Annotated in this window: 41 protein-coding genes (2 of these 41 cut by a window edge); 10 read left to right on the top strand and 31 right to left on the bottom strand. The window is 37.5% G+C overall.

The features are described 5' to 3' along the window. Nucleotides 1-2,689: the 3' portion of a type I restriction endonuclease subunit R gene (locus tag ACFFHT_RS10135; protein WP_382375876.1), read on the top strand. 482 nt of this gene lie to the left of the window's left edge; the window shows 2,689 of its 3,171 coding nt (coding positions 483-3,171); its start codon lies off the left edge, out of view; the stop codon is at nt 2,687-2,689. A gap of 38 nt (nt 2,690-2,727) precedes the next feature. Here ACFFHT_RS10135 and ACFFHT_RS10140 read toward each other — a convergent pair whose 3' ends face one another. Further along, nucleotides 2,728-3,768, bottom strand: a complete 1,041-nt coding sequence (locus tag ACFFHT_RS10140; protein ID WP_382375878.1) for an AI-2E family transporter — start codon at nt 3,766-3,768, stop codon at nt 2,728-2,730. Between the two features lie 71 nt (nt 3,769-3,839). On the opposite strand from ACFFHT_RS10140, the gene folX reads away from it, so the two are divergent. Continuing rightward, nucleotides 3,840-4,208: a dihydroneopterin triphosphate 2'-epimerase gene (folX, locus tag ACFFHT_RS10145; RefSeq protein WP_382375880.1), complete on the top strand. Its 369-nt coding sequence runs from the start codon at nt 3,840-3,842 to the stop codon at nt 4,206-4,208. Nucleotides 4,209-4,270: 62 nt separating this feature from the next. On the opposite strand, the gene ACFFHT_RS10150 is transcribed toward folX, so the two are convergent. From ACFFHT_RS10150 to ACFFHT_RS10170, 5 genes are all read right to left on the bottom strand, one after another. Next, nucleotides 4,271-4,699 (bottom strand): universal stress protein, encoded by a 429-nt coding sequence (locus ACFFHT_RS10150; protein WP_382375881.1) that lies wholly within the window; start codon nt 4,697-4,699, stop codon nt 4,271-4,273. Between the two features lie 3 nt (nt 4,700-4,702). Further along, nucleotides 4,703-7,354 (bottom strand): TRAP transporter permease, encoded by a 2,652-nt coding sequence (locus tag ACFFHT_RS10155; RefSeq protein WP_382375883.1) that lies wholly within the window; start codon nt 7,352-7,354, stop codon nt 4,703-4,705. 85 nt (nt 7,355-7,439) lie between these two features. Next, complete coding sequence (locus ACFFHT_RS10160; protein WP_382375885.1) at nt 7,440-8,399, bottom strand: TAXI family TRAP transporter solute-binding subunit; 960 nt, start codon at nt 8,397-8,399, stop codon at nt 7,440-7,442. A gap of 169 nt (nt 8,400-8,568) precedes the next feature. Next, nucleotides 8,569-9,300 carry a tRNA pseudouridine(65) synthase TruC gene (gene truC, locus ACFFHT_RS10165; protein ID WP_382375886.1) on the bottom strand — a complete coding sequence of 244 codons (732 nt, stop codon included), beginning with the start codon at nt 9,298-9,300 and terminating at the stop codon, nt 8,569-8,571. Then, nucleotides 9,293-9,613, bottom strand: coding sequence for a YqcC family protein (locus ACFFHT_RS10170; protein ID WP_382375888.1), 321 nt, complete (start codon nt 9,611-9,613; stop codon nt 9,293-9,295). Before ACFFHT_RS10170 ends, truC begins: the two co-directional genes overlap by 8 nt. A gap of 88 nt (nt 9,614-9,701) precedes the next feature. Between ACFFHT_RS10170 and ACFFHT_RS10175 the strand changes: the two genes are divergently transcribed. The 3 genes from ACFFHT_RS10175 to ppnN are packed head-to-tail and all read left to right on the top strand — an operon-like array spanning nt 9,702 to nt 12,751. Further along, nucleotides 9,702-10,499, top strand: coding sequence for a DUF2310 family Zn-ribbon-containing protein (locus ACFFHT_RS10175; RefSeq protein WP_382375890.1), 798 nt, complete (start codon nt 9,702-9,704; stop codon nt 10,497-10,499). 14 nt (nt 10,500-10,513) lie between these two features. Continuing rightward, on the top strand, nt 10,514-11,362 hold the full coding sequence (gene queF, locus ACFFHT_RS10180; protein ID WP_382375892.1) for an NADPH-dependent 7-cyano-7-deazaguanine reductase QueF: 849 nt from the start codon (nt 10,514-10,516) through the stop codon (nt 11,360-11,362). A 15-nt stretch (nt 11,363-11,377) separates the two neighbouring features. Continuing rightward, nucleotides 11,378-12,751 (top strand): nucleotide 5'-monophosphate nucleosidase PpnN, encoded by a 1,374-nt coding sequence (gene ppnN / locus ACFFHT_RS10185; RefSeq protein ID WP_382375894.1) that lies wholly within the window; start codon nt 11,378-11,380, stop codon nt 12,749-12,751. 50 nt (nt 12,752-12,801) lie between these two features. Here ppnN and ACFFHT_RS10190 read toward each other — a convergent pair whose 3' ends face one another. The 6 genes from ACFFHT_RS10190 to ACFFHT_RS10215 form a co-directional block, all read right to left on the bottom strand. Next, nucleotides 12,802-13,236, bottom strand: coding sequence for a C40 family peptidase (locus ACFFHT_RS10190; protein ID WP_382376136.1), 435 nt, complete (start codon nt 13,234-13,236; stop codon nt 12,802-12,804). Nucleotides 13,237-13,363: 127 nt separating this feature from the next. Next, entirely contained in the window at nt 13,364-13,660 is a 297-nt protein-coding gene (locus ACFFHT_RS10195) for an integration host factor subunit alpha (protein ID WP_382375896.1), read from the bottom strand. Between the two features lie 3 nt (nt 13,661-13,663). Then, nucleotides 13,664-16,051: a phenylalanine--tRNA ligase subunit beta gene (gene pheT, locus ACFFHT_RS10200; RefSeq protein ID WP_382375898.1), complete on the bottom strand. Its 2,388-nt coding sequence runs from the start codon at nt 16,049-16,051 to the stop codon at nt 13,664-13,666. A gap of 21 nt (nt 16,052-16,072) precedes the next feature. After that, nucleotides 16,073-17,056, bottom strand: coding sequence for a phenylalanine--tRNA ligase subunit alpha (gene pheS / locus ACFFHT_RS10205; protein ID WP_382375900.1), 984 nt, complete (start codon nt 17,054-17,056; stop codon nt 16,073-16,075). Nucleotides 17,057-17,300: 244 nt separating this feature from the next. Beyond that, nucleotides 17,301-17,975: a TIGR01621 family pseudouridine synthase gene (locus ACFFHT_RS10210; protein ID WP_382375902.1), complete on the bottom strand. Its 675-nt coding sequence runs from the start codon at nt 17,973-17,975 to the stop codon at nt 17,301-17,303. 7 nt (nt 17,976-17,982) lie between these two features. Next, nucleotides 17,983-18,960 (bottom strand): aldo/keto reductase, encoded by a 978-nt coding sequence (locus ACFFHT_RS10215; protein ID WP_382375904.1) that lies wholly within the window; start codon nt 18,958-18,960, stop codon nt 17,983-17,985. Between the two features lie 381 nt (nt 18,961-19,341). Here ACFFHT_RS10215 and ACFFHT_RS10220 point away from each other — a divergent pair, with 381 nt between their 5' ends. After that, nucleotides 19,342-19,512: a DUF3861 family protein gene (locus ACFFHT_RS10220; RefSeq protein ID WP_382375906.1), complete on the top strand. Its 171-nt coding sequence runs from the start codon at nt 19,342-19,344 to the stop codon at nt 19,510-19,512. A gap of 52 nt (nt 19,513-19,564) precedes the next feature. Here ACFFHT_RS10220 and ACFFHT_RS10225 read toward each other — a convergent pair whose 3' ends face one another. From ACFFHT_RS10225 to ACFFHT_RS10260, 8 genes are all read right to left on the bottom strand, one after another. Beyond that, on the bottom strand, nt 19,565-22,072 hold the full coding sequence (locus tag ACFFHT_RS10225) for a glycogen/starch/alpha-glucan phosphorylase (protein ID WP_382375908.1): 2,508 nt from the start codon (nt 22,070-22,072) through the stop codon (nt 19,565-19,567). A 258-nt stretch (nt 22,073-22,330) separates the two neighbouring features. Further along, nucleotides 22,331-23,761 (bottom strand): glycogen synthase GlgA, encoded by a 1,431-nt coding sequence (gene glgA / locus ACFFHT_RS10230; protein ID WP_382375909.1) that lies wholly within the window; start codon nt 23,759-23,761, stop codon nt 22,331-22,333. Between the two features lie 104 nt (nt 23,762-23,865). Then, nucleotides 23,866-25,185, bottom strand: a complete 1,320-nt coding sequence (gene glgC / locus ACFFHT_RS10235) for a glucose-1-phosphate adenylyltransferase (protein WP_382375911.1) — start codon at nt 25,183-25,185, stop codon at nt 23,866-23,868. 24 nt (nt 25,186-25,209) lie between these two features. Then, a complete protein-coding gene (gene glgX, locus ACFFHT_RS10240) occupies nt 25,210-27,189 on the bottom strand; it encodes a glycogen debranching protein GlgX (protein ID WP_382375913.1) in 1,980 nt (659 codons plus the stop codon). A 12-nt stretch (nt 27,190-27,201) separates the two neighbouring features. Further along, the gene (glgB, locus tag ACFFHT_RS10245) at nt 27,202-31,737 is read right to left on the bottom strand and encodes a 1,4-alpha-glucan branching protein GlgB (RefSeq protein ID WP_382375915.1); all 4,536 of its coding nucleotides are present in this window, start codon (nt 31,735-31,737) and stop codon (nt 27,202-27,204) included. A 221-nt stretch (nt 31,738-31,958) separates the two neighbouring features. Then, nucleotides 31,959-32,528, bottom strand: coding sequence for a cysteine hydrolase family protein (locus tag ACFFHT_RS10250; protein WP_382375917.1), 570 nt, complete (start codon nt 32,526-32,528; stop codon nt 31,959-31,961). Between the two features lie 68 nt (nt 32,529-32,596). After that, entirely contained in the window at nt 32,597-33,685 is a 1,089-nt protein-coding gene (locus tag ACFFHT_RS10255) for an ElyC/SanA/YdcF family protein (RefSeq protein WP_382375919.1), read from the bottom strand. Nucleotides 33,686-33,768: 83 nt separating this feature from the next. Further along, complete coding sequence (locus ACFFHT_RS10260; RefSeq protein ID WP_382375921.1) at nt 33,769-34,383, bottom strand: GNAT family N-acetyltransferase; 615 nt, start codon at nt 34,381-34,383, stop codon at nt 33,769-33,771. A gap of 183 nt (nt 34,384-34,566) precedes the next feature. On the opposite strand from ACFFHT_RS10260, the gene codB reads away from it, so the two are divergent. The 3 genes from codB to ACFFHT_RS10275 all read left to right on the top strand — a co-directional run bounded on the left by codB (nt 34,567) and on the right by ACFFHT_RS10275 (nt 37,531). Further along, entirely contained in the window at nt 34,567-35,787 is a 1,221-nt protein-coding gene (gene codB, locus ACFFHT_RS10265) for a cytosine permease (RefSeq protein WP_382375923.1), read from the top strand. Between the two features lie 29 nt (nt 35,788-35,816). Then, entirely contained in the window at nt 35,817-37,079 is a 1,263-nt protein-coding gene (locus tag ACFFHT_RS10270; protein ID WP_382375925.1) for a cytosine deaminase, read from the top strand. Nucleotides 37,080-37,189: 110 nt separating this feature from the next. Beyond that, complete coding sequence (locus tag ACFFHT_RS10275) at nt 37,190-37,531, top strand: nucleoside triphosphate pyrophosphohydrolase family protein (protein ID WP_382375927.1); 342 nt, start codon at nt 37,190-37,192, stop codon at nt 37,529-37,531. 158 nt (nt 37,532-37,689) lie between these two features. On the opposite strand, the gene ACFFHT_RS10280 is transcribed toward ACFFHT_RS10275, so the two are convergent. The 5 genes from ACFFHT_RS10280 to mukF all read right to left on the bottom strand — a co-directional run bounded on the left by ACFFHT_RS10280 (nt 37,690) and on the right by mukF (nt 50,502). Continuing rightward, nucleotides 37,690-42,270 carry an autotransporter outer membrane beta-barrel domain-containing protein gene (locus tag ACFFHT_RS10280; protein WP_382375929.1) on the bottom strand — a complete coding sequence of 1,527 codons (4,581 nt, stop codon included), beginning with the start codon at nt 42,268-42,270 and terminating at the stop codon, nt 37,690-37,692. Nucleotides 42,271-42,870: 600 nt separating this feature from the next. Further along, on the bottom strand, nt 42,871-43,305 hold the full coding sequence (locus ACFFHT_RS10285) for a hypothetical protein (protein WP_382375931.1): 435 nt from the start codon (nt 43,303-43,305) through the stop codon (nt 42,871-42,873). A gap of 634 nt (nt 43,306-43,939) precedes the next feature. Further along, a complete protein-coding gene (gene mukB, locus ACFFHT_RS10290) occupies nt 43,940-48,415 on the bottom strand; it encodes a chromosome partition protein MukB (RefSeq protein WP_382375933.1) in 4,476 nt (1,491 codons plus the stop codon). Beyond that, nucleotides 48,415-49,137, bottom strand: a complete 723-nt coding sequence (mukE, locus tag ACFFHT_RS10295; protein WP_382375935.1) for a chromosome partition protein MukE — start codon at nt 49,135-49,137, stop codon at nt 48,415-48,417. Before mukE ends, mukB begins: the two co-directional genes overlap by 1 nt. A 21-nt stretch (nt 49,138-49,158) precedes the next feature. Next, complete coding sequence (mukF, locus tag ACFFHT_RS10300; RefSeq protein ID WP_382375937.1) at nt 49,159-50,502, bottom strand: chromosome partition protein MukF; 1,344 nt, start codon at nt 50,500-50,502, stop codon at nt 49,159-49,161. A gap of 270 nt (nt 50,503-50,772) precedes the next feature. Here mukF and ttcA point away from each other — a divergent pair, with 270 nt between their 5' ends. Further along, nucleotides 50,773-51,693: a tRNA 2-thiocytidine(32) synthetase TtcA gene (gene ttcA, locus ACFFHT_RS10305; protein ID WP_382375939.1), complete on the top strand. Its 921-nt coding sequence runs from the start codon at nt 50,773-50,775 to the stop codon at nt 51,691-51,693. A 132-nt stretch (nt 51,694-51,825) separates the two neighbouring features. Here the strand turns inward: ttcA and ACFFHT_RS10310 are convergent, their stop codons facing one another. From ACFFHT_RS10310 to ACFFHT_RS10335, 6 genes are all read right to left on the bottom strand, one after another. Continuing rightward, on the bottom strand, nt 51,826-52,086 hold the full coding sequence (locus ACFFHT_RS10310) for a BspA family leucine-rich repeat surface protein (protein ID WP_382376138.1): 261 nt from the start codon (nt 52,084-52,086) through the stop codon (nt 51,826-51,828). Next, on the bottom strand, nt 52,082-53,122 hold the full coding sequence (locus ACFFHT_RS10315; protein ID WP_382375941.1) for an IS481 family transposase: 1,041 nt from the start codon (nt 53,120-53,122) through the stop codon (nt 52,082-52,084). The genes ACFFHT_RS10310 and ACFFHT_RS10315 overlap by 5 nt, the downstream gene beginning before the upstream one ends. Nucleotides 53,123-53,352: 230 nt before the next feature. Continuing rightward, on the bottom strand, nt 53,353-53,670 hold the full coding sequence (locus ACFFHT_RS10320) for a hypothetical protein (protein WP_382375943.1): 318 nt from the start codon (nt 53,668-53,670) through the stop codon (nt 53,353-53,355). 2 nt (nt 53,671-53,672) lie between these two features. After that, complete coding sequence (locus ACFFHT_RS10325) at nt 53,673-54,650, bottom strand: DNA/RNA non-specific endonuclease (RefSeq protein ID WP_382375945.1); 978 nt, start codon at nt 54,648-54,650, stop codon at nt 53,673-53,675. Nucleotides 54,651-54,879: 229 nt separating this feature from the next. Then, entirely contained in the window at nt 54,880-55,497 is a 618-nt protein-coding gene (locus tag ACFFHT_RS10330) for a hypothetical protein (protein WP_382375947.1), read from the bottom strand. Between the two features lie 15 nt (nt 55,498-55,512). Next, on the bottom strand, nt 55,513-57,671 hold the 3' portion of the coding sequence (locus ACFFHT_RS10335; RefSeq protein WP_382375949.1) for an ATP-binding protein. The gene runs 913 nt beyond the window's last position; 2,159 of the gene's 3,072 nt are visible here — the last part of the coding sequence; the start codon falls outside the window, past its right edge — the gene reads right to left on this strand; its stop codon occupies nt 55,513-55,515.

Here is a 57,671-nt window from a genome sequence, read left to right on the forward strand (position 1 = left end):
AAATCCATTAGATGTACAAGCCGATTTACAAAAAGCATTTAACCAACTACAAACTTATCAACAAGATATTGCCGATCTATTTATCTATAACCAATTACAAATTATTTCCGATGGTACCACCGCACGAGCTGGCTCACTAACCGCAGATTTTGCCCGCTTTATGCCGTGGAAAGTGGTTGATGAAAAACAACAAAGCCAACGCATTGATTTCTCGGATGAGTTGTCTGGCTTATTAAACGGCTTAATGTTACCTGAAAATATTTTGGACTATATCCATTACTTTATTACCTTTGAAACTAATACCAAAGGAATGGTTATCAAAAAATCGGCAGCGTATCATCAATTTTATGGGGTGAATGAGGCGGTAGAATGCACGATTGCCGCTCACGAACAACATAGCCAAAAAATCGGTGTGGTCTGGCATACGCAAGGTTCGGGTAAATCGCTCTCGATGCTTTTTTATGCAGGCAAACTGATGAGCCAAGCTGAACTACAAAATCCCACTATTGTGGTGGTTACCGATCGCAACGACTTAGACGGTCAACTGTTCGCCACTTTTAGCACAGGCAAAGAGATTATTCGCCAAGAACCGATTCAAGCCGATGGGCGTGAAGCATTACGTCAAGAACTAGCAAAACGAGAAAGTGGCGGTGTGATTTTTACCACCATTCAAAAATTTGCCTTGGTTGAGGGCGAAAGTCGCCACCCTGCCCTAAATGATCGCCATAATATTATTGTGATTAGCGATGAGGCACACCGCTCGCAATATGGCTTTAATGCCAAACTGAATGAACATGGTGAATATCGTGTCGGTTATGCCAAACATTTGCGTGATGCCTTGCCGAACGCTTCATTTATCGGTTTTACAGGAACGCCGATTAGCCTTGATGACAAAGACACTCAAGAAGTTTTTGGGCGTTATGTGTCGATTTATGATATTCACGATGCGGTGGAAGATGGGGCAACGGTGCCGATTATCTATGAAGCGCGCCAAATTACATTAAGCGAAAGCAAAGAATATCAACAAGCGATTGCTGAAGCACAAAATCTGATTGATGAAGATAAAAACAGCTATAACTTCCGCTTGCGTGAACAGTTAATGGGTGCCGATAGTCGCTTGGAAAAATTAGCTAAAGATTTGGTACAACATTTTGCAACCCGCACCCAATTAGCCGATGGTAAGGCGATGGTTGTAGTGATGAGTCGGCGAATTTGCGTCAAACTCTATAATGAGATTATAAAACTGCGTCCCGACTGGCATAGCGATGATATTCATCAAGGTGCGATAAAAATTGTGATGACAGGTTCTGCTAGCGATCCCGAAGAGATGCAACCACATATCTACTCTAGTGAACAGAAAAAAGAACTGGAAAAACGCTTTAAAAATCCAGATGATCCGCTAAAAATGGTGATTGTGCGTGATATGTGGCTAACGGGATTTGATGCCCCTTGTTGCCATACGATGTACATTGATAAACCAATGCAAGGGCATAATTTGATGCAGGCGATTGCACGAGTGAATCGGGTGTTTAAAAACAAAAGTCGTGATAACGGTGGCTTGATTGTTGATTATGTCGGCTTAACCGAAGAATTACGCCAAGCGACTAAACAATATACCAACGCAGGCGGTAAAAGCGATGTAAAAATCGATATTGATACAGTATTCGATAAGATGTGTGAATATGTCGCCATTATTCGTGATCAAATGAGAACACCTGTTGATGGTAAGATAATTGATATAGCAAAGGCATTAGCACTCACTGAACCCCAAGAAATTTTAACGCTTATTCGCCAAGCTGCTTCTCATATTCTCGGTTTAGATAGAATTGCCCCACCGCCTCAACACGGTAAAGACCAAACACCACGCAAGAATGCCTTTTTACAAGCCATTCGCCAAGCAAAAAAAGGTTTATCACTCTGTGGTTCATTACCGCAAGTTGAACCTTATCGGCAGGAATTGGCATTTTATGATGCGGTGCGTGCGACTATTGTTAAACCCGAAAATGATGGCAATCACTCTGCCAAAGAACGTCAATTACAACTGTTAAAATTACTCAATCGTGCGATTCAATCTGACGGCGTAGTTGATTTATTCGATTTACTCGAACAAGAACGCCCAAATATCAATTTATTATCCGATGAATTTTTAGGCATTATTGATAAAAGCGACAGTAAAGATTTATGGTTGGTATCGATAGAGGGCTACCTGAAAGGCCAAATTCGTGATAGAGCCGCACGCAATTTAGCAACGCAAAAACGTTTTGAGGAAAAACTCAAACAAGCGATGAACCAATATCACAACCACAATCTAACCGTGATGGAAATCATCACAGAATTGGTAGAAATGGCAAAAGCCTTACAAGCAGAATTATCTAAAGGTGAACAACTTGGGCTTAATGCTGCCGAAATGGCGTTCTATGATGCCTTAGCACAAAATCAAAGTGCGGTAGAGTTGATGGGCGATAAAGTATTGGTCAATTTGGCACAAGAAGTCACCAAGACATTACGTAAATCGATTAGTATTGATTGGCAGCATAAAGAATCAGTGCGTGCCAAAATGCGGGTTTTGATTCGCCGAGTACTGCTTAAATATAAATATCCACCAGACTTACAATCTGCTGCGATTGAGTTTGTATTGCAACAGGCGGAAGTAGTAGCGGATGAGTTGAGTTCTGAGGGAGATCGTTGAAAAGATATCATGAGGTTGGGTATATAACCCAACCTACATCACTTCCCTTCTCCCAATAAATCAGCATATTTTTTGGTTTTTTCGCTGGATTCTAAAGCGATTTTAACAGCCATTGTGAGAGGCACCGAGAGCAACATTCCGACTGAACCTAATAACCAGCCCCAGAAAATTAAGGAGATAAAAACCACTAATGTAGATAATCCAAGTGTTCTGCCCATCATACGTGGTTCAATAATGTTGCCCATTACCATATTGATGACTAAAAAGGCTATTGCGACAAATAAGCCATCACTATAACCATTTAAAATTAAGGCTTGAACAATGACTGGAATCGCTGCTAGGACAGAACCGATATTAGGAATATAGTTAAGCAAAAAAGCAACCGTTCCCCATAACACCGCATATTGAACATCTAACATCACTAATGCTGCCCACACTAAAATCCCCGTCACTAAACTGACAAAGGTTTTAATTGCTAAATAGCTAATCACACTACTTAACACACGTTGGATATTTTCTAACTCTTTACGTTCTTGTTTATCAGCAAAAAATATTGCTAACTTTTGTTTCATACTTTGTGCTTCAAACAGCATAAATACCACAATCAACAACAACAGAAATCCATTGGTAATTACGCCGGAAATACTCGCTAATAAACGCCGAATTAAGCCCATAATAATATTTGGATCAAGATGTTCTTGCACAATATTGGTTGGAATAAAACGATAAAGATCAAAGCGTTCCATAATCGGAGCTAAACTCGCAATCCGTTGTGCTAATAATTGTTTATAGGTAGGAATCGAAGCAGAAAACTCATTTATCGCATTACCGACTAAACCTGCAAATGACGTAAGCGTAATCACAATTAAACCTAATAAGGCAATTACTGCGAGCCATAACGGTACTTTCAGTTTCACTAAGAAATTAATTAATGGTGTACAAATAATGGCAAGAAAAAGGGCTAAAAGAAAAGGCACGACAATTTCAACAGCAGATTTAATTCCAGCTAAGATAATCACTAAACAAGCCAACACAATCATCACATTTTTGATATTTTGCTTGGCACTCGGGTTTTCCATACGATTTCCTATTCAATCTCATTTTTAATCTGGGCTATAATAACAAAAAACCTATCTAAGAAGGAGTTGTTATGCCAATTATTAATTCAGCCACGATTACGATTAGTGATTTACGCTTACGCACGTTTATTGGAATTAAAGAAGAAGAAATTAATAATAAACAAGATGTCGTGTTGCAAATTCAACTTGGTTATAACTGCGAAAAAGCCAGTCTTAGCGATAATGTTGAAGATGCGCTCAATTACCGCACTATCACCAAAAAAGTGATTCAATATGTCGAAACCCACGAATTTGCGTTGTTAGAAAGAATGGTGCGTGAAGTGTTAGAAATTGTAGCAGAACCTGAAGCAGTAGAATGGGCAGAAGTAGAAATCGCAAAACCTTTTGCTTTACGTTATGCGGATTCTGTGTCGCTACGTTTGCGGTATGAAAGAGATTAATATTCTATTAAAAACAAAGGCTTAACATTTTTTTGTTAAGCCTTTTTGATGTTATTTATAAATTAACGCAAAATCAGAATTGGTTTTTCACTAAAACGTGCTACTTTGACGGTATTAGAACTTAAACCAGGTTTGCCTGGTTTAGTTGCCATCATAATAATCAAATCGACATTCTTCTCTTGTGCCAAAGTATTAATTTCCTCATACACAGTACCGTGTGCCACAATATGTTGCACTTTGCACTCTTTCGGGAAATTTTCTTCAGTAAAAGCATGTAGGCGTTTATGTGCTTCAGCTAATACATCTTTGTCAAAATTACGTGGCAATAAAGAAGAAACAAAGCTATTTTCTAATGGTGGAATAATACTGACAACACGCAATACCGCATCAGGATTACCTTCCGTCATTGCTAAGGCGGTTTTTACCGCCTTTTTCGCTCCCTCTAAATAACTTAAATCGACCGCAATTAAGATTTTATTAAATAACGCCATCTTTTATTTCCCCTCTTTTCTGGCTCGGCGACGTTGATTCCAAATTAATCCAGCTAAAATCAATAGTGCTGGAATAAACATCCACTCTTTATTCAATGATCCTTTCATTGGAATAGAAACATCTAGAATAACTTGATCCCAATTTAGATTTGCTTTCGCTGCTGGCGAATCAATTTCGACATTATCAATGATAATCTTGTTAATTTCCTCACCATCAACTTCCACTTTTTCGCCTGTCGCTAATAAGGTTAAGCCCATTTTTTGCAAACGTTCTTCTCCTGTTTCACCTGCTGGTACTTTCAATTCTGCATAGAATTCTATTGGTTTACCATAAGGGTTAATACCAGATACTTTTAACATTAATGGCTCACCAACTGGCGAATGTGCCACTTGTTCTACTAAATGATCTGGTTGGATATGACGTTGACTTGGTGAAACATATTCCATAAAGAAGCCTGGTCTAAATAGCATAAAGGCAACTAATAATAAAACGATAGTTTCCCACCATTTATTTTTGGTCATAAACCAGCCCATTGTGGCTGCCGTAAAGGCAAACATCGCTATTATTGCGACAAAAAAGACTAAGACTGCATGGAAGAAATTCACATTCAACAGTAAGAGGTCTGTGTTAAAAATAAATAAGAAGGGTAATAACGCAGTACGCATACTATAGAAGAATGCTACCATACCCGTTTTAATTGGATTACCACCAGAAACCGCAGCCGCTGCAAAAGAGGCTAATCCTACTGGTGGAGTTACATCTGCCATAATACCAAAATAGAATACAAATAAATGCACAGCAATTAATGGTACGATTAAGCCATTTTGGCGCCCAACTTCAACGATAACACCAGCCATTAATGAAGACACAACAATATAGTTTGCTGTCGTTGGCAAGCCCATCCCTAAAATTAAACTAAAACCAGCCACAAGGATTAGCATTAATAAGAGATTACCCATTGATAATAATTCGATAATACCTGATAACTGTATGCCAAACCCAGTTAATGCAACTACCCCAACAATGATCCCTGCAGTTGCTGTCGCAATCCCAATACCGATCATATTTCTTGCACCAGTTTCCAAACCGTTGACTAATTCTTGCCAACCTTGTTTGAAATATTCTACAAAATGACCTTGTTTGCGGAAATAGGCTAATAATGGACGTTGTGTTAATAAAATAACAGTTAATGCCATAGTTCCCCAGAATGCAGATAATCCTGGAGATAAACGCTCTACCATTAAGCACCAAATCAAAATCATCACTGGTAATAAGAAATGCAATCCTGCATTCACAGTTGGTTTTGCTTTCGGTAATACCACCACTTCTTGGTTTGGGTTATCAATTTCTAGATCAGGGAAAGTAGAAACACGATATAGCAATAACACATAAATAATCGCAAGTAACACACAAACAATAATAAAGGCAAAATCAGGCGTCACTACTTTTAACCATCCTAATCCGAACTCAACAACAAAATATAATGCACAGATAATGATAAACGTTGAAAGTGTGCGTAACACTGTTACAACCCATGGTTTAGCAACATCTTGACGAGGTAAACCTTGTAAATTCAACTTACAAGCCTCTAAATGCACAATATAGACTAAGGCAATATAAGAGATAATCGCTGGTAAAAAGGCGTGAGTAATCAATTCGTTATACGGCATATTGATATACTCGATCATTAAAAATGCTGCAGCTCCCATTACAGGCGGCATAATTTGCCCATTTACTGAAGACGCAACTTCAACTGCACCTGCTTTTTCTGCTGAGAACCCAACTCGTTTCATCATTGGAATAGTAAAGGTACCTGTTGTTACCACATTAGCAATTGATGAACCAGAAATTAAGCCTGTTAAACCAGATGCCACCACAGCAGCTTTTGCTGGGCCACCACGCAAATGTCCTAAATATGCAAAGGCTGTTTTAATAAAGTAATTACCCGCACCTGCTTTATCCAATAATGCACCAAACAATACAAATAAGAATACATATTTGGTTGATACACCTAATGCAACGCCGAATACCCCTTCAGTGGTTACCCATTGTTGATTGATAATATGTGATAACGTTCCTGTACGATGGCTTACTAACCAGCTGCTGGGGAAGAATTGTCCAAAATAGTTATAAAGCAAAAACACAATCGCAATCACGACTAATGGTAAGCCTAAACTACGCCTTGTACCTTCTAGTAATAATAAGATACCAATGATACCCACAATAATATCTTGTAAATTTGGCGCTCCAAAACGGGTAACTAATTCATTGTAAAAAATGATTGGGTATAAACAAAGTACTGCACCAACTACTGCAAAAATCCAATCAATTACTGGAATATGCTGTTTTGGAGAACGTTTAAATGCTGGATAAGATAAATAAGCCAAGAAAATGGCAAATGCCAAATGAATTGATCGTGCTTTAGTATCATCAACAACGACATTAAGATGTAGTCCTAAACCTTTAATCGCCTCTTGTAACCAAAATGGTAATGGTGAGGCATAATAAATTTGGAACAGTGACCATGTAATCGCCGTCCAAATAATTACATACTTAGAAATACCATAAGGATTTCGACCACCACTATCATTTGAGGCGACCATATCCTGAAGATCATCAAGATCAACAGTGTTTTTCTTTATCTCTGAGGTCATTTCTTCTCTCCTAAAATCAAAATCCAAAAAACCGAAAAAAGGCAGGAAAACCTGCCTTAAATATTTTCTTTATTATCAAATAAAATTACATCCAGCCACGTTCTTTATAATAACGAACTGCACCTTCGTGTAATGGTGCGGATAACGCATTTTTGATCATTTCTGATTCTTTTAAGTTTGCAAATGCAGGATGTAAACGTTTAAAGCGATCAAAGTTATCAAATACCGCTTTCACCACTTCATAAACAACATCAGGGGAAACATCTGTTGAAGAAACTAATGTGGCATATACCCCGAATGTATCAACTGGTTGATCTGAACCCTTATAAAGACCACCTGGAATCACTGCTTTTGCATAATATGGATTATCTGCAACTAATTTATCAATTGCTGGACCTGTTACTGGAACTAAGTGAGCATCACAAGAAGCAGCCGCTTCTTTTAATGCACCATTTGGATGTCCCACGTTATAAGTAATTGCATCAAGATTGTTATCACACATTACTGATGCCATTTCCGCTGGTTTCAACTCTGAAGCTACTCTAAACTCTCTATCGGTCCAACCTTTCGCCGCCAAAATAACATTCATTGTAGCTCTCGTACCTGATCCTGGATCACCAACATTAACACGCTTACCTTTTAGATCATCAAAAGAATTAATATTTGAATCATCACGAGCCATCAGCGTAAAAGGTTCAGGATGAAGAGAAAAAATCGCTCTTAATTTGTCATTTTTCTTACCCTCAAAAGAACTCGACCCATTATAAGCATGATATTGCCAATCAGATTGAGCAATGCCCATATCCATTTGTTTAGCAGCAATAGAATTTAAATTCCCTACTGAACCACCTGTAGAAGGAGCATTACATTTAACTTGTGTTTTCGCTGTATCGCGATTAACCAACTGGCAAATAGATTGTCCGACCACATAATAAACCCCTGTTTGCCCACCAGTACCAATCGTCACGAATTTATCTTCCGCCATAACTGATGCAGAAGTAAACATCAAGCCAGTTACCATACCTAATTTAAATAGTTTTTTCATTGTAGTTCCTCAAATAAAGGTGAGATATTATGTCTGCATAATCAAGCTAAATAGCTGACGCAACAATAAGATATACAAGACAATAACATAATTTGCAACAATCAAGCCTAACTTTTTCTAAAAAGTTGAATAATTATCACAAAAAAATCACTTTTTCTTAGCAAAAGCGTTATTCTTTTGCACAAAAAATATTCTTGATTTTTAGGAAGTTTTTATCCAAAGAAGCAAAAATTTCCAATCTTTGTTGCGTAACTGGATGTAATAGACGTAAAATTTCAGAATGTAACATTAAACGATTAATCGAGAAATATTCTGCAAACGCCCGATTTTGATGCAAATCACCATACTGAGTATCACCAATAATTGGATGAAAAATATGCTTTAAATGTCGCCGTAATTGATGTTTTCGTCCTGTGTGCGGAGTTAAGCGAACTAAGCTATAACGTGCTGTTGCATAACGTCCAACTGCAATCGGTAATTCTATCGTGGCCAAACTTTGATAATCAGAAATCGCAGGTTGTGCTGTTTTATTTGGATCAGTAAATTTATCCGCAATTTTATCCAATTTAGGTTTTAATGGATAATCAATTCGATCGCTCCCCGTCAAGTAGCCTCGCACAACTGCCAGATAGTGTTTTTCAACCAGCTTGTTTTCAAATTGCCAGCAAACTTGAGCTGCCACTTCACTACTCAATGCAAACAATAATACCCCTGATGTTGGACGGTCTAACCGATGAATCGGGAAAACATACTGCTCGATCTGATCGCGTAATGTTTGCATCACAAATTCTGTTTCGTGCTTATCTAACCAACTACGATGCACCAACATTCCTGCTGGTTTATTGACCGCAATAAGGAATTCATCTTGATATAAAATTTCTAACGGTTGTACCTTATCCATTAGTCAATAACACCTCAATTTTTTGAATTGGTAATAATAATTTTGGCAAATGTGGGTGTTCTTTTAATGCTTCTTCTAAATAAGGAGAAATAGCAATCGCAGTGGGTAATGGTGCATTCGCTTCTGCTAATGCCAACATGCGTGGAATAAAAATCCATTGCAACCATTCTGTCGCTTCCATAGTATCAACCGCAAATGGTTGTTGACTGGCAAAGGCTGCATCTGATGGTGGTTGATATTGCCATAATTCATGTTGTTGCATAATTTGTTGTAGTTCATTCAAATAATCAACCAATAGTGTGACTTTTTGCATAATAATTCTCTTTTTCTGAATAAAATGATTTAGATTCTTACAAGAAAAGCATAGTATATTCTCTTTACGAATCTTACAGGAATATTTCATGTTTTTAACCAAAGTAACTTTTGTCACCAAAAAAAGACAAACTTACGATATTAATCAAGCACTCGCCTATTGTAATCAATTAATTGACGCTTGGCGTTATAATGGGCAAATTATTGGTCGAGAAATTCCTATAACCTATCAATTTACTGCGGATGATTTACTAACATTTGTCATTAATGTGAATTGTCCAGAGAAAACCTCATTAAATGCCATTCACAATAGTACGCTGGTTACTGAAACACTAGACAATTTACAATCGCTTGGGATAACGCTTGATCATTATGAAATTTATGCTAGCGATCTAAATTCTGATGAGGCAATTTCCACACTCTCTAAAACGACAGAATTGGTACTTTATACAAATTACTTAAAAAGTAGTTCACCTGTTTGCGAATTAACTTCACTTGCTCCTGTGCCACTTTATCATCTTTGTTATGATAAGCCTCAATTAGGCATAGATTGCATTAAGTGGGAAGAAAATTGGCAAGCCTGTGATCAATTACAAATGAATGGTCATTGTCTAGTTGCAGAAAGTCTTACACAAATTAGTGAATTAACTAGCCCATTAGCCAAACAAGGTTATGCGTTACGCCAACAACTAGAAGCACAATTACAACGCCCTGTTTACTACTATCTTTATCGAGTAAATGGACAAGATTATCAAACAGAAATTGAACGTTGTTGTCCTCGCTGTGGTCAAGAATGGTTTTTACATAATCATCCAATCAATATATTTGATTTTAAATGCGATGATTGCCGTTTAGTTTCAAATATTGCTTGGGAATTACAAGAATAAAGAAGAGATATTTTATGACACATTATCAAGATAAAAGCTTAGATAACTTAACATTAGGCAAAAAAACAGCTTATGCCGATCATTACCAACCAACTTTATTACAAGCCGTACCACGTCGTCTTAATCGAGAACAATTAGGCATTACGCAACAACAGCCTTTCTCACAAGGTGCGGATATTTGGACATTATATGAGTTATCGTGGTTAAATCAGAAAGGTGTACCTCAAGTAGCAATTGCAGATGTTTATCTTGATTTTCATAGTGAAAATCTCATTGAGTCAAAAAGTTTTAAACTCTATTTAAATAGTTTTAATCAATCAAAATTTGATAGCCTTGAAACTGTTCGAGCCACTATTGAACAAGATTTACGCCAATGTGCAAATGGTGATGTCAAGGTCACTATTCATACACTCGATCACTATCAACAGCAATCCATTACCCACTTTGCAGGACACTGTATTGATCAACAAGAAATTGAAATTGATAATTACCAATTTAATCCTGATTTGCTTGCCCATTGCATTGAACCAAATAGCGAACCAACAGAAGAAACCTTAGTCAGTCATCTATTAAAATCAAACTGTTTAATCACTCAACAACCTGACTGGGGTAGCGTGCAAATTCATTATGTTGGACGTAAAATTAATCAAGAAAAATTACTGCGTTATTTAATCTCATTCCGTCAACATAATGAGTTTCATGAACAGTGTGTAGAGCGTATTTTCTGCGATATAATGCGTTATGCCCAACCTGAAAAATTAACCGTTTATGCACGTTATACACGGCGAGGTGGTCTGGATATTAATCCATTCCGTTCTAATTTTGAACCATTACCACCTAACGTCCGTTTAGCACGCCAATAAATTTAGGAGGAATTGATGAGCGTTTATTATATTAATCCTCGAGGTAGTATGGATCAGCTTTCTCATCTTGAAGTAGCTCGTTTAAAACAAGGGGCAGAAGGTGATCTCTACCCTCTCTACCGCAACTGTTCACTTGCCGTTTTAAACTCAGGGGCAGTGACTGATAATAGCCGAGAATTACTGGGACAATATCCCGATTTTGCAATTAATCTCTGTGCTCGTGAACGTGGCATTGCGTTAGAGTTACATAATCCCCCATCGAGTGCATTCGTTGATGATCGCATTATCCGTAATATCCAATATCATCTCTTTGCGGTATTGCGTGATATTATTTTTGCCCAAATTAATCAGGAACGTTTTCGTGGTGCTTATTTACCGCAAGCAGAACCAAGCGAACGTATTACCAATCAAGTATTCTCTATTCTACGCAATGCTAAAGCCTTACCTTTAGGTGAAGATCCTAACTTAGTGGTTTGTTGGGGTGGACACTCAATTAATGAGATCGAGTACCAATATTGTCGTGCAGTCGGCTTAGAGTTGGGATATCGTGAACTAAATATCGTGACTGGTTGTGGACCTGGGGTAATGGAAGCACCTATGAAAGGTGCAGCAATCGGACATGCTAATCAACGTTTTAAAAGTAGTCGTTTTATTGGTATTACTGAACCTTCTATTATTGCTTCAGAACCACCAAATCCAATCGTGAATGAATTAATCATTATGCCAGATATTGAAAAACGCTTAGAGGCATTCACTCGTTTGGGACACGTTTTCCTTATTTTCCCAGGTGGTCCAGGGACATTTGAGGAATTTCTATTCTTGCTAGGCATAAAATTACATCCTGATAATCAAGCACAAGAAATCCCATTGATTCTGACAGGACCTGCTGCTTGTGCTGATTATTTTAATGCGATAGATCGTTTTGTCGAAAAAGTATTAGGCGAAAAAGCACGTCAACAATATGAAATTATTATTGATGATCCTGTATTGGTTGCACGTAAAGCCAAACAAGCAATGGAGTTAATCAAGCAACAACGTTATCAACGTAATGACTCTTATAGCTTTAATTGGGCGGTAAAAATTGACCCTGTGCTACAAGCTCCTTTTGAGCCAACGCATAAAGCAATGGCAGAATTAGATCTACATCTCAACCAACCATTAATGGATCTTGTTTCTAATTTACGTCGTGCATTTTCAGGCATTGTGGCAGGAAATATTAAACCAGATACGATTGATGCCGTTGAACAATACGGGGTATTCAAATTACATGGTGATCCAATGGTGTTAGAACAGATGGAAATTCTATTAAAATCTTTCGTTGCTCAGCATCGGATGAAATTACCAAGTGCAGAAGAGTATGTACCTTGTTATGAGATCGTAAAAGATTAAAAAGTAAAGGCCTCACTAGATGTGAGGCCTCTATATATTTGATGAATTCGCTATAAACGCCTAACTTGCCAGAATGTTCTACTCCAATATGGATTATTTAACGAGGAATAAATTACTCCTCCAGATGTAGAGGCGTGTAGGAATTGATTATTTTTTACATAAATGCCAACGTGATAACCATTTGGCCCTCTTCCTGTTTTGAAAAAGACCAGATCACCCGTTTGAATATCCTCTAAAGGCACTTTAATTCCGACTTGAGATTGTGCTGTCGTTGTTCGTGGTAATTGAATTGAAAAACGATCAGCAAACGTCCGCATCACAAATCCCGAACAATCTACACCACTACGAGTATTACCACCAATACGATACGGTGTACGATACCATTCGTGCTGTTGTTCACTTAATTGAGCCATTGTATAAATAGGATCTGGCATTCGGCTATGGTAATTACGTTGATAACTTGAGCAAGCCGCTAAACCTAGTATGAGTGTTACAACGAATCCTGCTTTTAAAGAAGAAATTGCTTTGTTCAACTCAGATTCCTCACATGGTTAGTTGTAAAACATATAAAGTAAAAAAGTATTCCCAAACCAGGGAATACTTTTTTGTTAATTAACTTTTTGGTTTAGATTTTTCTACTCTAGCACGTAATTTCTGACCTGCTTTAAATACTACAACACGGCGTGCTGTAATAGGTACATACTCTCCTGTTTTTGGATTACGACCTGGACGAGGTGTTTTATCACGCAATTCAAAATTACCAAAACCAGATAATTTAACATCCTCGCCTGCTTCTAATGCAGTACGAATTTCTTCAAAGAATGACTCAACCAATGCTTTTGCATCATTTTTATTTAAGTCAAACTTAGTAATTAAATTTTCAGCAAGTTCTACTTTTGTTAACGTCATAGACTAATCTCTCAAATAAGCATTTAACTTCTCTTTCAATGCAGACAACACGGCATTCACCACTGCTGAAATATCTTCATCACTTAATGTCTTTTCTTTATCTTGCAACACTAAGCTAATTGCCAAACTTTTTGTTCCTTCAGCAATACCTGCACCTTGATAAACATCGAACAAATTAATTTGTGTTAATTGTGTTCCTGCTGCTTCACGACACACGGCTAATACACTATCTGCTGTCACATCTTCATTGACAATAATAGCTAAATCACGGCGATTTGCTGGGAAACGAGAAATTTCTTTGGCTTGAATTACATCTTTATGAGCAATCTTATCCCACAACACTTCAAATACAACAACTTTTCCATTTAAATCAAGACGTTGTGCGATACGAGGGTGAACAGTACCAATAAAACCAATCTCTTCACCATCAAGCATAATTGCTGCAGATTGCCCTGGATGTAATGCTGGATAAGATTTTGCAATAAATTTAATATTTTTTCCAGCATTAGTCAGATCAAAAATACTCTCTAAATCACCTTTTAAATCAAAAAAATCAACAGTTTCTGATTTAATTGCCCAATGTTCAGCAGAGCGATTTCCAGTAATGACACCACCAAGCACAAATTCTTGACGTACGCCAATTTCCGCACTGTTATCTGGTACAAAACGTAAGCCTGCTTCAAATAAACGAATACGTGATTGTTGGCGATTCTGGTTATACGCTACCGCACCTAACAAACCACTGAGCAAAGAAACTCGCATTGCAGACATCTCTACTGAGATTGGATTTGGCAACACTAAGGCATCTTGTTGTGGGTGTAATAAAGATTGGATTTTCGGATCCACAAAGCTATAAGTAATTGCTTCTTGATAATCATGTTCTACAAACGCAGTTTTAATCCGACTTAATGAAACATCAGATTCCTTATGTTCACGCATCATTAAATGTGCTAATGGTGCATTATTTGGAATGGTGTTATAACCATAAATACGAGCAACTTCTTCAATTAAATCTTCTTCGATTTCAATATCAAAACGCCAGCTCGTTGGCATCACTGACCAAACATCATTCGCAAAATTCACCTCAAAACCTAAACGTTGGAAAATATCGGTGACGGTTTCGGTTGGAATGACGTGCCCTAGTAGGCTATCTAATTTTTCACGACGTAATGTAACTGGTTTTACTTTTGGTAAAAATTCTTCGCTAGCAACTTCACAGATTTCACCTGCTTCACCACCACAAATTTCAAGTAATAATGCAGTAGCACGTTCCATCGCATAGCGTTGTAACTCAAAATCAACACCACGTTCAAAGCGATGTGACGCATCAGTATGTAAACCATACTGTCTTGCACGGCCAGTAATGGCTAATGGTGCAAAGAAAGCAGATTCTAAAATCACATCTTTAGTCGTTTCATTTACGCCACTATCTTGACCACCAAAAATTCCTGCCATCGCTAATGGACCATTTTGGTCAGCAATTAATAAGGTATTTTCTTTTAATTCAGCTGTTGAACCATCTAATAAAACTAATGTTTCGCCTGCTTTTGCCATTCTTACTTGTACTGGTTGTGCTACTTTTGCCGCATCAAAAGCGTGCATTGGTTGCCCTAATTCAAGCAAAATATAGTTAGTGATATCCACCACAGGATCGATTGAACGAATACCACAACGGCGTAATTTCTCCTTCATCCAAACTGGTGTATCAGCTTGAACATTGACATTTTTCACAACACGCAATAAGTAACGTGGACAAGCCTCAGGCGCGAGTAATTCAATTTCTACTTTATCGCTAATTGTAGTGTTGACTGGGCTAAACTGTAATGGATTAAGTTCTGTTTTATTGACTACTGCCACTTCACGAGCAATACCACGAATACTTAAGCAATCAGCACGATTTGGTGTTAAGCTAATTTCAATTGCTTGATCATTTAAATTAAGATATTCGCGTAAATCCATACCAATTGGTGCATCAGCTGGTAATTCAATAATGCCATCACCATCGGTTGAAATTGCTAATTCAGCATAAGAACAAAGCATCCCTTCTGATGGTTGACCACGCAATTTTGCTTTTTTAATTTTAAAATCACCTGGCAATACCGCACCTACTTTTGCACAAGCTACTTTTAAACCTTTACGACAATTTGGTGCACCACAAACAATATCTAATAATTCGCCTGTGCCAACATCAACTTTAGTAACACGCAATTTATCCGCATCTGGATGTTGGGCACATTCAACAACTTCACCTACTACTACATTAGTAAATTCACCTGCAACCGCTTCAACACCATCAACTTCTAAACCAAGCATGGTAATTTGATCACATAACTGTTCTGTTATTATCGCAGGATTAACCCATTCTCTCAGCCAAGATTCATTGAATTTCATTTAAGTTATCTCCCCTGCAAATTAGTTAAATTGTTTTAAGAAACGAAGATCATTTTCAAAGAAAGCACGCAAATCAGTGACATTGTAACGCAACATTGTTAAACGCTCGACACCCATTCCTACTGCAAATCCAGAATATTCATTTGGATCAATACCAACATTGCGTAACACATTTGGATGTACCATACCGCAACCTAGTACTTCTAACCATTTACCGTTTTTACGCATCACATCGACTTCCGCAGAAGGCTCTGTAAATGGGAAATAAGATGGACGGAAGCGAACTTGTAAATCCTCTTCAAAGAAATTACGTAAGAAATCGTGCAATAAGCCTTTTAATTCAGTAAAGTTTGCTTTCTTGTCCACAAACAATAACTCAATTTGATGGAACATTGGAGTATGGGTTTGGTCGTAATCATTACGATAAACACGACCAGGTGCAATAATGCGGATCGGTGGACGTTGTTTTTCCATCGTACGAATTTGTACACCTGAGGTTTGGGTACGCAATAAACGCTCGGCATCAAACCAGAAAGTATCATGATCTGCACGTGCTGGGTGATGAGCTGGAATATTTAACGCATCAAAATTATAGTGATCAGTTTCGATTTCTGGTCCAGTTTCAACAGCAAAACCTAATTCAGAGAAAAATTTCACTACACGTTCAATGGTTAATGAAACAGGATGCAAACCACCATTTTCTAACTTACGCCCTGGTAAGCTCACATCAATCCGTTCTTTCGCTAATTTGGCATTCAACTCTGCTTCTTCTAATTCTGCTTTTCTTGCATTTAATGCTGCTTGTGCAGTTTGTTTCGCTTCATTAATTTTAGCCCCCATTGCTGGACGTTCTTCTGCAGAAACATCTCTTAATCCTTGCATTAACAAGGTATAAGGACCTTTTTTACCAAAGTACTCAACACGGATAGCTTCAAGTGCTTTACCGTCCTGAGCTTTAGCGATTGCCGCTAAGGCTTCCTGTGTAATCTGTTCTAGGTTTTGCATACCTTTCCTCTATAAATGTAACTTTAGCTAACTTGATAAGTCTTAAAAATTGTCATAAAAAAAGCCTCCATATTGAGGGAGGCTTGTCAGTTTAATTTGGCAAGAATTTAGTTAAACCAATCGCCTCTTAACATCTAAGAGCTAAAAAATCGGAAACTAAAAACAACTATCAACATAATTAAACTGAATGAAATTGGGTTAAAAGTTGAATAATGATAATACTAACGACTTAAAAAATCACGTTTTATTGTTGAATTTCTGCAATTTCTTGCTGAATAATTTGTGTCATCTGTACTTTCACCGATTCTTTATCAAAATCACCATCTGTGGGCAAACAGGTATAACAAAAAAATTGCCCTGAAAAATGAAATGCTAATAACGCAGAATGTAAATGGCAACGTGCTGTCGTTTGCCTATTTCCATACAAAGGATCACCTAAAATTGGACTGCCTAAACTTTTCATTGCTACTCGTAATTGATGCGTTTTACCTGTTTGTGGTTTTAATACAAATAAACGTAATTTACTCTCGCAACTGACAGAATAAAAACGGGTAATCGCGGGATGCTGTTGTTCTTGAGTTAACTTCCACATTCCCCGTCTTGTTCGCACCATATCACCACGAATTAATCCCTGTTTTTTCTTTGGTTTCTCTTGTGCTAACGCAAAATAAATTTTCTGCACTTGATGTTGTGCAAAACAGGCTGACAATTCTGCGGCGGCAGATTTGTGTAACGCAAATAATAACAATCCTGAAGTACTTTTATCTAAACGGTGGACTAACCACACTTGTTCCACATTGAGTTGTTTTGCTAACAATGTGGTTAACCCTATTTCTTGTTCATCTTTATGTACACTGATTCCTTGTGGCTTATCAATCACCACAAAATCTGCGGTTTGCGCAATAATAGGAAAAATCATTGTGCTCCTACTTTTTTCTTGGAATAACACTAGTTAATTGATGCGGTAAATACAATTCTTCCAAATAGTTTGCATCTTGATCATTTAGTGTAAACTCAACGGCTTGCACAGCATCTAAGAAATGAGCAGTCTTGGTTGCCCCAACAATCGGTGCTGCAACACCTTGTTTAAACAACCACGCTAAGGCAATCTCTGTCATTGATACACCATAACGCTCCGCAAGCTCTGCCACACGTTGTACAATCAAGAAATCACTCTCTTTAGTTCTTTCATATTTTGCTTTTGCCATTTTATCTGTTTGACTACGAGATGAGTTACTTTCCCATGTTTTACGAGTTAAATGACCAGCGGCCAAAGGCGAATAAGGAATTAATGATACGCCATATTGTTGTGCCACAGGAATTAACTCTCGCTCATCCTCTCGATAAAGCAAATTATAGTGATTTTGTAATGTTGAGAATAATGTCCAACCGTTCTGTTCGGCAACTAATTGCATATTATGGAATTGATAACCATACATTGCTGATGCTCCAATCGCCCGCACTTTTCCAGCTATCACTAATTGATGCAAAGTTTCCATCGTTTCTTCAATGGGAGTGTTGTAGTCAAAACGGTGAATTTGGTATAAGTCAAGGTAATCTGTCCCAAGACGTTGCAACGTTCCATCAATTTCTCGCAAAATAGCTGCACGAGAAAGCGCACCTTCGTTAAAAAAGACTTTGGAAGCCAAAACTACCTTTTCTCTTGCTACACCTAGTTGTTTCAACGCATTACCTAGATAAATTTCGCTCGTACCATGCGAATAACAATTTGCTGTATCAAAAAAGTTTACGCCACATTCTAATGCTTGCTTGATCATTGCTGTCGTTTGTTGTTGATCTAATGTCCATAAATGGAAGTCTTCTGATGGTTTCCCATAGGACATACAACCCACACAAATTCTTGATACTTCAATTTCCGTATTGCCTAATCTTGTATATTTCATCCTAACCTCGTTGTTCTATCACATATCAATTCAAACCCACTTAGAATACTGCTCATTGCTGTCAGATACTAGCGTTCAATAAACATTTTTAAACAAAAAATTCCAGCAAACTTGCTCAGATTTTTTCAATAAAATCAATCTCTTTTTTTATAAAAATTTCATTCTTAAGGATTGCATTAATTCATATCTTGATGAATTATAAAATGGCAAATTTTTTCTACAATAAACTACAAATTCTCATCATTAAAAAAATCTATTTTGAAAGGAGAAATTGATGAAACAACATCAATATAAAATTACAGTTGATTATCTTACTGATCAGGAAGGTAATCCTATTAATCAACAAATTCAGTTTAATGCACCTAATCACGATAAGAATTAATGCAACAACGTGAAGGCTTTACCCCTGAAATGGCACAACGTTTTGCCGTAGGCTTAAAACTTATGACTGAAGTTATCATGGAAAATAGGAATAACCCTTTATTTCAAGAAATTCGCCCAATGATTGGTGATATGATGAAAGTAATTAAAGGTAAAGGGAAAAAAGAATAACTATATAGTTAAAAGGCAGTGTAGAAACACTGCCTCTATAACTTAATAAAAATTAAAGTTTCTCTGGAAGCTCATCTTCAAACACACAGTTCTCTGCTTCATAAACCTCTTTGTCATAACTTAACAATGGACCAACTTTCCAGATATTTTCCGCATAATCAATAATCGAACGGTCAGAGGAGAAATACCCCATATTTGCGGTATTAATTAATGCAGATTTTGCCCATGCTTGAGGATTACGATAATGTTCATCAACCTGTTTTTGAATTTCCACATAAGAACGGAAATCTGCCATCACTTGATAATAATCACTGAACAGATTTAGTTCATTTTGATAACGCATTGGTTCTTGCGGTGAAAAACGTCCTGAAGTAATTTGTTGCACAATTTCATGCAGTTGCGGATCTTTTTCAAAGAACTCAAATGGTGAATAGCCTCTTGCACGTAAGGCTTCTACTTGTTCAACAGTGTTACCAAAAATAAAGACGTTTTCTTGTCCAACCATATTGAGAATTTCAACATTTGCACCGTCTAATGTTCCTACTGTTAAGGCACCATTTAAGGCAAATTTCATATTACTGGTTCCTGATGCTTCAGTTCCTGCTAATGAAATTTGTTCAGAAAGATCAGCTGCTGGAATAATGATTTGTGCCAAACTTACACCATAGTTAGGAATAAAGACCACTTTAATTAAATCACGTACTCGGCCATCATTATTGATAACTTGTGCAACATCATTGATTAAATTAATAATCTTCTTCGCAGTATGATAAGCACTTGCCGCTTTTCCAGCGAAAATAAACACACGCGGTGTCCAATCTGCCTCTGGATTTTGCAAGATTTGGTTATAGCGATAAATAATATGTAACACATTCAATAACTGACGTTTATATTCGTGAATACGTTTTACCTGCACATCAAATAACGCATGTGGATTGACTTCAATGCCGAGATTTTTCTTGATGTAATCGGCTAAACGTTGTTTATTTTCAAATTTCACACGTTGGAAATCTTGCAAGAATGCTTGATCGTCAACAAATTGATTTAATTGGCTAAGTTCTTCCAAATCTTTACGCCATTTCCTACCAATACGCCCATCAATTAATGCCGATAATCCTGGATTCGCAATAGCCAACCAACGACGAGGAGTTACCCCATTGGTTACATTCGTAAAACGATCAGGATAAATTTGTGCGAAGTCAGCAAAAATTGATTTCACCATTAAATCAGAGTGAATTTTCGCCACGCCGTTGATCTTATATGAACCAATTACTGCTAACCAAGCCATACGCACGCGACGACCATTATCTTCATCAATAATCGACACACGGCGAATCAGATCTTCACCATACCCTTTCGCACGCAGATCATTTAAGAAATGTTCATTAATTTCTAAGATAATTTGTAAATGACGCGGTAGGATTGTGCCTAACATCTCGATTGGCCACGTTTCTAACGCTTCGCTCATTAATGTATGGTTGGTGTAAGAGAAAATCTTGCAACACATTTGCCACGCTTGTAGCCATTCATAGCCATGTTCATCAATTAATAAACGCATTAGCTCAGGAATCGCCAATACTGGGTGAGTATCATTTAAGTGAATCGCCACTTTATCCGCTAAATTGTCTAAATTATCAAAAATATCAAGGTGACGACGTAAAATATCTTGTACTGATGCAGAGGTTAAGAAATGCTCTTGGCGTAAACGTAGCTCACGACCAGCAGTGGTTGAATCATCTGGATATAATACTCGTGATACATTTTCAGAGAAGTTTTGTTTTTCCATCGCAGCAAAATAATCACCACGATTAAAATCATTTAAACTGAAAGCATCACTGGATTGTGCCGACCATAAGCGTAAGGTGTTGGCAATGTCATTATCGTAACCTGGAATTAATTGATCATAGCCTAATGCCACCACTTCATCTGAAGGTTTCCAGATACATTTATTATTTTCATAATAAATTTGGCCTCCAAAACGGATAGGAATTTTTTTACTTGGGCGATTGTATTCCCACGCAATATTTTGTGCTAACCAACCGTCTGGTTTCTCTACTTGACGACCATTTTCAATCTCTTGTCTAAACATCCCATAATCATAACGAATACCGTAACCCGTTGCTGGAATGCGTAAAGTCGCAAGGCTATCTAAGAAACAGGCTGCTAAACGCCCTAATCCACCATTTCCTAAACCAGGATCTTCTTCTTGATTAAGGATAGCATCAAAGTCTAAACCAAGTTCAGTAAAGGCTTGTTTCATTGCCTCATAAACATTCTCTGCAATTAAAGCATTACTAAATGCACGTCCCATTAAAAATTCCATAGAAAGATAATAGACACGGCGTGATTGTTCATGTTTGATTGCACGGCGAGTATGTAAACGAGATTGTGCGCTTAAATCACGCACTGTATAAAGTGCTGCATTTAACCAGTTAGTTAATTTTGCTTCTGATGGTTCACAACATAAGTTATAGATAAGTTTGGAAACGATAGTTGCTTTGAGGGATTCAACATCTCTGGCTGGTGCATTATAGGTAAATTTAATTTTATTTGCTGGCATTTTTGATCTCCAATAGGAAAATGGCTCATTTTTGCGGCGGGTATCCTATGTTATTTTGTTGATTTTTTCAATGAAAAATGAACATTATTTACCCCAAAATCGTATAAATATTCACTATCAAATAATAATTAGAAGTGTTTCTCCAATTATAACATAATGATTTTTATGAATTATTTTTTATAACTCACTTATCAATTATAAAAAGAAATAGTGTGTATAAAATCACCTATACACACTATTCTTCTAAATAAACATCTATTATTTTTGATATAAAGCTAAATAACTTTTTGCAGCTTTTTGCCAACTAAAGTCTTGTTGCATTGCAGTAGAACGAATTAAACTCCATTGGCGAGGCTTTTGCCAAATATCTAGCATTTTATCAATCGCATAAAGGAAACCCGTAACATCTGCATGTAAGAAGACAAATCCTGTTGCGGTTTTCACTTTTTGAGTGTCTGGTGTGGTATCCACAACGGTATCTGCTAGACCACCTGTCGCTCTTACTAATGGCAATGTACCGTATTTCAAACCATAAAGTTGGGTTAATCCACAAGGTTCAAAACGACTAGGCACCAAAATCACGTCACCACCAGCTACCATACGGTGTGATAAGGCTTCATTGTAAGCAATTTTCACCCCAATTTGACTTGGATAGGTTGCTGCAAGGTGACGTAAACTCTCTTCAAAATGTGGTGCACCTGATCCTAATACCGCTAGTTGAATGCCTTTATTCACCATTGTTTCGGCTGCAGCAATGACTAAATCCGCACCTTTTTGCTCTACTAAACGTGTTACCATCACTAATAAAGGGGCATCTGGATTTTGTGCTAAACCAAATTCTGCTTGCAAAGCCTCTTTATCTTTTTTCTTACCTTGCATCTTGCCAATTTTATACGTTTTTTCGAGGTTTGGATCAGTCGCAGGATTCCACACCTGATCATCTACGCCATTTAAAATGCCATGCAAACGATGTTGTGCTGCTCGAGTCTGTAATAAACCATCAAAACCATATGCCATACTTGGATCGGTAATTTCACGTGCATAGGTTGGACTCACTGCAGTAATTTCATCGGCATAATATAAACCAGCTTTCAGATAAGAAATTTGCCCATAAAATTCTAACCCATCAACATGGAAGAAATGGTGTGGTAATTGCAATTCCGCCATATGGCGAGCATCAAATAATCCAGCGTAAGCTAAATTATGAATGGTGAAGATTTTTTTCACAGGTAAATTCCAAGCGACTGCATAAGCCCCTGCTAAACCAGCTTGCCAGTCGTGCATATGCAAAACATCTGCCTCCCCCCACCAAGTATCTGCACCAGCGGCTAATGCTGCGCCAACCCAACCAAGAATCGCAAAACGTAAATAGTTATCGGCATAATCTTGATAATATTCATTATGATAAGGATTACCTGCTCGATTAAATAAGTGTGGAGCATTAATTAAATAAATCCCAATGCCTTGATATTCTGCATGGCGAATTTCAATATGACCTGCAAAGGTAAAGAGATGCAACGAATGTTCATGCTGTGGCAATTTTTCCGCAACCGTAGGATACATCGGTAATACTACTCTTACATCCATACCCTCTGCTTGTTGTGCAAAAGGTAATGCACCCATAACATCTGCTAAACCGCCGGTTTTAATCAATGGATAAAGTTCTGAACAGATATGAAGTACTTTCATTATTAAATAAGATCCTTGTTTTATTGAGAAAATATCCACTTTTCCGTTACTGATGTCCGCGAAAAAGTGGATATCATTATGCATTAGTTATAGAGGATGTAGCGTTAAGCATCCGCTGGCTCTTCTTCCGCTTGTTGTTTTGCAAGCAATTTTTCTAACATTGGTTCAGTAACTAACACAATATTACCTTGGCTACTAATTCTGAAACGTTGACGATCAAGCTCTAAATCAACCCCAATTTGCATTCCATCTGGAATATGACAATTACGATCAATAATACAACGGCGTAAGACACAATTTTTACCTATCTTAACTTGAGGCAGAATAACGGCATATTCAATTTTTGATCCCTCTTCAACACGGACATGATCAAATAAAACTGAATTACTAATTTCTGCATCAATAATAACGCCACTACCACCAATCAATGAATTATCAATGGTTTGTTTATGTGGATGCTTATAGAAGAATTTTGTTGGTAATGTTTGTTTTGGCACAGTGCGAATTGGCCAGTTTTTATCAAACATATTGAGTTGCGGTTTTTCACTCACAAGGTCAATATTAGCTGACCAGTAACTTTCTAGTGTTCCCACATCACGCCAGTAAATTAAACCTTGTGTATTTCTACCTTTGCTTGAACGTTCAAATGGATGAGCATAGAGTAAACCCTCTTCCACCATTGCAGGAATAATATCTTTACCAAAATCGTGAGAAGTATTTTCGTAACTTGCTTCTCTTTCTAGAATTTCATAGAGATAATCTGCATCGAATACATAAATCCCCATTGAAGCTAAAGATGAATTTGGTTTATCTGGCATTGCAGGTGGATCATTTGGTTTTTCAATAAAGGCTTTTACTTGCAGTTTTTCATCCACTGCCATAACACCGAACGCTTTAGCATCCTCTCTTGGCACTTCAATACAGCCAACGGTCGCTTTACCACCAAACTCAATATGATCCTCGATCATACGCATATAATCCATTTTATAAATGTGATCCCCTGCAAGGATTAATACATATTTTGGACGATAATGCTCTTTCATAATTGGTACGTTTTGCCATACTGCATCCGCTGTTCCACGGTACCAAGTAGAATCATTTAATTGTTGACGCGCAGGAAGCATATCCACAAAATGCCCACGTTCACGAGGTAAGAACGACCAACCATGTTGTAAATGACGCAATAATGAGTGTGCTTCATATTGCGTAATTACCCCAATCTTCAATAAACCAGAGTTTAAGCAGTTTGATAAAGCAAAGTCGATAATACGATGTGCACCACCAAAATACACCGCTGGTTTTGCACGACGATCGGTCATTTCATGTAAACGAGAACCTCTACCACCAGCTAAAATTAATACCAATGTATCATTGGCGATACTTTCTCGCGTTGGAATAGATTTATTTGTGGTTGCTGCGCTCATAATATTCTCCTGTAATGTTCAATGTTAAGACAGTGACTGCGTTAAGATTACGATTCCGAGTTGTGCAACAATCGCTCGTGATTGTTGTAGCTCAAGCCCTTCGCCAAATCGTTTTTGCCAATTTCCTTCAGGTAAATGGAAAAGTTGACTCGTACGATTAGCATTAAAAAGTAATAGATACTTTCCTTGTAATAACAACATTAAGCTACGTCCTTGATGCCAATCTTGCGTCTGCATTGGTTGGCCATCTGCACGAAACCATTGTGCATTGTCTGTATGCCACCAATCATCATAAATTCCTGCTGACGCCATTTCTTTTCGTAAGGTAATAAGCTCTGCTACATACTGTTGTAACGAATGATCAGCTGCTTGCCAGTTCAACCAGGTCAACTCATTATCTTGGCAATAGCAATTATTATTGCCTTGTTGGCTGTGTCCGATTTCATCTCCAGCCAATATCATTGGTGTTCCTAACGCCAATAATTGTGTTGCAAATAACGCTTTTTTACTTAACAAGCGTTGTTGCAGAATCTCAGGATTATTACTTGTTCCTTCCTCACCGTGATTAAACGACAAGTTGTGGTTATCACCATCTCGGTTGTCTTCACCATTATTATGATTATGTTTCTGGTTATAACTCACTAAATCCTGCAAATTAAATCCATCATGTGCGGTTATAAAATTAATAGAACTACGTACTGTACGTCCTTTATATTGAAAGAGATCAGCACTTCCCGCAAAACGTAACGCTAACGCACTTAATTCTTGGCTATCATTCAACCAAAAACGACGCATATCATTACGAAAACGGTCATTCCACTCACTAAAAAAATGTGGAAAACCACTTAATTGATAACCACCTATTCCTACATCCCAAGGCTCTGCAATCATTTTGCACTGCGCTAACAGTGGATCCTGTGCCATTGCTGAAAATAGTGCTGCATTTTGTTTAAACTCAGGCGTTCTACCTAACAATGACGCTAAATCAAAACGAAAACCATCAATATGAAATTCTGTCACCCAATAACGCAAACAATCCATTACCCATTGTAAAACGCGAGGTTCAGAAAGATTTAAACTATTACCGCATCCTGTCCAATTACAGTAATGATGATGTTGGTCATGCCAATAATAAAGGCGATTATCAATCCCACGTTGGCACAATGTTGGACCTGCAATATCATTTTCTGCCGTATGGTTAAACACAACATCTAAAATCACTTCTATTCCTGCTTGATGTAAGGTTTTGATTAAAGATTTTAATTCCAATAATACCTCTTTTGAGGTAGAAAATCTTTGATCTGGCGCGAAATGTGCTAAAACATTGTAGCCCCAATAATTCTTTTTCCCCATTCTCTGCAAACGAGGTTCATCTAAATGCAACGTTATTGGCAATAACTCTACTGCAGTTATCCCTAATTTTTGTAAATATGCCACATTTACAGGATCAGCTAATCCAGCAAATGTTCCTCGTAAAGTAGCAGGAATGCGATCGTTTAATTGAGAAAATCCTTTAATATGTAATTCATAAATAATAGTTTGTGACCAAGGAGTTCTTAGTGGTTTGTCATTTTCCCAATCAAATGCCGTATCTACCACCACACTTTTTGCTGCTAACGCTGCATTATCTTGTTGGTTATCCCATAAAAAAGGCACTAACTGTTGTTCGGTTTTAAATTCAGGAACATTTACTACTAATCGACTGTAAGGATCTAATAGCAATTTTGTAACGTTGTAACAATTACCTTGCTCATGCCCACCATCTACACGAAATCCATACTGTTGTCCAAGCGGAATATTGGTTACAAATAGACTAAAACAGTCATGATGACGATACATTGGATAACGAGTTTCCTGTTGTTGTTCGTCAAATAAACATAACCACACCTGTGTAGCATGCGGAGCGACAATAACAAAATTCACCCCTTTGTACCCTTGATACTCCGTCATGCTATATCCAAGCGGATATTGATAACCAATAAATGTCTCTCGTGTTGGTGTCATATAAAATCCCTATTATTTTTTGACAGCCTTTCTCGTTGTTGTCCGTTTTTTGGTAGTAGCCGTTTTTACTTTTGGCGATTTATTCGCTGTTTTTGTACCTGTTGTTACCGTTTTTCTTGCCGCTTTTTTAATTGCTTTTTGTTCTACTTCTACCACAACGTCTGCTTCACTCCTGGCAGTATCCTCTTCATCAACTATTTCATTTTCTAATACAAAATAGACTGCACCGAGCGGAGGCACTTCAACACTTAATGAATACTTCTTGCCATGGCTAGCAATTTTTTCACTCCAAAGTCCCCCTGAGTTATGTACACCACTTCCCATATAACTTGGATCATCAGAGTTTAAAATTTCACGATAAAAACCACCTTTATTCACACCAAAACGATAGTTATGTCGTACTTCAGGCGTAAAATTACAAACGACAACTAAAGTTTCACCACTTTTCGCATAACGAGCAAACACCAAAACAGATTGATCCGCATCATCCACGACTAGCCATTCAAAACCATTTGGGTGCTGATCTTGTTGCCATAATGCTGGATAACGTTGATAAGTATGATTTAAATCTCGCACCCAACGTTGTACGCCATTATGCCAACCGCCATGTTCTTCATTGAGTAAGAACCAATCTAAACTTTCTTGATAATTCCACTCTCTACCTTGAGCAAATTCATTACCCATAAACAATAATTTCTTACCTGGGAACCCCCACATATAGCCATAGTAAGCCCGTAAATTCGCAAATTTTTGCCAACAATCGCCTGGCATTTTCGTGAGCAATGAACCTTTACCATGTACGACTTCATCATGCGACAACGGTAATACAAAATTTTCGCTATATTGATACATCATGCCGAATGTGAGTAAGTTATGGTGATATTTACGATAAATTGGATCGAGTTTCATATAGCGTAATGTGTCATTCATCCAACCCATATTCCATTTAAATTGGAAGCCCAAACCACCATTTTCCGTCGCATGGCTTACACCAGCAAATGAAGTACTCTCTTCCGCTACTGACAACACACCTCGCTGTTCATTCTGCAATAACGCATTGGTACGTTGGAGGAAATTAATCGCCTCTAAATTTTCTCGTCCACCATATTGGTTTGGAATCCACTCTCCATCAGAACGGCTATAATCACGATAAATCATTGAAGCCACTGCATCGACTCGTAAACCATCAAAGCCATAACGCTCAATCCAATACAACGCATTTCCTGTTAAATAATTACGAACTTCATTACGCCCAAAGTTATAAATTAAGGTATTCCAATCTTGATGATAGCCTTCTCGAGGATCGGCATGCTCATAGAGTGCTGTACCATCAAATTTGCTTAAACCATATTCATCTGTTGGGAAATGCCCTACAACCCAATCTAACAACACATAAATCCCTGCTTGATGTGCTTTTTCAAGGAAATAACACAATCCTTGGGCATCACCAAAACGGCGTGTTGGCGCATATAGACCTAATGGTTGATAACCCCAAGAACCATCAAATGGAAATTCCGATAATGGCAACAATTCAATATGAGTGAAGCCCATTTCCTTCACATAAGGAATTAATTCATCAGCGACTTCTTGATAATTTAACCAATAATTATTCGCCAAATTTCGTCGCCAAGAACCTAAATGCACTTCATAGATACTAATTGGGGCATCAACGGCATTCGCTTTTGCTCTTTCTGCATTATACGGTTGTTTTGGTGGCAGTTTTGTGACAACTGATGCGGTTTCTGGACGAAGTTGTGTACCAAACGCATAAGGATCCGATTTCAAACGGATAGCCCCGTTGGCATCCAATATTTCGAATTTATATAAGCAACCTTCACCAATTTCAGGAATAAAGATTTCCCAAATGCCACTTTCCCGATGGAAACGCATCACATGACGGCGACCATCCCATTGGTTAAAATCACCTACCACAGAAACACGCCGTGCATTCGGTGCCCACACACTAAAATTCACGCCTGATACATAACTATTTTCTGTTAAGTGTGCCCCCATTGCTTCATATGGACGTTGATGTGTTCCCTCTTTCAATAACCAATTATCTAATTCAAATAAACAAGATGGGAAACGATAAGGATCTTCTTGATAAATTGGCTCTGCACCATTGCCATAATCAATCTTAAATAAATAATGGAGATCAGCGGTAGCTCGTGGCAATAACGCAATAAAGAAACCTCGTTCATCCACCATTTGCATATCAGATAAACAGTGATTTTTTTGTCGATTATAAACGGCAACACTTTTTGCATTTGGTATTAACGCACGAATAATTAAACCTTGTGCAGAGGTATGTGCACCTAAGAATGAGAATGGATCGCCGTGTACGGCATTAAATAACTGATCGATTTGGTTATAATCGACGGTAATCATATTATCCCCTAATAGCATAAGTTTAAGATTATCTTGATAGCACTCTGCTACTGCATTAATAGCGAGTTGTTGACGTGCAGAAATAATTTGTCGATAGAAATGATGTAATTTTTGACAAACTTGGTTATCAAGTAACGATACTGGTAAACGATAACGCCAATTTGGATACGCTCTAGAAATACCTGGAATATTAAAAGAAGATTCAATTCCAAGCAGATTTTCTGGTTGAATCGCAAATAATTGGCTACGGCTCGCTGCCCCTAGTTGATGAATTGCAAGGTTTAATTCATCGGTAAGTTGCAAGTCTTGTGGTAATGTTGCTAATAATTTGGCTTGTTTTAAGGTTTGTACAAAACGCACTTTATCTTCTGTGCGCTGTTGTAATGCTCGTTGATATTGTGCCTCTTGTAGCACATTTAACTGATACATCGTATGTAAATCGGTTCCTTGCCAGAATCCATGTAATGGCGCAACATCATGTGTACTCACCACCGCAATCGCATTCGGTTTGTAATGCTCTGGCAACAGATAACCATCATAGGTTTTACTAAAATACATCACCGCATAAGAATAAATGCCATAACGATCTAACCATTGTCTAACTTCTGGTGGCACAATCCCAAGATCTTCGCCCACAATTAAACATTGCTGCCGTTGGCTTTCAATCGCGAGGATTGAAATAAGCTCCTCGATTGGATAATGTACATAAGCCCCTTGCGCTGCATTCGAGCCTTGTGTAATCCACCATAAACGATATAACGCCATTACATGATCAATGCGTAAAATCCCATAATGCTGCATATTGGCACGCCATAAATTAATCAATGTGGCATAGCCTTCTGCACGCAATACTGTCGGATGTAATGGCGGTAATTGCCAATTTTGTCCTGCTGGTCCTAATTCATCTGGTGGTGCGCCGACCGAAGCCTGCAAACAGAAAGCTGTACGGTTTGCCCAAGTATCTGAACCACCTCGTGCAACACCAACTGCAAGATCACCATATAAGCCAAGTTTGACCCCAGATTGTGCAAATGTCTGTTTTACTGCCTCAAGCTGATCTTGCATTAACCATTGCAACCACATATAAAATTCGATCTGCTTACTATGTTGTTCGGCAAATTGCTGCACCACTTCACTATCAGGATCTTGATATGCTTTCTCCCAAGCTAACCAACCTGCCAAATTCTCTTCATCTTCTTGTTCTTGTGTAAATGTGCGATCGAGAACTTCAAATAAACCATGTAAATAAAGGGCTTTCCCTTGTTCTGCAACAAATTGCGCAAAAGCCTGACGGCGATAAGCTAAACTCCCTTCTCGTTTAAAAGCCTGATAAGCGACTCGTAAAGCTGCCAATTTAGTCTGCCAAACCAATGAGTAATCGACCCAAGCTGTTTCACGTAATGCTAATAAAACTTTCTCAGTTTCTGCACTATGGCGCCATTCTACTGCTACAGATGAAGCCATTTCTGGTAACGAGTCAATGGCTAAATAAATTGGATTTAACCAACGGCGAGAAGAAGGACTATATGGGCTTGCCCATTCAGGATGGGCTGGGAAAAGCGCATGTAAAGGATTAATCCCAATAAAATCAATCCCATCTCGTGCAAATTCTTGTGCTAATTTTTGTAAATCACCGAGATCGCCAATTCCCCAGTTCTCATCAGATCGTAAACTATATAACTGCACATTTAATCCACTCACCTTTTGTTGATTATTCAATAAGGGTGATTGATAGGTTTTGTTCGGTGCAACCAGTAAGCGATAACGAGCGTAATTGGTGACCAAACAATAGTACCCCATTGGTAAAGGCATCAATTCAAGGTATTGCTGTGGTTCAAGTCGCCAACTGTTGTCAATATTTTGTTGTTGTTCATTATAGAGTTGTTGCGGGTATTCATCGTTGGCAAATTGTAATTTTTCCCAATCTAGGCGAGCAACTGATTCGGCATTGATAACAAAAATATTTTTAAAGTGATCAGAAGAAATAGAAGTGTGAGGTTTAAGCCATTCAATTAATGTTGTTAATACTGCATTATCCACCTCAATCTTTTCCCCTTCTAAGCTGTAATAATCAGGGGCAATTCCTAAGGTTTTAGCATCTTGCTCTAATTGAGATCGTTCAGACAACTGTCCGTGAGAGGAGTTAACTATCGAATCCATGAGATTCTCCAAAATAAGTACAACCATATCGCTAAACAACGGGAAGGAAATCGTTTGCGCTTTTTTCAATTCCTCACCCTGCGAATAGTTTATTTATACTCTTTTTTTAGTATAAAACCTATCATCAGATAACAAAGATATGATCTCGCCCACAATATTTTTTATTTTTTGTTGTTTTTTCTTTCACACGATAAATTTTTAGAAAAATTTAGCTTGAGAACTTACTTACTTTTTACAAATAATCGTAAGAGATCAGTAGTATCCAATACGGTAGCAAACTCACCTTGTAAACTGGCTAACGCCGTATCATGTATTAATTGTGCAGAAAATCTCTCTCCATTTATACCTTTTCGATCAAACGTTGCTGTTGCATCAGCAGCTAAAAACACCTCATAACCATAATTTCCCGCCATTCTCGTTGTAGTTGAAATACAATGATCGGTCGTTAACCCTGCTATCACAACTTGTTTAATCTGTTGTTCATCTAATAACTGTTTTAAATCAGTTCCAATAAAAGCACTATTAACATTTTTTTGAATGACAACTTCATCTGGTTGAGGTGCAACTAAAGGTTTAAATTGACATCCACTATGTGTAGCAAACAAGCAAGAGTGCGGATTTTGGGAACAGTGTTGAATATGAAAAATTGGATAACCTTGCTTACGCCAATGCTGTAACAGTAATGCCGCATTTTCTTCTGCATTTGGATTATTTCTTTCCTCACCCCAATAATTAGGAATATCAAATCCTTGTTGAATATCAATTAAGATTAATGCTGGTAAATTTTGCATAGTTTTTCTAAATAAATATAAAAATAGGATTAAAAAACTGGCTAGATTTTTCTAGCCAGCTCATAAAATTAATCTCTTAGTACACCACTATTAAACATTGGTAATCCAATCGTAATTAAACTATCTCGATAAATTCCAAGTAAATCTTTTGGCGTAATTTTTTGTAATTCTTCAATTGGCTTATCCAAGGCTGCAACAGATTCAAAGGTAATACCTTGCGGACCAGATTCACGAGTCGCTAATTCAAATAAAGTTTGCCCACGGCGAACATGGCTACCAGAACTAATTAAAATTGCATGTTTAATTTTATGATGAGCTAAGGTATAACGAGAATAAAGTGCATTTTCTACGGTAGAACGAGCATAATTATCAGCAAAAATTCTATTTGCATCTATACCTTGCTCAATCAACCATTTCTTCATCAAATTACCTTCTGTTTGATTATTTTTCGGCACACCACCTGTTACAATAATCAACGCTTCTGGATTTTGTTTTGCTAATTCTAAAGTTTTCTGTAAACGCTGGATCAAAATGTCATGCATACTACCATCAGGATTGAGTGCATACCCTAAAGTAATAATCGCATCATGGTTAGTTAATTTTGTATTAGATTTATCAACAATCGGTGCTTTAGCAATTTTATCGATAGTAGCAAAAGTCTGTTTTAAAATTGCGGCTTTTTCTGGTGCAATTTTTTCTAAATGTTGCAAATATTTTTGGCTATTTGCTTCATCATTTTTGTAACGGTACCAACTCGCAAGATACATATTCGTTTTAACATCATCTGGTGCAATTTCTAACGCTTGTTGATATAAATCAATCGCTTTATCCACATTGCCATTATAAATATAGGCATTGGCTGCACCTAAAACAAAATCAATACGGTATGGTTCTAATTTATGTGCTGTTAATAAAATATCGGCAATACGCTCCATATTGCTTGGTAATTTCGCCGTAAATCCTGCATCAGAAACACGTGCTGGTGATTTCTGAATCTCAACAGCTTGTGCCAAAAGATCATCAACTACTTGTCGTTGATTAACTAACTGTTGATATTCAATCTGAGGTTGTAAAACATCTGCTGATTGTGTTGCTGCAGCATTCCATGCTGTAAATAGAGATACAGCAACAATGGTTAATTTATAAAAACGTTTCATAATAAATCCCCTTTTTATTGATAAAGAAAAAAGTATAAAAGAAGCACAATCTAAAAGACGTGATTGCCATCACAAAATAGTAGTTATCTAGATTGGATACCTAGCCCTAATAAAGTTTCTCGCTTTAACTGCGGAAACCAAATAACAGGTTCAGGTTTTTCAGGATGTTCCGCTAAAAACTTCTCCATCCACACCATGTTGTACCAAGTGCCAAATTTATAGCCACATTTACGAAACTCACCCACTAAGCGATAACCTAAATGGTGATGGAAGTCTGCACTATTCTTTGTCAAATATTGATCTTCTTTTTCTGGATAACCGATACAGGCATTTAAGTTATAAATATGTTGTGCTTTAGAAATGTTCTCGATTGCCGTATAAAGTTTCTTACCTAAACCAGATTTTATTTGCGTTTCTTTCAAATAAATCGTTGTTTCAACTGCCCAATCATAAGCTGCACGACCTACAAATGCGCTAGTATAAGCATAACCCACAATTTCACCTGCTCTTTCTGCCACAATATACGGATATTTGGTTAACGTTTTTTTCATTCTAGCTTGAAATTCCGCTAAACTCGGTACGTCATATTCAAATGTAATCGCTGTTTTTTCAACATAAGGGGCATAAATCGCTAAAATTGCAGGTGCATCGTCTAATGTTGCGACTCGAATAATAATATCGTCATTGTTATGTTGCATTTTCTTATCCTTCTTATTTTTAAAACTATTCGATAATAGCTAGCCTAATAGCTTTTTTCAAATATCTGTAAAACAAATTTAATTGTTCTACTCCACCTCAAACCGCATTTCATTCCATGGCAGTTGGCTCTATAATAAGCAACGCAACAACACACATCATCTATCATTTAAGGAGTGATCATTATGTCAACTGACAACTATAGTCTGAAACCCGTTCCTGCCTCTGAACGTAAAGGAATAGTAGCCCTAACATTTGTTATGTTGGGGCTTACTTTTTTCTCTGCCAGTATGTGGACAGGCGGTACATTAGGCACATCCCTTACTTATCACAACTTTTTCCTTGCTGTGATTATTGGGAACTTAATGTTAGGCATTTACACCTCATTTCTCGGTTACATTGGTGCCAAAACAGGCTTAACTACCCATATTCTGGCACGTTATTCTTTCGGCGTAAAAGGATCTTGGCTACCTTCTGCTTTATTGGGCGGTACTCAAGTAGGTTGGTTTGGCGTTGGGGTTGCTATGTTTGCGATTCCTGTCAATAAATTTACTGGAATTGATGTGAACTTATTGATCTTAATCTCTGGGGCATTAATGACAATTACTGTCTTTTTTGGTATTTCAGCATTAACCGCTCTCTCAGTGATTGCCGTGCCTTCTATCGCTTTACTCGGTGGTTATTCAGTTTATTTAGCCATTCATGATGCTGGCGGACTAGCAACCTTACAGCAATTAATGCCAAAAGAGCCAATGTCTCTCTCAGTAGCTATTACCTTAGTTGTTGGTTCTTTTATTAGTGCAGGTACATTAACCGCTGATTTTGTACGCTTTGGCAAACAAGCCAAATATACGGTTTTAGTTACTATGATTGCTTTCTTCTTAGGTAACTCACTAATGTTTATATTTGGTGCTGCTGGTGCAGCAGTAAAAGGTATGGCAGATATTTCTGATGTTATGGTGGCACAAGGTTTATTACTGCCTGCAATTATTGTTTTGGGATTAAATATTTGGACAACAAACGATAATGCTCTCTACGCTTCTGGTTTGGGCTTTGCCAATATTACTGGCGTGAGTAGCCGAATTTTATCTGTTATTAATGGGATTGTTGGTACCTTATGTGCATTATGGCTATACAATAACTTCGTTGGTTGGTTAACCTTCTTATCAGCAGCGATTCCACCTATTGGCGGTATCCTAATTGCCGACTACTTAACCCGTCGCCATGCTTATCAAAATTTTGAACAAGCACATTTTGTCAATATTAACTGGGCAGCAATTGTCGCAGTCGGTGTTGGAGTAGCTTGTGGTAAATTCTTACCCGGTATTATTCCTGTGAATGCGGTAATCAGTGGTGCGATTGCTTACCTTGTATTAAATCCATTATTACGTAAAAAATTCGCTTAATTTCAGTTATATAAGAAAAGGAAATCAAGATGTTAATCAAAAATGCTCATCTACCAGATCGCCAAGGTCTATGGCAGTTATTCATAGAAAATGGCCGTATTCAACAAATTCTACCCAATGATGCACCAATCAATGTAACAACAGAAGTATTAGATGCCGAAAATGGCATTATTTATCCGCCATTTATCGAACCACATATTCATTTAGATGCCACACAAACTGCTGGACAACCTAACTGGAATCAATCTGGTACATTATTTGAGGGAATTGAACGTTGGGCCGAACGAAAATCTATGCTCAACCACGAAGATGTAAAACAACGTGCTTGGAAAACCTTAAAATGGCAAATCGCAAATGGTGTGCAATTCGTTCGTACTCATGTGGATGTTTCCGATCCAACATTAACCGCTATGAAAGCAATGTTAGAGGTCAAAGCAGAAGTTGCTCCTTGGGTAGATTTACAAATTGTCGCCTTTCCACAAGAAGGTATCCTCTCTTACCCAAATGGTGAAGCGTTACTTGAACAAGCAATGGAAATGGGGGCTGATATCGTCGGTGGCATTCCACATTTTGAATTCACTCGTGAATATGGGGTGCAATCGATGCAAATCGCATTCGATATTGCACGCCGTTATCACAAACCATTAGATATTCATTGCGATGAAATTGATGATGAGCAATCTCGTTTTGTTGAAACCGTTGCAGCCTTAGCGCTTAAATATGAAATGGGTGATCAAGTTACTGCTAGCCATACGACTGCGATGCACTCTTATAATGGTGCCTATGCTTCTCGCCTATTCCGTTTATTAAAACTCTCTGGTATCAATTTTGTCGCTAATCCATTAGTCAATATTCATCTACAAGGTCGTTTTGATACTTATCCTAAACGCCGAGGGATTACACGGGTGAAAGAGTTACTTGAAAATGGAATGAATGTCTGTTTTGGTCATGACGATGTATTCGATCCTTGGTATCCATTAGGTACAGCGAATATGTTACAAGTTTTACATATGGGATTACACGTTTGCCAATTAATGGGATATGGTCAAATTAATAGTGGATTAAATTTAATCACCCACAATAGTGCCAAAACATTAGGAATTAAAGATTATGGCATTCTTGAAGGGCAAGTGGCTAATCTTGTGATCTTACCTGCTGAAAATGGTTTTGATGCAGTTCGCCGTCAGGTGCCAACTCGTTATTCCATTCGTCAAGGTAAATTAATTGCAGAAACCCAGTTAGCTCAAACAAAAATCCATTTAAGCCAACCAGAGCAAATCACTTATCGCTAAAACAGCAACAACACGCAATTTGATCATTTGGTCAAATTGCGTTTCTTCTGGTTTTAGTATCTAATGGCAGCATTTATCACAACACCTTTCAATCATTTAAAGGAACACCTATGGAAAAACAGAATGAATTACAACGTACTCTCGATTGGTTCAAAGAAGCAAAACCTCACCCAGAATTAAAAGATCTTTCCGTACAAATTGGCTGTCATTTTGAAGAAGTGGTCGAAATGTTAGATGCACTCGGTCATTCTGAAATGGCACATAATCTTGAAATTCTTGCCAATAGCTATAAACAAAATAAACAAGTAGAACGTTTAACCCAATTAACCCATGAACATAAAGTCGAAGTCCTAGATTCACTTGCTGATCAAGTTGTTACCGCAACTGGCGTTGCTTATATGGCAGGCTTTGACTTCTCCTCCGCTTTTGCTGAAGTCAACGACTCAAATTAGTCTAAATTTGAAGATGGCAAAGCTGTTTTTGATGAAAACGGCAAAATTAAAAAAGGTAAAAACTACTTTAAACCTGATTTGGAGAAGTTTGTTAAGTAATAAAAAAAATCGCCTGAAGCATAACACATCAGGCGATTTGGCTTTATAGAGAGCAACCTTTATTTAAACTGCCATGAAATCGCTAAACGAAGATTATAAGAACCTGCTCTTCCATGACCAAACTCTTTTTCGGCATCAATGAACACATTGGTTTTTTCACTTACATGAGCATTATAACCAACGCCAACCGCATACCACGTACCGCGAGTATTCCAGCTATTCTGATAAGCCCCTGTTCTGTCTTTCGCATTGAAGCTTCGTTTACCTAAAAATTCATGCAGAATATTGCCTTTCACATAAAGACGATTATCACCAGTTTCATCTAACCATCTGACAACATCCATACCTACACGGCCAATTAAACTCTTTGTATGACTAAGTTTCACTTCAATATCATTACTGGTGCGATAATCCGCACTTGTCAAATACGCAAATTGTAATTGTGCTTGTGGTACGATATACCAACGTTTGTCATCATCGATAAATTTACGATAACCGTGTTCTGTGCTGGCACTCAAAAGATAATTCTTATAATCCCCTCGTCCCCATAATTGACCATTTCTCATCACGGCATCATAGTGATTATGTAAAGCACCTATCCTTAACACGTTATCATTGTAATAACTGTCATCGCCCTCTTCATTCTGACGTTGGTTAGTGTTGTAAAGACTTAAAACGTATTTCTTTATCCGTCCTTTACTGAACTCATTATCCAACGATGCTTTTGCATGACTATATGTGAAGCTTAAACCCCATTTCCGTTTCTTCTCCTCTTCATTACGACTAAATTTGTCATAACCGATTTCATAGTCATTATTATTGAAGCTAAATACGCCTGATTGTGTTAAGCGTGTATGCGTTGCCCTTGCCCATGCGCCTTCTTTTTTGTCCAATAAAGAGTAAGCCCTTTCTCCCTCACGTTTGGTATAGGTATCTAACATAAAACCATAATAGGCTGTAGCATCAAACATATCACCAATGTCAGTTGTATTTCGGCTTGGATGATTATCACGAGATTTCACTAAATAGACATTTTGGCTTCCTGCACCACCATATTCCTGACTATATACATCCCCCGCTTTCTCTTGTGTCATCTCTTGACCGTTAAATGCTTGGTTATACTCCACTGTATTATCTGGGTCTGTTGCTTGGTCCGAATACTCCACTCTTAAGGCTTGTCTAAAGAGGCGATCTTCTGTGGTGGCATATACCTTACCATTAACAAACTCATTCTGTGATCGTTGTACCGTCGCAAAGCGTAGCCTATCACCATAATCCATGCTATTGACCACCTCTGGAAGATTCTTAATCACCACATCTTGCGGTGTTGCTGTTCCCTCCTTGACATATAACATATCACTATGAACGCCGTCTTTATTTAATTGCATAAGGAAACGATTTGCTCCTGCCAATTTATCAATATGAAGAGCACGACCTTCTGTTTGGCTATTGAGATCAACCGTTCCTTCTCCGCCTAATTGACTTACCCAACTCTGCCCTGTCATCATCCAAAGCGAATCTTTTGCTAGATTAAGATTAACAGTACCAGCACTATTTGCTATTGCGGCTGGATTTAAAGAGTCCTGAATCATAGGGAATAAAGCATTATGCTGTGCATTCGCAAAGGCATTAAAGTTATCTATACGCCCCTCAAGGTAACTATTCGGGGTAAGATTTAATGCCACCAAACCACCATTAATCGCTTGGGAATCCCCTTTCATCAATAAGGTACTACCGTGTGACTTCACCTCAATCTGTCCATTATCAGCCCACATATGGCCTTGTATACGACTAGATTGTGAGTAATTTAACTGCACTTGACCTGCCGAAAAAGCAACCGCTGCCACAGGTGCCGCAATATTCAGTTCCCCTTCAATACTCGCTACCCCCTCATAGCTACTTCTGACGGCTGTTTTGGATGCTAACACGGTATTATGAGGTGCTACTAACTCAATGTGTGCTTTAGTATTCGCACTCACACCGATGTTCGCACCCGTCAGTTGGTTACGCTCTTGTGCTTCCAAGACAATACGGCTTTCATCTCTTGCAGATGCCCCATAATGTTTCAAATGCTCCGTATTTTCGGGAAGCGTTTGCTGAATAATATTATTTTTAGCACGAAGAGTAAGCATAGACCCCTTATCAGAAGCAAAAGCCCCTGTCGTTCCTTCACCCCTAAGATAATCTTCTCTTTGTTTCAACACGGGTGAGGCATTAATAATGGCTAAATCTTGGCTATCACCAGAGAGTTCAATAATATTATTCCCATTCGGGGCATTAAGGGTAAGTGATTGTTGATTCGACGTAGACGTAATAATATCAGGCTTAACTTCAAGTCCCCGAGAACCTAGCATCGCATTTTTCACGATGACGTGATTATCACCAGTACTAGCTAGCAACTCGGTAGAGGATTCGGAACCTGTGAAGATACCTGTTTGGATGGTTGGATTTCCTCCAATGCTAATCCTATTTTCTTTAGCATTCAATTTGAGCGTACTGTTGCCACTGTTATGAAGACCAATACGATAAACCAACTTGCTATCAAGCAATGGCATTTGCGGAGTATTAATATCTGGATTGATAACCGTAATAAGATTTCGTCCCTGCTCTGCGGATAAAAGCACCTTGCTCTCATGCTGAGATACCACACCATAAACCTCACCATGAACACGTAACTGCATATCCACCGTGTTATCCCCTGCAGAAGCAATCAGCTGAGCTGTAGCACCTGCTATCCCTTTACCAGCTTTATCTACACCTGTAGCAAGCACCCCAATGGATTGCAAAGTATGTGTATTACGAAGAACACCATCCGTACTTTGATACCCTAACCCTAAGCCACTGCCTTCACTATATAACTGGATAGTATTGGCTTTTGCCGAAAGTTTTACCTCATTACCACGCCAAGCCGTTATACCACGATAGAGGGATTTGATATTCCTTAAATCTTCTGGCAGCGCTTGATTAAGGAGCAAAGTCGCTGAGAGGTGATTAATCCCATTGGGTGCACTTAAAGTAACATTGCTACCCTGAGCTTTAATTAAGTTACCCTCAGTTCCTTGGGTAGGCGTAGAATTAACAGAAGTTTGATGGGTAATAAAGTTACCTGCTTCTGTTGCCGTCAGTTGAATACCGCCACTTGTAAAATCAGCATCAAAAGTCTTAACTACAATACCATTCCATGCATTAGCATTGACAGAAAGATGGTTTTCTGCTGCCTCAAGCTCAATAGTACCTCTTCCATCACTAGACAAACCATATACTGAAGATTTCATCGTATCTTTTGCAATACCCTCTTCTTTACCAATAATAAGCTGATTAAACCGACTTGCCTTAAAGGTAGATTTCCCTCCAGCCGTGCTGAGAATACCGTATATATTGCCCCCTCCACTTTGAGACGTATCAAACTGCGTATCACTGCTGATGGTGAATTGGTTGTCCCCTGCTGTAGCTGTAATATTAATCGTTCCAGCACTACTCGATACACCATATCGTGTACGTACATTAGGTGTATCCAATAAGAAGTTATTCACTTTCCCCTCCACCTCGATAGTGCCTTGTACACCACTTGTCCTATACCCGTACACCGTTGGAATCACTCCAGAATCGGATTCAGTTGCTTGTTCATCTCTGCTTATGATGAGACTATTGATACCTTTAGCAACCAAACGGACATCTCCTTTGTTAGCAAAGACACCATATAACAATTTAGAGGCGCGATTATCCATCTTTAATAAATTGTCTTGCGTTGCAATCAGTTCCACTCGGTTCATTGATGTAGGATTACTTGACTTTGCGACTATCAAATACTTCTCATCCGTCGATGCTCCCTCAACACTAATACGGTTATTCGTAGCACTTAGTGTGACAATACCTCCTTCAGTTCCTGAGTAGTCACTAGCAAAAATACCCCCAAAAACTTGCATGTTTACAGGTGAATTATTGGTAAAGGTAATGATATTATCCTTTGCCGTCTCCAAAGTGACTGTATTCCCATAATTGAGAATTCCTAGACGATATGGACTATTTTTCGCCACTGTAGATAAACTATCAGTAATAGTTATGTTTTCTTGGGTTTTCAACACAACAGAAGCACTCAGTCCAGTGACCTCTATATGTTCACTGTTAATATTCTTTTTACTCATAAGGGCAATTAATGCGTTCGCTCCAACAGCAGATATATATCCTGTTCGTATATCTCCATTTCCCTTACTATCAAGTGTAATTGATGCGTTCGCTCCACTAGCAAATATATATCCTGTTTGTATATCTCCATTTCCCTTACTATCAAGTGTAATTGATGCGTTCGCTCCACCAGCAAATATATATCCTGTTTGTATATCTCCATTTCCCTTACTATCAAGTGTAATTGATGCGTTCGCTCCACCAGCAGATATATATCCTGTTTGTATATCTCCATTTCCCTTACTATCAAGTGTAATTGATGCGTTCGCTCCAACAGCAGATATATATCCTGTTTGTATACCTCCCTCTCCCTGGCTATTGTCAAGCTTAACCGAGGATCCCTTCCCTGAGGCAAAGATATAATCACTGCTAATCTTCTGCTTACTTGTAAGGATAACTGATGTGCCCTCTCCAACCGTAGTTATAGATCCTACCTGTATACCCTTCTCACCCACATTATTATCAAGTGTAATTGACGCATTCTTTCCAGACGCAGACAGTCTCCCTACTTTTATACTTCCTTCTCCCTCATGATTATCAAGTATAACCCTGGCTTCCTCTCCGTAAGCAGAAATATCACCACTGTTAATCTTTTGCTGACTTTTAAGATTAACTTGTGCATTACCCCAAATTAGAATTGAATTATCAAGTTGAATGTCTCCCTTACTTTCTATCGCAACATTGGCATTCTGCATACTTATCTTATTCTTAAGGTCAACACCTCCTTCATGACTTTTCAATACAATGCTCTTTTTCGGTAAGCCAGTACTTGTGTCATATATACTGTGACTTCCTTCTAGATTAATATCCCCCTCTGCTTCAATCTTAATCGCTTGCTCACTATTCTCATCCGACATAGCAACAGCCTTGCCACCTCTTACTACAATAGAAATACCACCATTGCTATTTGTGACTATATTCTTGTCTAACTTATTTTCTACGGTTTTTGTAATAGTCACATCCCCTGCCCAAACAGGACTGGATAAACAACTTACTAATACTGTTGCAATAATAGAAAGTTTAAATTTTTGTGTGCGTTTTTTCATAATATGTCCTTAATATGTAGTGAAGAAAGTATGGATAACTAAATTGCGTGAAGCGCTAATTGAGCTATCAAAGGCATACACAGATAATAGGCGACCATCTATTGACCCATATGTGCCAATAGTTTGAAAACAAGGGAATGATAAAAATTCTGTATCTGGGGAAGGAGGAATTAAGTTATCAAAATTTCGATGATTCAATGCAGTTAACGCATTGTTGAGATAGTTATTACTGACTGACTGACTGACTGACTGACTGACTGACTGACTGACTGACTGACTGACTGACTGACTGACTGACTGACTGACTGACTGACTGACTGACTGACTGACTGACTGACTGACTGACTGACTGACTGACTGACTGACTGACTGACTAGCAAAATTATCTAAGCCCGTCCTCCACTCCGTCAAGCCTTTATCAATATATTGAAGTTTTATTGCCATAAGATACCTCTCTTCATAAAAGGTCAATTTTCTATCATAGCCATTTATTACTACACTGCCTTAACAAAAAAACGCTTAGTAATTCATTTGGGGTATTGTACACATTATGTAAATAAAAATTTATGCTTAAGATCACATTTCTATAATATGTACATTAATTTATTTAAATAACAAATACAACATTGACAAAGAAAAGTACAAGTTTTATACAGAAATGTACAAGAATATGTTTCTGAGAACGATGCTAGTTAATTTAAAAATAGCTCTCTTCCCTTTTGGCGTGAATTGAGGTTATTTCGTTTTAAATATTCTTTCCTCTTTCTTTTTTATTGCACTTAGATTGTAAATTCAATGGCAAAAACGTTTAATTTTTCGTAGAAAAATATCTGTTTTTTGTCGCTAGAAAAAGCTTAACGAAATGAAGAATAGCAAAGATCTACAGCGTATATTATTCGCAAGTAGCATTTAAAAAGCAGGACTGTTTGTGTTGTTCCACTTTTAGTAAGAGTAAATAAAAGTAGATTGTACTTAGACGAAATACTAATTTATCTGCAAAACAAACTAAAAATTAATTCAGATGACTTTGTCAGTAAACTGAAATGCGGCATTTGCCGCATTTTCTTTTTACTGATATTTAGTGTGTGGTACCAAATCCTTTCAAACCAACGACGTGTACAAACTCTTGATTATGCGCAATCTTACGCACTAGTTTATAAGTCGTTCCTTTTTCTGGACTGATATTTTCTGGTGCGGCAATTAATAACTGCATATCAAGACGATCGCAGAGTTCAAACAAGGTTGAAATCGATTTTGCATCTAAACGTGCCGCTTCATCTAAGAATAACAATCGACAAGGAACAATCTCTTTGCCTCGTAAGCGGCGAGATTCTTCTTCCCAACTTTGTACCACCATTAACAAGATCGACATCCCCGTACCAATCGCTTCCCCAGTAGATAATGCCCCACTCTCCGCACGCAACCAGCCGTCCGCACCACGGAACACCTCTACCTCAAGATCTAAATAGTGGCGATAATCTAATAATTCTTCACCAATCGTTTGTGGGCTGCGTTGTCCCATATCAATATGCGGATTTAAACGTTGATATAACTTAGCCAGTGCTTCAGAGAAAGTCAGTTTATTATTATTAAACAGATCTTCATATTCCGCTTGTTTGCCCGATAACGCATCTAGCAACATCGCATGCGTATCTCGAATATTCACGACTAAACGCACACTTTTTACCTGACCAAAGGCAATATTTTGTAATCCTTGGTTTAATAAGCGAATCCGATTTTGTTCACGTTGAATGGTCTTACGCATAATATTGGCAACACTATCTGCACTAATCGCCAATTTTTGTTCGCGGCTCGTTAACTCTTCTGTTAAACGTGCTAACTCAACTTCCATTTGTTCAATCGCATCAATCGGATCATCAGTTTTCAAAATATCCTGACGAATACGTTCACGCAGATGTTGATACACCGCAATAAAGAATTTCACTTTATATTCAGGTTTAGCCGAATTTTCTGATAAACGCAACGCATCTCTTAAGTATTCATTATCTGCGACTGCATTACGCAACGCCCCTAATGCCTTATCTGACATTGAGCGTAGCTCTTCAGCCGATAAGTAAGCTAACTCACGGCGGTGTAAACGTTTTTCAACATCACTATGGCGAGATAGGCGTTGTACTGCACACCAACTCACTTTCGCCGCCACGACAACTTCACGTTGTGCCTTATAATCTCGCTCTAATTTCCGCAAGCTCTTCGTTAAACTATCCGTTCCGTTCTCTAGTACCGCTAACTGTTTCTCAAGATAGTTATACCGTTGACGATTGACGGAAAGTTGTTGATAAAGCTCATCACGGCGATTTTTCGCCCGCATTTCGGCATCAGCATCAACTTTTACGCCTAATTGTGCCACTTCATCAAGTAACTCTTGTAATGTTTGTTGCTTAATCTCTTTTGAAGTGGTTAACCCTGTCAATACTTGTTGATATTGGCTTAGTTGATTTTGTGCTTGTTGCAATGCTTGGCGTTTTTGCTCACGTTGTTGTTGCATCTGCTCTAAGCGTTCACGCAATTTCACACTTAATTCTGAAGTTTCTACTTCAGCACTTTCACGATAACTAAAGTGTGCTAAACGGCTTACCACATCTGTCACCGCAAACAAACGTTGTTGCACTTGTTTTTGTAATTCCACTGCACGTTGATATTCAGCTTGTAAGCTATCGTGCTGTTCGGGATCACTTTGCAATGCGGTTGCAATCGGTTCTAATTGCTCAATTAAGTTCCCTTTTTGTCGCACATACACCGCATTTTCTTCTGCTACTTCCAGTTGTGCTTGATATTCATCAATTTGTTCTAGCAAACTATCTTCAGCAAGTAACGCCAAATTCGGCAATAATTTATTCAGTTGTTGCAACTGTTGACGAACTTCTGCCAACTGACTGCGTGCTTGTTGTTCTTGATCAGTTAATTTGGCTAATTCACGTTCAACTTCATTACGTTGTTGTTGTGCTTCTCGCATTAATTCTTCTGGATCAACTTCAAATGCTAATGCAAGATGTGAGCCAACAAATTGGCTAAGTTGTTGATGTAAACGCTGGCATTTCTGAACATCAAATGAAATTTGCGCAAACTGCTCTGCGACTTCATCACGTTGTTGACGTAAGGTTTCTAGATGTTTTTCTCGTGCTGCACGTCCAAATAATGGAATTTCTGGGAAAGTCGAATAACGTAATTCACGTTGTGAAACCTGTACAACAACACCACATTCCAACTCTTGTGCCGATAACACGCTATCATCAAAGGAGTTTGGATCCCCCTCAATCAAATAGAGATCATCTGGGCAATCTTGTAACTCTTGTAATAATGGCTTCACTGCCTCTAAATCTCGCACCACAATCGCATGACGAGCTGGACCGTATAACGCAGAAAAATAAGGGGCATCGCTAATATCCACATCATCATACAACTCAGATAACAGCACGCCGCCAAATTTTTCAGCAAGTTGGTTTAAACGTGGGTCTTCTGAACCATCTGGTTGTGTTAAACGTAAAATCTGTTGTTCAAGATCTTGTTTCTTCGCCTCAAGCTGATCACGTTGAATAATCAATTCCCGTTCTTTAGTTAATTGATTTTGCATAAAATCCATTACGCTTTGTGAACTGTGGAATTGTTGATTTACTTGCTCTTGAATACGCTCTAATGCTGCTTGTGCCGTTAGCCATAACGGTGCTTTTTGGCTATTTTGTTGGTAAATCGCTTGAAAATGTTCACGTTGTTGACGTAATTCAGAACGCTGTTCAATTAAGGTATTCAACTGCTCTTCTACTGCTTCACTGCGATCTTCTTGCTGTAACGCATATTGTTCGAGTGCGTCTGCATCTTGTAGCGATTGCCCTGTTTGTTGATTAAATGCCGCTAATTGTTGTTGAACACGTTGTTGTTGATCGGCTTTTTGTTGTAATTCAGCCAATTTAGCTTTCAGTTCATTTGCTTGTTGTTGCTGCAATTTTTGTGCTGGATAATCACGCAAAATTTGTTTCGCTTGTTGCCACGCTTCACTACGAGCAACATCACCTTGAATCTTACAAACCAACTGATACGCTTTATCAAATTGTGTTTTCGCAATATCGACCACTGACAATTTTTGTTCTAATTCTAATACTCGCTCAGTTAAAGCCTCTGCCTGTTCGCTAAATTCTGCTTGATACTGCTCTGCACTTTCTGGAGTTAAATTAACAATCCCAGTAATATTTTTTGCTTTTTCTAATGTTTGAATTGCTTGTTGATATTGCACACTGCGGGTTTGCTGTGCATTTAACGCTTGTTGATAATCCGTTAATTGATCACGAATAGACTCAATTTCACCCTCAATCACTTCCACACTTTCTTGTTGCTCGGTTAAAGTAATTTGTGCTTCTTCAACAATTTCTTGTTGCTCTTCAATTTTTTCACCTAACTCGACAACATCTTCTTGATAACGTTCAATCTTTTCTTGATGATGCTGTGCATTTACCACCAAATTATAGTGATCGTTCGCACTTTGATAATCGACTTCTAGCGTTTTTTCCGCTTCTTTTAGCTGGCTAACTTCACGACTAAAATCAACAATATTATGTTGTGCTAGACTGAGCTGTTGTTTGGTTTGGAATAATTCATTACGTTGTCCCAAAAGTAACGAAATATTCTTGCGTCTCTCATTAGCATGACGCATATAATCCGCTGCTACATAATCGGTAGATTGCGTAATTAAATGCTTAAATAAATCTCGGTCAGCTTGGGTAACTTTAATCGCTTCCAATGTCATACGGTTTTCTCGCAATGCCACTTCCATATCTTGGAATGCTTTTTTCACGCCAACATTTTCAGGTAACAAATAATCGCGTAACGAACGAGTAATCGCAGACGAAATCCCACCATATAGTGAGGCTTCAATTAATTTATAGAATTTATTTCGATCAGAAGAAGAACGTAATCGTTTTGGAATAATCCCCATATCAAACATAAAGCTATGATAATCCGCTACTGAATGATATTGCTTAAAGCTACCGCCTAATACCTCAACTTTTTCTTTTACTTCAGGTAAACCAATCACTTTCGCTTGGGTATCAGAAATTTTATCGGTAAAAATTTCTGTTGGAGAAATCGAGAGTGGTAATCCTTGAATTGAGATCGCCTTAATATCCACTTTTCGATCACGCCTTGCAATTTGCTGCAAACGTACACCTACTAATGCACGTTGATGGTGAGAATTTATGGTATCCAAAATGGCATAACAGATACCTGGACGTAACTTACCATATAGCCCTTTATCACGCGAACCGCCTGAAGCCCCCGCTTCTGTGGTATTACGGAAATGTAATAAAGTTAAATCTGGAATTAATGCAGTCACAAAGCCTGCCATTGTGGTGGATTTTCCTGCACCATTTCCCCCTGACAGCGTGGTCACTAACTCATCAAGATCAAAAGTACGCGCAAAAAAACCATTCCAGTTAATCAAGGTAAGTGAACGAAATTTACCACGTTCTGCATTCGTTTTTACATTTGCTGTCGCCTCAACTTGTTGAGGTGTTAATGATTCCATCTCTAACTCTGCCATTATTCGTTCCCTTCCTCAAAATCATTCTCATCAAGCTCTTCGGCATCACCTGCATTATTGTCATCAACTTGCAATGAATCAGGTGTCGCAATTTCTCCCTCACGGATTAAGCGTAATTGTGCAGCTTGTAAATCTTCGCCACTACGCACTTCTGCACCAAAACGGAACACCGCTTCAGAGATCACAAACTTGCCACTATGTTGATCGCCTATCGTTTGTAACATACCTAAACGGCGTAAACGCCCCACAGCAGCCCTCACTTTCTCGGCTAATTTTTGTTTATCCAAATCTGAACCGCTGGAGCGTTGATTCACGATTTTGAGCAACTTACTTTCGTCTGCTAAGTTCAATAATTCATCATAGACTTCTTGTACGGTAAAAATGCCTTGTTGTGCTAGACGCTCTGGGCTTAAATAGAGATAACAGAGTACCTTACCGACTAACATTTCTAATTCCGATAACACACTCCGTGCTATCAAAGTTGTTGCTTTAGGACGTAAATAGAAAAAACCCTCTGGCGCTCGGATCAGTTCAACATTATAACGACGGTAAAAAAGTTCTAATTCTGTTTGAAAATCTAATAAGAAAGCGTGCTGTTCTAATTGATCAAGACTAATATGACGCCCTGAACGTAATTGGCTATCAACTAATGGAAATAATGGATTGGCAATCGCCGTTGCTAACTCTTTTGGAATAGGCTCGTAAGATGTGGTTTCACTCATAATTTATTCGCTTAATTAACGTTATTTCTTTGCTTGATTGTTGTTATATTCATCAATCGGGTGTGCTTGTACTTCTGCACCATACGCATTGATTGCCTGCCATTGTGGTACATTACCGCTAAAATCTTGGCTCGCAATCCCAAGTCGGACAGCTTGATCTACAATAATTCTTGCTACATCAAAATGTTGTGATTGTGGATAACGATCAAGTTGCTCTCGTAATACTGCACTTAATTCTATCGGTTTCTGATCTTGATAATATTGGATCAATAAGCGCTGCATAGTTTCGGTAATTTGTTCATGAACTGTTTGTAGCGATTCATATTCTAATTCTGCTGGTAATTCACCTAACGCCTCTTCTTCACGCAACGCCAACTCTTCTTCACGCAAGTCAATTAAACGTTCCGCTTGTACATGCCATAAATAGAATGGTGCAGTAAAATAATCCGTTATCGAACGGCGTAAACGTTGTGCAAAAACCCGATTTTTATCCAAATCGATTGCCGTACGGATAAATTTATGCACATGGCGGTCATAGCTGATCCACAAGTCAATCGCTTGTTGTCCCCAGCTAATAATACGGTCTAATTTAAGTTGTAAACTAATAATAAGTTGCGCAACAAACTCTAATGATTGTCTGCCAAGCAGACAGTCTTGAATGCGTAATAATCCAGCTTGCAATTTATCGCCAGCCGCATTTAAAGTATCTTGCAGCTCACGTAAATTCCCTGAAGTTTCATCTAATAACCGTTCACAACTTGAGATAGCAGCTTGCCAATCTTTACTTAATAATTCGGCAATTTCTTCTTTGGTATGATGTTGACTTTCATCCATAATCCGTTGCGACAAATCAATACTGTCAAAAATTTCTGCCACCGAATACTTTAATGGTGCAAAAACTTCTCGCCGCCAATAATAGTCATCACCATCATTTTCTGCGGCTTCGGCAGCACGTTGAATCTCATCTGCCACAATTGATAATTGCACAGAAAGACGCAAAGCAGAAAATTCACGTTGACGGATATAATAATCCGAAATACCGACTCCTAATGGTGTCAAACGATAGATTGCCAAGCCTTCGGTAAATTCACTACTAAAGCGATTAACCAGACGCTGTTTTACCAGATCATTAATCGCATTATTTGCTCGTTGAACTAAGGTATCTTCCGACTGCCCTAATGCTTTGGAAACATGACGGAAAAGATCGACTAAATCGATCTCTTCCATCTCACCAGCAAAACGTTCACTATTAAAAATCGCTATTGCTAGCAAAAAAGCCAAACGTTCTGTGGTTAGATTTAAGTTAAATTCTCGCTCTTTTACCCACGAGATAAGTTCAGGAATGGTTTGAGTTGATTCACTCATTATTAATTACCTAGATAACTGAGGTTTCTCTTGATCAAATTAATACGCTAAAACAGGCAACATTCTAGCAAAAAAATGTTATTTCTCTAAAGGTTATTTAACAAGATTGTGACCTTTTCTCTGTGAGCGATCTCGCATTCTGACAATAAATAAAATTTTTTCAGGATAAACCCTTATTTATCACAAAATACCTCAATAAATTTATTGCAAAAAAAACCAAAGTCCTTACCATAGCAAACCGATTTTTAGCTGAAAAACTGATTATTCATTATGTCATTAGAAAAAAAACAGATTTATAACTTCAACAAATTGCATAAACGTTTACGTCGTGAAGTCGGTAAAGCAATTGCCGATTTTAATATGATCGAAGAGGGCGATCGGGTTATGGTGTGTCTATCTGGCGGAAAAGATAGCTATACCCTCTTAGATATTTTGCTTAACCTCAAACTCAACGCGCCAATCAATTTCGAGATTGTGGCAGTGAATCTGGATCAAAAACAACCTGGTTTTCCTGAAGAGGTATTGCCAAATTACCTGTCGCAATTAGGGGTAGAATATAAAATTGTTGAAGAAAATACTTATGGCATTGTGAAAGAAAAAATTCCAGAGGGAAAAACCACTTGTTCGCTCTGCTCTCGTTTACGTCGTGGGATTCTATATCGTACCGCCACAGAATTAGGTGCGACCAAAATTGCCCTCGGGCATCATCGTGATGATATGTTGGAAACTTTATTCCTGAATATGTTCTATGGCGGCAAAATGAAAAGTATGCCACCGAAATTAATCAGTGATGATGGCAAACAGATTGTGATTCGCCCACTAGCCTATTGCCGCGAAAAAGATATTGCACGTTACGCTGAAGCGAAACAGTTCCCGATTATTCCTTGTAACCTGTGTGGTTCTCAACCTAATTTACAACGCCAAGTGATCAAAGAGATGCTACAAGCATGGGATCGCCAATATCCTGGTCGAATTGAAACAATGTTTAGTGCCTTACAAAATGTCGTGCCATCACACCTATGCGATCCAAATTTATTTGATTTCAAAAATATTCGCCATGGCAGCACATTAGAAAATATTGAGGGTGATATTGCCTTTGATAAACCAGAAATTCCAACTGCGCCCGTGATGCACGATGAAGATAATGATTTCTTCGCAGAAACACAGATTAGTTTTCGTCAAGTGAATTAATGAAATAATGGATTAAATCTAATCTTCTACAGTTAATATTGTGTCGGGCTGTAAAAAATTTTTTCTTCCTAAAAAAATAGCATTAATCCTGCTGAATTAATGCTATTTTCTTTTTTAAATCAATACGATATTCTAACTTCTACTGAGTAAAAATTTGGGGATTCTAGTTTTAGAAACACCGAGCATGAATACTGATTTATTCATTGCTGACATATTGGTAACGTTACTGATATTCCATTTTGAAATATCGCCCTGAAATTTTGATCTAGCAAACATCTCGTACATATCGGTAACATTACTGACATCCCATTGGGAAATATCGCCATTAAATTGTAGAAGATCAAACCTAATCTGACAGTCCCCGTTTAAAATTAGCGTGCCTGTCAGATTAATTTGAGCTTAAATTCTTTTCCGCCCAAATACGCTTTCCATCAAGTAATGTTGCTATTGGCGTTCTTCCACAGCACATTTTCCCTTGATGTGTTCGATGATGGTTATAATACATCAACCACTCATCTAAGTCTGCTTGCAATGTGACTAAATCCTGATAAATTTTCTTCCGAAATGTCACTTGATAAAATTCTTGCAAGATAGTCTTATGGAAGCGTTCACAGATACCATTAGTCTGTGGATGCTTCACCTTAGTTTTGCTATGTTCTATGTCGTTTATCGCTAAATAAAGCTCATAATCATGATTTTCCACTTTGCCACAATATTCACTACCACGGTCAGTCAATATGCGTAATAGCGGCAACCCTTGGCTTTCAAAATACGGTAACACTTTATCATTAAGCATATCCGCTGCGGTGATAGCGGTTTTCATTGTGTATAATTTGGCAAACGCCACTTTACTGTAAGTATCGATAAAAGTTTGCTGATAAATGCGTCCCACACCTTTGAGATTGCCAACATAGAACGTATCTTGTGACCCCAAATAACCAGGATGTGCGGTTTCAATTTCTCCACAAGCGAGGTCATCTTCTTTCTTACGTTCTAAGGCTTGAACCTGCGACTCGCTGAGAATAATACCTTGTTCCGCAACCAATTTCTCAAGAGCAATTAATCTCTGCTTAAAATTAGCTAAATGATGGCGTAACCAAATAGAACGTACACCGCCTGCTGACACAAAGATACCTTGTTTACGAAGTTCATTGCTTACTCTGACTTGCCCAAACGCTGGATTATCAAGGGCAAATTTCACAACTGCTTGTTCAACCGCTTCATCTACCCGATTTTTGAGATTCGGAACACGTCGATTTTGATTAAGCAACGCATCAACACCACCTTGTTCAACAGCTTGTTGATAGCGATAGAACGTATCTCGGCTCAATCCCATCACTTTACATGCTTGAAAAATATTCCCTAATTCTTCGGCTAAATTTAATAAGCCTGTCTTGTGTTTAATAAGTGGATTGTTAGAATAAAACATGAGAGTTTCCTTTTTTGTTTAGATTGAATTTTGCACTCATATTCTAAACGGGAAACTCTCACTTTTTATAGTGAATTGTCAGATCAAGTCTGATCTTCTACAATTAAAGCGATATTTAATAATGTTTTGAGTTTTTTCATGGGTTAATTCTCTAAAAACATCAACAATAAAAAATGTTTATAATTTATTGCAGATTTGTTATAAAATGAATTATTTTTTAATTCCTAATTTTATAAAGACTGCTTTTCATAACTATAATGAACAGAAACTCGTCTATCTTTATCTATTTTTAGTTCCATTTTTCTCCAATCATTTTTCTCTTTCATTAAAAAATATAGCTGTTCGCATAAAGGTTCCGCAGCTTCTTTAAGTTCAGAAAATCTATTTGGTACATTATTTTTATTCTCTTTGATAAACCAACTAGAAAATGAACTCCAATTTTCTGATAATGAAAATTTATATTCTAAATAAGCCTCTAAATAGCCACCTTGGCAGTGATTATGTAATAATTGTGTAATTTGACTAAGAATTTCTTGTTGTTGTTCCATTTTTAAACTCCACCTGGTTGATTTTTAAAAGTAACAATTGTTGGCTTTCCATCTATAACATAAGTAACTTCTAGTTTTGATGGTCTTTTTTCTGGTTGCTGAGGATCATCATAAATTAATTTAACAGTAACAGTTACATCTTTTCCCTCTTTTACCGCTTCACGTAACGTATTTTCAAGTTTTTTATATTCTCCACGATTAAAATTTTGATTTTGTGGAAAAAGATTACTATAGCTAGAATCTCCTCCAAGAGAATGTGCTTGAATATGTCCTCCCTCATCTCCATCAATCCCCTGGTTCCCAACCTCCTTTGTTTTTGCACTATCTTGTGATGTCCTCTCTTTCTCTGTTAATACTGGAGTAAACTCATATAAAATTACTCTTCCTTTCTCATCTGTTTCAATCTTATTACCATTAGATAGCTCATAAATTGTATTAGGCTCTACATTATCTAATTGTTTTTTATCATTTTCATTCTCCATATCTATTTTGATTGTTATTTTTTCTATCTTAGAAACTTCATTTTTATCAGTATCATTATCTTGAATATATACCAAATACTCATCTATTTTTGCAGTTAATTCATCTAGCAAAATATCTATATCCTTATCATCAAAAGGAGTTTTTTCATCTCTACCTTCAAAGCGAATCTTTTCATCTTTATCTTCACCCCAAGTAGGCATACATTTTTCACTCAGAACTGTTTCATACTTATCTCTTTGAATATATACCTTACCACTTTCCAAATACTCATCTAATTTACCAATTTCTGCTAACTCCTTATCTTTTTTTGCAGTTAATTCATCTCTACCTTCATAACGAATCTTTTCATCTTTATCTTCACCCCAAGTGGGTATACATTTTTCTTCACTCAGAACTGTTTCATACTTATCTCTTTCATGAGAGGGAATATCCCTTTTATACGTTTCTTGATAAGTCTCAGCTATCTCTTTTTTAGGAGTATCCATTTTTTCAAACATAAAAATCACCTTAATTAACCTAATATTAATTTATATTTCCCTACTGTTTTATTATTCCACTAGAATCTGTTCTAAAAGAATTTCCATTAGATAATATATAAGTTGTATTAGGTTCTAAATTTTTAGCTATATCTTCACCTTTTACTTTATCTAGATCGATAGAAATAACTTTATTTGGGAAATCTTGGCCTGTAATAAATTTTCTTATTTTTATTATTTCTTGCTTAATCTATTTTATATCAGAAACAATATTTTCAAACTTCTCTCTGTTTTTGTTTATATTTTCTGGAATAATTTCACCAGTAAAAGCCTTCTGCATTAAAGCCGCATTTTCATTTTTTATTGATTTTAGTTCAGAATATTTGCTATCTAGTTCAGATTTTAATAAATCAATTCGTTTTTCTTTTTCATTGATTACATTCTCCATTTGAGTATATTCTTTTATACTTTTAAATTCTTGACGAATATCTTTCATTTCTTGAGAGAGGGTTTGCACCCTCTCAAATTTATTACTAGAAATTTCATTATATTTTTCTAACAATATCTCACCTGAAAGATATTTTACATAATCCTCACTCACTTCTTTTTCAAGTTTTAATTTCTCTTCCTTTTTTTCCATAAAGGATTCTCGTAAGGAATATAATTTATCTTGGCGTTCTTCAACTGTGAGGCTGCCTATTTTGATACTATCTTCAAACCAATCTTTTGTATCCTCATTCTTTCCTATTTTATCAGTTGGATTAAACACCTTTCCCCAAGGTGGAGTATCTTTTTCATATACTATTGGGTTAAAAGCATTTTTTATTTCCGAAGTAGAGTTTATTTTCTCTTTTTCTAAATTAAACATTTCCCCTCTCCTTTTCTATAAATAGTTTAAAACAGTGTTTCTCACTACATTTTCAATATTTTCAGAGGTTTTATCGATATTTTTATTAATATTATCATTAATAAATTCAATAAGATGATTAAACTCTTGTGTACGAGCTTCATCTACTAATGAATTAATTTCTTGGAAACGCTCAGCTACACTTCTTTGTAAATCAAACATTTCTAGAAAAATCTTAAAGGTTAAATCTTGATCTTCCCAAAATGGTAATTTACCTTTTAACTCAAAATATTGTAATAATTTATACAATCTCGCCATGTTCTTTGCTGAACTACAATAACGACTAACTCCATTTTTCAATATTTCAATATCAAATGGTTCTGCTTTATTCATTTGTTTATAGAATAAGAAACGTGTTAGATGTTGATTAAAGATCTTTTTCTCTTCATCTCTATCTGAAATATATTGATAAGGTTTTTCATCGCTAGCAAAATGCGCTATTTGACAAAGAATAGGCTCTAACCAATTATTTTGATAAACGACAGCAATACCTTTTGGAAGTTTTGCGATTTCTTCTAGTTGATCATCATTTACTCCCGCAGCTTTACCCACTAAACGACGATCAGTTTCATCAGGTAAACGCATAATAATTTTGGTATTCGTATTTCGAATTGCAGAAATATCCACCGCATTAGGTGATTGATCTGCAATAATAAAGCCTTCGCCATAAGTTCGCATTTCTGCGATAGCATTAGATAACATTTCAACAGATTTTCCTGCTACATTTGCACCTTCTGAGCTTTGTTCTGTTGAAGTACGTTTTAAAATATTGTGGGCTTCCTCTAATACAGTAACGTGTTTCAATGGTTCATTCATTCCTGTCGCATTTGACATTCTATGCTCACTTAATCTCATTACTAGAATCCCCATAATAAGAGACTTCGTTTCTTGTGAACCAACTCGACTTAAATCAACAATAACGTTTTGATCAAAAAGAACACTATTATCAACTTCATCGGCATTAAAAATCTGCCCATTTAATCCATTTGTTAAAGATTTAATACGTGTTGCTAATGCTCCACTATAATTACTTTTCATTTCACTAGAATAGTCTGATTTTTCTATCACGATTTCTAATTGTTGTAATAAATCTACAAAACTTGGAAAGCAATTAGGTGTTGTAGTCGTAGATGTCATTAAGTCCCAACCGCTCGCTTGATAAGCTGATAGCATTGCTTCTTTTAATACCGCAGGCATTGCAGCATACATTGGCCAACACACATTAAAAATTTCAATCAAACGATCAATATGCTCTAAAATATGTACTTCTGATGGAAAACGGAAAGGGTTAATCTTTAATAATTTTGCTTGTTTAGGATTTGTGCCAAAAACAACAACATCGTCTTGATGACCAAATACATTCTTATATTCACCCTTAGCAGGCTCAATCACCATAAATTTCACATTATTTTTATTCAGTTGGTTTAATAACTGATAAACAGTATTACTTTTACCTGAACCAGTTGAACCCGTAACGAAAATATGGCTAGACAAACTTTGTAAATCCAGATTTACAGTTTGTTCTTTCGGAGACCACAGATGGAAAATTTTCCCGAGTTCTACTTGAGCTTTATCTTGGCTACGTTTTGATCCTGCATCAACAACATCAACAAATTGTATTCGTCTGCCAAAAGCTCTTCCTTCTAAAACAGACACTGTGGATGTGGAACGACGAGGTAAGCCTAACTGGATCGCCATTTCTTTTCCTGATACTAAAACCGCAGGGGTAAAATATGGAATATCCACATTTGCGAAATTAGCTTCGACTCTCGGGTGAGAGAAGTTTTGTAACCAACTAAGCACTGCTTTAGATTTAGCTTTATCATTATCTTGTTTCCCACTCCAAGTTGTTATAGCAAACTCTTCACTACTGGAGCTATTTCCACGCATCAAACCAAAAAAGATACTTGCTAAAGATTGTGATGAGGCAAGATCGGTACTAATAAAATAGGCTGCCGAATTCCACCCACCATAACGACGTGCTTCATCAATACGTTCTAAATTATGATCGATTTTTTTCAATAGTTGCTCGATACTTTTATTAACCAATTCTAACGAATATTGTTTACTGGTGCCGATGGTTTTATTATGATTTTCGCCTGTGGTGTAACCTCTGGTATTTGTTTCCGTGGTAG

Source organism: Gallibacterium melopsittaci, assembly GCF_042433085.1.
GTDB lineage: Bacteria > Pseudomonadota > Gammaproteobacteria > Enterobacterales > Pasteurellaceae > Gallibacterium > Gallibacterium melopsittaci.

Bases quoted from the DNA above. Each gene is read 5' to 3' on its own strand.
- mukF (WP_382375937.1), bottom strand. From the start codon at position 50,502: ATGAGTGAATCAACTCAAACCATTCCTGAACTTATCTCGTGGGTAAAA.
- ACFFHT_RS10315 (WP_382375941.1), bottom strand. From the start codon at position 53,122: ATGTTTTATTCTAACAATCCACTTATTAAACACAAGACAGGCTTATTA.
- ACFFHT_RS10150 (WP_382375881.1), bottom strand. From the start codon at position 4,699: ATGGCGTTATTTAATAAAATCTTAATTGCGGTCGATTTAAGTTATTTA.
- ACFFHT_RS10325 (WP_382375945.1), bottom strand. From the start codon at position 54,650: ATGTTTGAAAAAATGGATACTCCTAAAAAAGAGATAGCTGAGACTTAT.
- truC (WP_382375886.1), bottom strand. From the start codon at position 9,300: ATGGATAAGGTACAACCGTTAGAAATTTTATATCAAGATGAATTCCTT.
- ACFFHT_RS10255 (WP_382375919.1), bottom strand. From the start codon at position 33,685: ATGAAACGTTTTTATAAATTAACCATTGTTGCTGTATCTCTATTTACA.
- ACFFHT_RS10170 (WP_382375888.1), bottom strand. From the start codon at position 9,613: ATGCAAAAAGTCACACTATTGGTTGATTATTTGAATGAACTACAACAA.
- codB (WP_382375923.1), top strand. From the start codon at position 34,567: ATGTCAACTGACAACTATAGTCTGAAACCCGTTCCTGCCTCTGAACGT.
- ttcA (WP_382375939.1), top strand. From the start codon at position 50,773: ATGTCATTAGAAAAAAAACAGATTTATAACTTCAACAAATTGCATAAA.
- ACFFHT_RS10330 (WP_382375947.1), bottom strand. From the start codon at position 55,497: ATGTTTAATTTAGAAAAAGAGAAAATAAACTCTACTTCGGAAATAAAA.
- mukE (WP_382375935.1), bottom strand. From the start codon at position 49,137: ATGAGTGAAACCACATCTTACGAGCCTATTCCAAAAGAGTTAGCAACG.
- ACFFHT_RS10195 (WP_382375896.1), bottom strand. From the start codon at position 13,660: ATGACGTTAACAAAAGTAGAACTTGCTGAAAATTTAATTACTAAGTTT.
- ACFFHT_RS10320 (WP_382375943.1), bottom strand. From the start codon at position 53,670: ATGGAACAACAACAAGAAATTCTTAGTCAAATTACACAATTATTACAT.
- folX (WP_382375880.1), top strand. From the start codon at position 3,840: ATGCCAATTATTAATTCAGCCACGATTACGATTAGTGATTTACGCTTA.
- glgA (WP_382375909.1), bottom strand. From the start codon at position 23,761: ATGAAAGTACTTCATATCTGTTCAGAACTTTATCCATTGATTAAAACC.
- ACFFHT_RS10160 (WP_382375885.1), bottom strand. From the start codon at position 8,399: ATGAAAAAACTATTTAAATTAGGTATGGTAACTGGCTTGATGTTTACT.
- pheT (WP_382375898.1), bottom strand. From the start codon at position 16,051: ATGAAATTCAATGAATCTTGGCTGAGAGAATGGGTTAATCCTGCGATA.
- ACFFHT_RS10275 (WP_382375927.1), top strand. From the start codon at position 37,190: ATGGAAAAACAGAATGAATTACAACGTACTCTCGATTGGTTCAAAGAA.
- glgX (WP_382375913.1), bottom strand. From the start codon at position 27,189: ATGACACCAACACGAGAGACATTTATTGGTTATCAATATCCGCTTGGA.
- ACFFHT_RS10285 (WP_382375931.1), bottom strand. From the start codon at position 43,305: ATGGCAATAAAACTTCAATATATTGATAAAGGCTTGACGGAGTGGAGG.
- ppnN (WP_382375894.1), top strand. From the start codon at position 11,378: ATGAGCGTTTATTATATTAATCCTCGAGGTAGTATGGATCAGCTTTCT.
- ACFFHT_RS10220 (WP_382375906.1), top strand. From the start codon at position 19,342: ATGCAACAACGTGAAGGCTTTACCCCTGAAATGGCACAACGTTTTGCC.
- ACFFHT_RS10270 (WP_382375925.1), top strand. From the start codon at position 35,817: ATGTTAATCAAAAATGCTCATCTACCAGATCGCCAAGGTCTATGGCAG.
- mukB (WP_382375933.1), bottom strand. From the start codon at position 48,415: ATGGCAGAGTTAGAGATGGAATCATTAACACCTCAACAAGTTGAGGCG.
- ACFFHT_RS10155 (WP_382375883.1), bottom strand. From the start codon at position 7,354: ATGACCTCAGAGATAAAGAAAAACACTGTTGATCTTGATGATCTTCAG.
- ACFFHT_RS10175 (WP_382375890.1), top strand. From the start codon at position 9,702: ATGTTTTTAACCAAAGTAACTTTTGTCACCAAAAAAAGACAAACTTAC.
- queF (WP_382375892.1), top strand. From the start codon at position 10,514: ATGACACATTATCAAGATAAAAGCTTAGATAACTTAACATTAGGCAAA.
- ACFFHT_RS10225 (WP_382375908.1), bottom strand. From the start codon at position 22,072: ATGCCAGCAAATAAAATTAAATTTACCTATAATGCACCAGCCAGAGAT.
- ACFFHT_RS10250 (WP_382375917.1), bottom strand. From the start codon at position 32,528: ATGCAAAATTTACCAGCATTAATCTTAATTGATATTCAACAAGGATTT.
- ACFFHT_RS10215 (WP_382375904.1), bottom strand. From the start codon at position 18,960: ATGAAATATACAAGATTAGGCAATACGGAAATTGAAGTATCAAGAATT.
- glgC (WP_382375911.1), bottom strand. From the start codon at position 25,185: ATGAGCGCAGCAACCACAAATAAATCTATTCCAACGCGAGAAAGTATC.
- pheS (WP_382375900.1), bottom strand. From the start codon at position 17,056: ATGCAAAACCTAGAACAGATTACACAGGAAGCCTTAGCGGCAATCGCT.
- glgB (WP_382375915.1), bottom strand. From the start codon at position 31,737: ATGGATTCGATAGTTAACTCCTCTCACGGACAGTTGTCTGAACGATCT.
- ACFFHT_RS10210 (WP_382375902.1), bottom strand. From the start codon at position 17,975: ATGATTTTTCCTATTATTGCGCAAACCGCAGATTTTGTGGTGATTGAT.
- ACFFHT_RS10140 (WP_382375878.1), bottom strand. From the start codon at position 3,768: ATGGAAAACCCGAGTGCCAAGCAAAATATCAAAAATGTGATGATTGTG.
- ACFFHT_RS10260 (WP_382375921.1), bottom strand. From the start codon at position 34,383: ATGCAACATAACAATGACGATATTATTATTCGAGTCGCAACATTAGAC.